50 protein-coding genes and 1 pseudogene (2 of these 51 only partly in view) are annotated in these 57,671 nt (G+C 45.3%); 44 read left to right on the top strand and 7 right to left on the bottom strand.

All coding sequences use genetic code 11. The features are described 5' to 3' along the window. The 6 genes and pseudogenes from MHH89_RS03520 to MHH89_RS03545 all read left to right on the top strand — a co-directional run. A protein-coding gene (locus tag MHH89_RS03520) for a YlbF family regulator (protein WP_076129134.1) crosses the window boundary here: on the top strand, positions 1-139 show its 3' end. It extends 299 nt beyond the left edge of the window; 139 of the gene's 438 nt are visible here — the last part of the coding sequence; its start codon lies off the left edge, out of view; it ends in the stop codon at positions 137-139. 40 nt (positions 140-179) lie between these two features. Continuing rightward, positions 180-443 (top strand): YlbG family protein, encoded by a 264-nt coding sequence (locus tag MHH89_RS03525; protein ID WP_036686170.1) that lies wholly within the window; start codon positions 180-182, stop codon positions 441-443. A 164-nt stretch (positions 444-607) separates the two neighbouring features. Then, positions 608-1,045, top strand: coding sequence for a hypothetical protein (locus MHH89_RS03530; RefSeq protein WP_341088784.1), 438 nt, complete (start codon positions 608-610; stop codon positions 1,043-1,045). A 159-nt stretch (positions 1,046-1,204) separates the two neighbouring features. Continuing rightward, a complete protein-coding gene (locus MHH89_RS03535) occupies positions 1,205-2,104 on the top strand; it encodes a selenium metabolism-associated LysR family transcriptional regulator (protein ID WP_341086349.1) in 900 nt (299 codons plus the stop codon). A gap of 23 nt (positions 2,105-2,127) precedes the next feature. Next, positions 2,128-2,580: pseudogene (locus tag MHH89_RS03540) on the top strand (GNAT family N-acetyltransferase); the annotation flags it as partial. A 72-nt stretch (positions 2,581-2,652) separates the two neighbouring features. Then, positions 2,653-3,540, top strand: a complete 888-nt coding sequence (locus tag MHH89_RS03545) for a PHP domain-containing protein (protein WP_341088786.1) — start codon at positions 2,653-2,655, stop codon at positions 3,538-3,540. 87 nt (positions 3,541-3,627) lie between these two features. Here MHH89_RS03545 and MHH89_RS03550 read toward each other — a convergent pair whose 3' ends face one another. Next, positions 3,628-5,517 carry an Rqc2 family fibronectin-binding protein gene (locus MHH89_RS03550; RefSeq protein WP_341086351.1) on the bottom strand — a complete coding sequence of 630 codons (1,890 nt, stop codon included), beginning with the start codon at positions 5,515-5,517 and terminating at the stop codon, positions 3,628-3,630. Between the two features lie 291 nt (positions 5,518-5,808). On the opposite strand from MHH89_RS03550, the gene MHH89_RS03555 reads away from it, so the two are divergent. The 5 genes from MHH89_RS03555 to MHH89_RS03575 all read left to right on the top strand — a co-directional run bounded on the left by MHH89_RS03555 (position 5,809) and on the right by MHH89_RS03575 (position 13,735). Beyond that, positions 5,809-8,625 carry a calcium-translocating P-type ATPase, SERCA-type gene (locus tag MHH89_RS03555; RefSeq protein WP_341086352.1) on the top strand — a complete coding sequence of 939 codons (2,817 nt, stop codon included), beginning with the start codon at positions 5,809-5,811 and terminating at the stop codon, positions 8,623-8,625. Positions 8,626-8,762: 137 nt separating this feature from the next. Beyond that, a complete protein-coding gene (gene dapF / locus MHH89_RS03560; RefSeq protein WP_341086354.1) occupies positions 8,763-9,599 on the top strand; it encodes a diaminopimelate epimerase in 837 nt (278 codons plus the stop codon). Positions 9,600-9,746: 147 nt separating this feature from the next. Beyond that, entirely contained in the window at positions 9,747-11,408 is a 1,662-nt protein-coding gene (locus MHH89_RS03565) for a spore germination protein (protein ID WP_076280822.1), read from the top strand. After that, positions 11,326-12,612: a Ger(x)C family spore germination protein gene (locus MHH89_RS03570; RefSeq protein ID WP_081383232.1), complete on the top strand. Its 1,287-nt coding sequence runs from the start codon at positions 11,326-11,328 to the stop codon at positions 12,610-12,612. The genes MHH89_RS03565 and MHH89_RS03570 overlap by 83 nt, the downstream gene beginning before the upstream one ends. A 22-nt stretch (positions 12,613-12,634) precedes the next feature. Further along, positions 12,635-13,735: a GerAB/ArcD/ProY family transporter gene (locus tag MHH89_RS03575; RefSeq protein WP_076129140.1), complete on the top strand. Its 1,101-nt coding sequence runs from the start codon at positions 12,635-12,637 to the stop codon at positions 13,733-13,735. On the opposite strand, the gene MHH89_RS03580 is transcribed toward MHH89_RS03575, so the two are convergent. Next, positions 13,708-13,965, bottom strand: a complete 258-nt coding sequence (locus MHH89_RS03580) for a hypothetical protein (protein WP_036686181.1) — start codon at positions 13,963-13,965, stop codon at positions 13,708-13,710. The two genes, MHH89_RS03575 and MHH89_RS03580, sit on opposite strands and share 28 nt — an antisense overlap. A gap of 185 nt (positions 13,966-14,150) precedes the next feature. Here MHH89_RS03580 and MHH89_RS03585 point away from each other — a divergent pair, with 185 nt between their 5' ends. The 16 genes from MHH89_RS03585 (at position 14,151) to spoVM (ending at position 31,207) form a co-directional block, all read left to right on the top strand. After that, on the top strand, positions 14,151-16,019 hold the full coding sequence (locus MHH89_RS03585) for a bifunctional homocysteine S-methyltransferase/methylenetetrahydrofolate reductase (RefSeq protein ID WP_076189877.1): 1,869 nt from the start codon (positions 14,151-14,153) through the stop codon (positions 16,017-16,019). A gap of 38 nt (positions 16,020-16,057) precedes the next feature. Beyond that, entirely contained in the window at positions 16,058-16,951 is an 894-nt protein-coding gene (locus MHH89_RS03590) for a YicC/YloC family endoribonuclease (protein ID WP_076129143.1), read from the top strand. A gap of 48 nt (positions 16,952-16,999) precedes the next feature. Next, positions 17,000-17,260: an extracellular matrix/biofilm regulator RemA gene (remA, locus tag MHH89_RS03595; RefSeq protein ID WP_006209218.1), complete on the top strand. Its 261-nt coding sequence runs from the start codon at positions 17,000-17,002 to the stop codon at positions 17,258-17,260. A 19-nt stretch (positions 17,261-17,279) separates the two neighbouring features. Further along, entirely contained in the window at positions 17,280-17,849 is a 570-nt protein-coding gene (gmk, locus tag MHH89_RS03600) for a guanylate kinase (RefSeq protein ID WP_076129144.1), read from the top strand. Between the two features lie 51 nt (positions 17,850-17,900). Next, positions 17,901-18,101: a DNA-directed RNA polymerase subunit omega gene (rpoZ, locus tag MHH89_RS03605; protein ID WP_036686188.1), complete on the top strand. Its 201-nt coding sequence runs from the start codon at positions 17,901-17,903 to the stop codon at positions 18,099-18,101. A gap of 216 nt (positions 18,102-18,317) precedes the next feature. Further along, positions 18,318-19,553 carry a bifunctional phosphopantothenoylcysteine decarboxylase/phosphopantothenate--cysteine ligase CoaBC gene (gene coaBC, locus MHH89_RS03610; protein WP_076310396.1) on the top strand — a complete coding sequence of 412 codons (1,236 nt, stop codon included), beginning with the start codon at positions 18,318-18,320 and terminating at the stop codon, positions 19,551-19,553. Beyond that, a complete protein-coding gene (gene priA / locus MHH89_RS03615) occupies positions 19,553-22,084 on the top strand; it encodes a primosomal protein N' (protein ID WP_341086356.1) in 2,532 nt (843 codons plus the stop codon). Before coaBC ends, priA begins: the two co-directional genes overlap by 1 nt. Before the next feature lie 85 nt (positions 22,085-22,169). After that, a complete protein-coding gene (gene def / locus MHH89_RS03620) occupies positions 22,170-22,649 on the top strand; it encodes a peptide deformylase (RefSeq protein WP_036686193.1) in 480 nt (159 codons plus the stop codon). Positions 22,650-22,654: 5 nt separating this feature from the next. Then, the gene (fmt, locus tag MHH89_RS03625; protein ID WP_076280359.1) at positions 22,655-23,590 is read left to right on the top strand and encodes a methionyl-tRNA formyltransferase; all 936 of its coding nucleotides are present in this window, start codon (positions 22,655-22,657) and stop codon (positions 23,588-23,590) included. Positions 23,591-23,742: 152 nt separating this feature from the next. Continuing rightward, the gene (gene rsmB / locus MHH89_RS03630; protein ID WP_254847643.1) at positions 23,743-25,059 is read left to right on the top strand and encodes a 16S rRNA (cytosine(967)-C(5))-methyltransferase RsmB; all 1,317 of its coding nucleotides are present in this window, start codon (positions 23,743-23,745) and stop codon (positions 25,057-25,059) included. A 151-nt stretch (positions 25,060-25,210) separates the two neighbouring features. Further along, positions 25,211-26,251: a 23S rRNA (adenine(2503)-C(2))-methyltransferase RlmN gene (rlmN, locus tag MHH89_RS03635; protein ID WP_036686196.1), complete on the top strand. Its 1,041-nt coding sequence runs from the start codon at positions 25,211-25,213 to the stop codon at positions 26,249-26,251. A gap of 6 nt (positions 26,252-26,257) precedes the next feature. Continuing rightward, positions 26,258-27,031 (top strand): Stp1/IreP family PP2C-type Ser/Thr phosphatase, encoded by a 774-nt coding sequence (locus tag MHH89_RS03640; RefSeq protein WP_076129149.1) that lies wholly within the window; start codon positions 26,258-26,260, stop codon positions 27,029-27,031. Next, positions 27,031-29,277: a Stk1 family PASTA domain-containing Ser/Thr kinase gene (pknB, locus tag MHH89_RS03645; protein ID WP_341086360.1), complete on the top strand. Its 2,247-nt coding sequence runs from the start codon at positions 27,031-27,033 to the stop codon at positions 29,275-29,277. Before MHH89_RS03640 ends, pknB begins: the two co-directional genes overlap by 1 nt. 96 nt (positions 29,278-29,373) lie before the next feature. Continuing rightward, positions 29,374-30,279: a ribosome small subunit-dependent GTPase A gene (rsgA, locus tag MHH89_RS03650; RefSeq protein WP_036686201.1), complete on the top strand. Its 906-nt coding sequence runs from the start codon at positions 29,374-29,376 to the stop codon at positions 30,277-30,279. Positions 30,280-30,283: 4 nt separating this feature from the next. Further along, entirely contained in the window at positions 30,284-30,949 is a 666-nt protein-coding gene (gene rpe / locus MHH89_RS03655; protein ID WP_076189881.1) for a ribulose-phosphate 3-epimerase, read from the top strand. A gap of 177 nt (positions 30,950-31,126) precedes the next feature. Continuing rightward, the gene (gene spoVM, locus MHH89_RS03660) at positions 31,127-31,207 is read left to right on the top strand and encodes a stage V sporulation protein SpoVM (RefSeq protein ID WP_020431362.1); all 81 of its coding nucleotides are present in this window, start codon (positions 31,127-31,129) and stop codon (positions 31,205-31,207) included. Between the two features lie 102 nt (positions 31,208-31,309). On the opposite strand, the gene rpmB is transcribed toward spoVM, so the two are convergent. Next, entirely contained in the window at positions 31,310-31,498 is a 189-nt protein-coding gene (gene rpmB / locus MHH89_RS03665; RefSeq protein WP_036686205.1) for a 50S ribosomal protein L28, read from the bottom strand. Between the two features lie 190 nt (positions 31,499-31,688). Between rpmB and MHH89_RS03670 the strand changes: the two genes are divergently transcribed. The 4 genes from MHH89_RS03670 (at position 31,689) to MHH89_RS03685 (ending at position 36,835) form a co-directional block, all read left to right on the top strand. Further along, positions 31,689-33,473 carry a DAK2 domain-containing protein gene (locus tag MHH89_RS03670; protein ID WP_076280820.1) on the top strand — a complete coding sequence of 595 codons (1,785 nt, stop codon included), beginning with the start codon at positions 31,689-31,691 and terminating at the stop codon, positions 33,471-33,473. An 83-nt stretch (positions 33,474-33,556) separates the two neighbouring features. Continuing rightward, on the top strand, positions 33,557-34,420 hold the full coding sequence (locus tag MHH89_RS03675) for a DegV family protein (RefSeq protein WP_341086363.1): 864 nt from the start codon (positions 33,557-33,559) through the stop codon (positions 34,418-34,420). Between the two features lie 9 nt (positions 34,421-34,429). Further along, positions 34,430-36,481 (top strand): ATP-dependent DNA helicase RecG, encoded by a 2,052-nt coding sequence (gene recG, locus MHH89_RS03680; RefSeq protein ID WP_076280818.1) that lies wholly within the window; start codon positions 34,430-34,432, stop codon positions 36,479-36,481. Between the two features lie 66 nt (positions 36,482-36,547). Beyond that, positions 36,548-36,835 (top strand): stage VI sporulation protein F, encoded by a 288-nt coding sequence (locus tag MHH89_RS03685; RefSeq protein ID WP_036686212.1) that lies wholly within the window; start codon positions 36,548-36,550, stop codon positions 36,833-36,835. 1,310 nt (positions 36,836-38,145) lie between these two features. On the opposite strand, the gene MHH89_RS03690 is transcribed toward MHH89_RS03685, so the two are convergent. From MHH89_RS03690 to MHH89_RS03700, 3 genes are all read right to left on the bottom strand, one after another. After that, the gene (locus tag MHH89_RS03690) at positions 38,146-39,006 is read right to left on the bottom strand and encodes a YitT family protein (protein ID WP_076125880.1); all 861 of its coding nucleotides are present in this window, start codon (positions 39,004-39,006) and stop codon (positions 38,146-38,148) included. Positions 39,007-39,134: 128 nt separating this feature from the next. Then, entirely contained in the window at positions 39,135-39,356 is a 222-nt protein-coding gene (locus MHH89_RS03695) for a hypothetical protein (RefSeq protein WP_341086367.1), read from the bottom strand. 589 nt (positions 39,357-39,945) lie between these two features. Then, a complete protein-coding gene (locus MHH89_RS03700; protein ID WP_076280816.1) occupies positions 39,946-40,308 on the bottom strand; it encodes a hypothetical protein in 363 nt (120 codons plus the stop codon). Between the two features lie 184 nt (positions 40,309-40,492). Here MHH89_RS03700 and MHH89_RS03705 point away from each other — a divergent pair, with 184 nt between their 5' ends. Beyond that, positions 40,493-40,906: a DUF2500 domain-containing protein gene (locus MHH89_RS03705; RefSeq protein WP_254847614.1), complete on the top strand. Its 414-nt coding sequence runs from the start codon at positions 40,493-40,495 to the stop codon at positions 40,904-40,906. 126 nt (positions 40,907-41,032) lie between these two features. Beyond that, a complete protein-coding gene (locus MHH89_RS03710) occupies positions 41,033-43,729 on the top strand; it encodes a calcium-translocating P-type ATPase, SERCA-type (protein WP_217696581.1) in 2,697 nt (898 codons plus the stop codon). A 90-nt stretch (positions 43,730-43,819) separates the two neighbouring features. Here MHH89_RS03710 and MHH89_RS03715 read toward each other — a convergent pair whose 3' ends face one another. Next, on the bottom strand, positions 43,820-44,755 hold the full coding sequence (locus tag MHH89_RS03715) for a C40 family peptidase (protein ID WP_076125886.1): 936 nt from the start codon (positions 44,753-44,755) through the stop codon (positions 43,820-43,822). 324 nt (positions 44,756-45,079) lie between these two features. On the opposite strand from MHH89_RS03715, the gene MHH89_RS03720 reads away from it, so the two are divergent. From MHH89_RS03720 to MHH89_RS03770, 11 genes are all read left to right on the top strand, one after another. Beyond that, on the top strand, positions 45,080-46,150 hold the full coding sequence (locus tag MHH89_RS03720) for an ABC transporter substrate-binding protein (protein WP_076125887.1): 1,071 nt from the start codon (positions 45,080-45,082) through the stop codon (positions 46,148-46,150). 61 nt (positions 46,151-46,211) lie between these two features. Then, positions 46,212-47,135, top strand: a complete 924-nt coding sequence (locus tag MHH89_RS03725; RefSeq protein WP_036686219.1) for an ABC transporter permease — start codon at positions 46,212-46,214, stop codon at positions 47,133-47,135. Then, positions 47,128-47,922, top strand: coding sequence for an ABC transporter ATP-binding protein (locus MHH89_RS03730; protein ID WP_076280813.1), 795 nt, complete (start codon positions 47,128-47,130; stop codon positions 47,920-47,922). The genes MHH89_RS03725 and MHH89_RS03730 overlap by 8 nt, the downstream gene beginning before the upstream one ends. A 223-nt stretch (positions 47,923-48,145) precedes the next feature. Continuing rightward, the gene (locus MHH89_RS03735) at positions 48,146-49,912 is read left to right on the top strand and encodes a sensor histidine kinase (protein ID WP_076281147.1); all 1,767 of its coding nucleotides are present in this window, start codon (positions 48,146-48,148) and stop codon (positions 49,910-49,912) included. Then, positions 49,905-51,473 carry a response regulator transcription factor gene (locus MHH89_RS03740; protein ID WP_076279781.1) on the top strand — a complete coding sequence of 523 codons (1,569 nt, stop codon included), beginning with the start codon at positions 49,905-49,907 and terminating at the stop codon, positions 51,471-51,473. The genes MHH89_RS03735 and MHH89_RS03740 overlap by 8 nt, the downstream gene beginning before the upstream one ends. Before the next feature lie 121 nt (positions 51,474-51,594). Then, positions 51,595-52,929: an extracellular solute-binding protein gene (locus MHH89_RS03745; RefSeq protein WP_076125892.1), complete on the top strand. Its 1,335-nt coding sequence runs from the start codon at positions 51,595-51,597 to the stop codon at positions 52,927-52,929. A 143-nt stretch (positions 52,930-53,072) separates the two neighbouring features. Then, positions 53,073-53,993: a carbohydrate ABC transporter permease gene (locus MHH89_RS03750; protein ID WP_076105030.1), complete on the top strand. Its 921-nt coding sequence runs from the start codon at positions 53,073-53,075 to the stop codon at positions 53,991-53,993. Positions 53,994-53,996: 3 nt separating this feature from the next. Continuing rightward, positions 53,997-54,836, top strand: a complete 840-nt coding sequence (locus MHH89_RS03755; RefSeq protein ID WP_038570347.1) for a carbohydrate ABC transporter permease — start codon at positions 53,997-53,999, stop codon at positions 54,834-54,836. Positions 54,837-54,893: 57 nt separating this feature from the next. Next, positions 54,894-56,006 carry a rhamnogalacturonan acetylesterase gene (locus tag MHH89_RS03760; RefSeq protein WP_076280812.1) on the top strand — a complete coding sequence of 371 codons (1,113 nt, stop codon included), beginning with the start codon at positions 54,894-54,896 and terminating at the stop codon, positions 56,004-56,006. A gap of 112 nt (positions 56,007-56,118) precedes the next feature. After that, complete coding sequence (locus tag MHH89_RS03765) at positions 56,119-56,910, top strand: SDR family oxidoreductase (protein WP_076105002.1); 792 nt, start codon at positions 56,119-56,121, stop codon at positions 56,908-56,910. Positions 56,911-57,091: 181 nt separating this feature from the next. Then, positions 57,092-57,671, top strand: the 5' portion of a protein-coding gene (locus MHH89_RS03770; RefSeq protein ID WP_036686231.1) for an MgtC/SapB family protein. The gene runs 137 nt beyond the window's last position; only the first 580 of its 717 coding nucleotides appear in the window; the start codon lies at positions 57,092-57,094; the stop codon falls past the right edge of the window.

Here is a 57,671-nt window from a genome sequence, read left to right on the forward strand (position 1 = left end):
AGAGAAGACCCTTGACGACATTCTGCATTCCATGTCGGAAGCGATTGCTTTTTCAGTATCCGATAGCATTAAAGTACCAAGTAATGATCCTTCCCCTAAAGGTGGATGCGGCAGCGGGGGAAAATGCTCCTGCGGATAAGCTTCCCTTAGGATTTAGAGAGAGAAAGGCGGTTTAGCTTATGTTTGCGGAACGGACAGGATACATCATTTGGGTAAGTGACGTTAAAGCGGCACGTAACCTTGAGAAATACGGAACATTACATTATGTTTCTCGGAAAATGCATTATGCAGTTATGTATGTAAATGCAGAACGGGCCGAGGAAGTTATGAAGAATGTCCGCAGACTCTCCTATGTGCGAAAGATTGAAAGATCTTATCGTAACGAAATTAAGACAGAGTATACTAGTAATGGACCGGACAAGTCCCGTAATTACAGTATGTGATTCCAGGAGATAAACAGGCGCTTAAACAGCGCCTGTTTTTTTTATGCTTATTTACAAAAAAACGCCATTACTCTCGACGGTAGAAACTTGTACAACTTTCGGCAATGAGGTAAGATGACAACATTAAGTGCATACTAAGACCCTTATGGTGGAGTGTGATGATGATGCGCAACAAGGGGACGGATTGGCCCAGCACTTATGAGCCCTTCCACATCATGCTGAACGATTACAGGGTCGCCGATATCGTTATAACCAATCATGCGAAGAGCCGTTATATGGACCGCATCAGCAATGGTGCAAGCAATGCCGAAGAGGTCGCTGCATGGATGTGGCAGTGCCTAATGCAGAATCGGATCAAGCCCTTTTCAAGCAGTGATTATAACGCATATTTAATTGACGATGACTCTGTAGTAATCGCTGAGTTTACGGAATTGACAGGTGAGAGAGATCTCTCAGGCCAGCCATTATATTCTATGATCATCGTTTCGTTTCTTGGGAGAATCTCGGAGATGCCACAGCTGAGAGATTTAAAGACCTATTTTTCACTGCTGCGTATTTCTCACCGCACAAAGCTGTCGAAGAAGAAACGAAGACGCAAATAGTCTATAAAGAAACGGGCAAGAGGCATGCGGCGAGTCTGCATGTCCTTTTTAAAAATATAAGAATTTATATACAGCACGATTATAATATTCTTAAGTTTCTACGAGAAACGATTGTCGTCTTTAAAGGACGTTCTTTTGTAATATAAGGAGTTGCGAAGCATGAACTTTCATCAGCTGCATATTTTTTATACGGTCTCCGAGCGGGGAAGCTTCTCGGCGGCGGCGCAGACTTTACATATGACTCAACCAGCTGTGACCATGCAGGTACAGGCACTGGAGGATTATTTTGGCACCAAATTGTTTAACCGTTCCACCAAAAAAATCTTACTCTCCGAAGCAGGGCACACCCTGATGCCATACGCGCTGCGCAGTATTCAGCTGATGCGTGAGACGGATCAAGCGATGTCAGCATTCACACATATGCTGGAGGGGCGGCTGCAGCTTGGGGCGAGTCTTACGATAGGAGAATACGTGCTGCCACGGCTGTTAGGCCCTTTCGGAAAGCAATATCCTAACATTTCAATTATGATGAAAGTGATGAACACCTCGCAAATTATGGAGGAAATCCTCAAGCATCAACTGAATTTTGGTTTAATTGAAGCCCCGGTCACACATCCGGACATGGAGATCGAGCCCGTGATGGGGGATGAACTGAAGTTGATCGTGCCACATGATCATCCACTTGCGGAGCAGCAAGAGGTTACTTTGGAGCAAGTGCTTCAGCATCCTTTTGTATTGCGTGAGCAGGGCTCAGGAACGCGGCGTGTGATGGAAGAGCAGCTGTTCTCCAAGGGACTTGATCCGGGAACTATGAAGATCGTGATGGAGCTTGGAAGTACGGGAGCTGTGAAATCAGCGGTGGAAGCAGGTCTTGGCATAACGATCATATCGACCTCTTCGGTTAAGCATGAAGTTGCGCTGGGACTGTTGAAAATTGTGAATATCTCCGATGCCTCTTTTAAAAGACAATTCTACGCTATTCATCTAAAATCAACACTGCTGCCAATTTCTGCAGTAACCTTCCTGACTTATTTGCGTGAGCATTCGAATCAAATCTGATAGTTAAAGCGGGGGATATTACAATGTCAATTGTTCTACGTGGAGAAAAGCTAGTATTGCGCGATATTACAGAGGCTGATTTTCAGAAGCTTTATTATCACTATCATGAAGCTGAAGACCGTGAACACTTGAAATGGGATGGTCCCTATAAATCTTTGGCACATCAAAGATTCGAAAAGTTTACCGAGGACTACATAGGTCATTTGGCGTTAGTTGAGACGGAAACCCCGCGTAACCTGTTGATCATAGAAATAGACGGCAAGGTAAAGGGGAAAGTAGGGCGCTACTGGATATCGCAAGAAACCAACTGGATGGAGATTGGTATAGTAATCTTTGATTCTAGTTATTGGTCAGGTGGTTACGGTACGGAAGCGTTTAAGATGTGGATAGATTATTTATTTAATTCTCTTGATACAGTCCGTCTTGGAATAGGCACCTGGTCAGGGAATAAAAGAATGATCGGGTTGGCAGCGAAATGTGGCATGGTGGAGGAAGCTCGCGTCCGTAAAGCACGAATCGTGCGAGGAGAATACTATGATGCCATAAAAATGGGGATTCTGCGGGAAGAGTGGGAGAATGCAGGTAACCTATCTGCTAAGGATGTATGCGACCTCCATACCCATACTCAAGCCTCTGACGGCATGCAGCCGCCAGCGGAGAATGTACGTCTTGCTAAGGAGAAGGGGCTAAGCGCTGTTGCCATTACGGATCATGATACAGTAGCTGGCGTGAAGGAAGCCTGTGAAGCAGGAGAGAAGTACGGAATAACCGTTGTGCCTGGTGTAGAGATCAGTACGCGTGCTGGTGGCAAAGACATTCATGTGCTGGGCTATTATGTTGATCCTGAGAATGAACAATTTCTCTCACGTTTGGAAGGGCTAAGAGATACCCGGGCACTTAGGAATGAAGCGATAATTACCAAGCTGCAAGACCTTGGGATTGCGATTACCTTGGAACAGGTTATAGCGGGGATCGGGCGGGAATTGAAGCCTGACGAAAGCATCGGCCGGCCACATATTGCCGACGAGCTGGTTCGGCTTGGGGCAGCTACCGATATGAGAGATGCCTTCAACAAGTATTTGGCCGAGGATGCAGCAGCCTATGTGTCACCTCCCAGAATCACACCGGAGGAAGCTTGCGAGTGGATCATTGAGGCAGGAGGGTCTCCAGTATTAGCCCACCCGGGCTTGTACGGGGATGACCTTCTGGTGCGAGATATTCTGGAGCAAGGCGCTTTTAAAGGGATTGAGGTCTATCACTCTGATCACGGACCTGCGGAAGAAGAACGTTATCAAGTTATGGCTGAGGATTATAATCTGTTAATAACCGGAGGTTCTGACTTTCATGGTGCCCGTCAAGGCGTAATTTTTCACGGGGATATCGGCAGTGTTACGGTTTCTACAGAAGTACTGAAGTTTTTAAACAAGAAGGCATGAAATTAGTCGATTTGCGGAGCGAATTATAAAAACCTCCAGCCTTAGATGTTCAACATCTGCAGCTGGAGGTTTCTTTATATCTAGTAGTTAGCTTCTCAAAGTATTTGGAAGACTCTTAATTCTTTCCTCATTAGGTGTGACGAACAGTGTCTTTTGATGATCATAGATTACAAATCCCGGCTTGGAACCGCTTGGCTTACGTACATAGCGGATCAATGTACAGTCCACAGGCACACTGCTGGACTGTTTGGCTTGGCTGAAATAAGCGGCAAGCTGAGCGGCTTCTTCTAGCGTTGCATCTCCAAATTGCTCACTTCGGATGACCACGTGTGATCCGGGGATGTCCTTGGTATGCAGCCAAGTATCATTCGGAGAAGCCAGCCGATTGGTGACGTATTCGTTCTGCAAATTATTTTTGCCGACATAAATATCGATTCCTTCCGAAGAGGTGAAGACCTGTAATGTGGGTCTGGTGGCCTTTTTCTTCTTTTTACCCTTTTTGCTCCGGTCACGCAGATAACCTTGGCTTACAAGCTCGTCGCGGATCTCCTCAATGTCGTTGAGGGAAGCGTGGGCAAGTTGCTGCAGCAGACTCTCCATATACAAAATTTCCTCATGCGTCTTCAAAAGCTGTTCATTAATAACAAGCAGGCTGTTTTTATATTTGTTGTATTTTTTGAAATAACGTTGTGCATTGTCCGAAGGATTTAATAACGGATCGAGCGGAACCACCATTTCCGCCTGATTTTCATCATAATAATTGACCAAGGAGGCTTCTTTATCCCCTTTGGATACCGCGTGTAATGAAGCGAAAAGCAACTCACCCCAAATGCGGTAACGATCAGCATCCTGAGCTTCGTCGAGATCCTTCTGCAAATTAGCGAGTTTTTTAACGTTTTTGCTCCGTTCATTGCTGAGGAAACGGATCAAATCACTCACCCGTTGCTTTACAGTATCGCGCTCGGCTTTATCCCCGTAATAATCCTCCATACATTCACTGATGGAGTTGTAATGTTTCGCACTCTCACCTAGAAGTGTTAAGGGAATCGCAGAAAAAATCATTTTACCTTTTGCGTTTGCACCTGCAACAGGAGAAAACTCGTTATCACGTACGGGGCCCATTACGGAATGGAAGGCAACCCATAATTTTGTTGGAAACGCTGCTTCGGTTTCTGTAACTTCGCCTTTATCCAAGGTGTTTCTCAGACGAAGAGCAATTTCACCAGCAATCAGCGGGCTCATTCCGCTGAAAGCATGTACCATCCAGCCTACCGGGTCAGCTGAGGGAGATGGACCGCCAGAGCCGTCAGGTTTTTGCTCTACTGCTTCTTTTGTGATCAGATTAGCAAGCTCTCCCTCAATGATTTCTTCTGGCTCAGCTTCCTCCACAACATCCTCTATCAGCGCAGCTTCTTCAGCAGCCGAGATTAAATTGAGAAATTGCTCCTGGCCGATTTCCAAAGGGTTCAGCTTATGCTGCTGAGGCGGCTCTGTGTAGGCGATGCCGGGCATCACAATCCGATAGCTGCTAATCGATGGAGTTACATGATGAATGCCGTCTATGATCGTTCCAGAGCTGAGATCAGTAAGAATGATGTTACTGTGCCGACCCATGAGCTCTATGATGATCTTTTTGGCAAATACGTCACCAAGCTCATCTCTAGTCTTGACGTTTATGTGAATAATTCGTTCCATGCCTACCTGCGTAATGCTTTCAATGGTCCCTCCCTCACAATGCTTCCGCATAAGCATGCAGAACATGGGTGCTTCCGAAGGATTAATGCTGTTTCTTTCGGTAAAATGCACCCGAGGATACGTAGGATTAGCAGAGAGCAGCAGCTTGCCGCCGCCACCTGCGCCGCGCAGGTTAAAAATTAAATCGTGATTGTTCGGTTGATATATTTTTCCTATACGTGCACCTATGAATGATTGCAATTCGTGCACGATAGCTTTGGTAACAATGCCGTCTAATGCCATGATAAAGCTCTCCTGTCGCCGTGAAATGAATTTCTTAAATATAAGAAAGTAAAAGTTTCACACAATACTTTATGTCTTATATTTCTCGCTCAAACGCCTACCTGTCCTTATAAGGACGCCAAAGACGTTTATGCTTACCTCTCTATGATGCCATACTTTAGGACATTCGCGCAAAAGGGGAATTGGATAGGGGTGATATTATTGGACGACCTTGAATACATTTGTCATGAACAGGTGGAAAAGCTGTGCGCCGCCGGAAGTAAAGAAACGACCGGGAGGGAAAGAAAAGTCATGGAACAAAACAGTTGGCACCGTCTCGGTGCAGAAGAGCTGCAGAAAATGTTCAATGTCCAGCCAAGGACGGGCCTCAGTGATGAGGAAGCCGCGGAGAGACGAAAGGAGAACGGGTACAACGAGCTGTCGGAAGGAAAGACAGTATCTCCGTTTACCCTGCTGTTGAACCAGTTCAAGGATTTCATGGTGCTTGTGCTCATGGGTGCAACGCTTGTATCCGGGTTGCTAGGCGAATACTTGGATGCCATCACGATCATCGCGATTATCCTACTGAATGGAGCGCTTGGATTTGTTCAGGAGTTTCGCGCCGAACGTTCGCTCAGAGCTTTAAAGCAGCTCTCCGCACCTTCTGCGAAAGTGCTACGTGGAGGGAATTGCGAGATTATCCCAGCCAAGCTGTTGGTGCCAGGCGATATTGTCTTGCTGGAGAGTGGTGATCGGATTCCTGCTGATGTACGTTGGTTGGAATGCAGTGCTCTATATGTGGAAGAATCCGCACTTACTGGGGAATCATTGCCTGTTTCGAAGCATTCGGAAGCGATCCGTGCAGAAGAGATTCCGCTTGGTGATCAGAAGAATTTAGGCTTCATGGGCACTATGGTAACCAGAGGAACAGGGAGAGCTGTTGTAATCCGTACCGGTATGAATACGGAAATGGGTAAGATAGCAGATCTAATCCAAAATACGGATTCTCAGGAAACACCTTTGCAGCACCGGCTTGAGCAACTAGGAAAGATTCTGATCTACGTATCTCTGGGATTGACAATTGTAGTTGTGGCAGCAGGTATTCTGCATGGACAGCCTGCCACCTCCATGTTCTTGGCTGGTGTGAGCTTGGCAGTTGCCGCGATTCCGGAAGGGCTCCCCGCTATTGTAACTATTGCGCTTGCGCTAGGTGTGCAGCGGATGATCAAACGCAAAGCTATCGTTCGTAAATTGCCGTCAGTGGAAACGCTGGGCTGTGCCTCGGTAATCTGTTCAGACAAGACAGGAACTTTAACGCAGAATAAAATGACGGTGACCCGATTATGGACGGGTGGACGTGGTCTTGAGGTAACAGGCGAAGGGTATGCTCCAAATGGACAGGTTCTGGAGAAAGGTAAAGCAGTGGATCTAAAACATGATCAAAGCTTACGGCGGATGTTGCAGGTCGGCGCATTATGCAGCAACGCGGAAATCATCGAGACCTTCCAGTCTGAAGTGCGAGGCAAACGCAAAGGGAAGGATAAGGATGCTATTCTTGAAAAGTCTGCAGACAACACTTCCGTTTGGGAACTGAAGGGCGACCCGACTGAAGGAGCACTCGTGGCACTGTCAGGAAAGATGGGTCTGACCGCTCAGACGCTTGCTGTAACCTACACTCGTGAACAGGAATTTCCGTTTGATTCTGAACGGAAGCTGATGTCTGTGATCGTAGGCCATCCTGGAGGACGGATGGTATGTACAAAAGGTGCGCCCGATGTACTGCTCAATCGCTGCTCATACATGCTTTGGGAGGGCGGTGTTGTGCCTTGTACGCCGACTTTGCGGCAAAAGGTGCTTGATGCCAATGAGCAGATGGCTTCTGGAGCCCTTCGTGTGCTAGGTATGGCTTACCGGGATATGCGTCCAAATGAACATGTGAATAGTGAAAAGGATGCGGAGAATCAATTAGTCTTTATTGGTTTGGCTGGAATGATTGATCCGCCACGTCGTGAAGTCCGCGATGCCATCAGCGTCACACGCCGGGCCGGGATTAAGACGGTTATGATTACCGGTGACCATGGAACAACTGCCGAGGCTATTGCTCACCAGCTGGGAATTCTGCAGCGTGGTGGAACGGTGCTGACAGGTGCTCAGTTAACCCGGATGGATGATGATGAGCTGGATAAGGTATCGGACAATGTGTATGTATTCGCCCGCGTATCTCCAGAGCATAAGCTTCGGATCGTTAAATCGCTACAACGTCATGGTCACGTAGTGGCTATGACCGGAGATGGAGTGAATGACGCTCCAGCCATTAAGGCTGCGGATATCGGAATAGCCATGGGTATCACAGGCACAGATGTGACCAAGGAAGCATCATCACTTGTTCTCGGAGATGATAACTTCTCTACGATCGTTGCTGCCATCGAAGAAGGCAGAAACATCTATGAGAATATTCGTAAATTCATTCGTTATTTGTTGGCATCCAATGTAGGAGAAATTCTGACAATGTTCTTTGCCATGATGCTCGCTCTGCCATTGCCACTCGTTCCCATTCAAATCCTTTGGGTCAATCTGGTGACAGACGGACTGCCAGCGATGGCCCTTGGCGTGGATCAGCCCGAGAAGGATTTGATGGAGCATAAACCGCGTGGTGCGAAAGAGAATATTTTTGCCCGCCGCTTAGGCTGGAAAATTATAAGCCGTGGACTGTTAATTGGCTTATGTACGCTAGGAGCATTTTGGCTAACTTTACGTATAGCACCAGACAATCCTGCACAATTGATTCGGGCACAGTCGGTGGCTTTTGCGACACTCGTTATGGCACAGTTGATCCACGTCTTCGATTGCCGCAGCTCGCGCTCAGTGTTCCACCGCAATCCGTTCCAGAATAAGTATCTAGTACTTGCCGTATTGTCATCAGTCTTACTGATGCTGGCCGTAATGTACGTGCCTGTGCTCCAGCCTGTCTTCAAAACAGTGCCGCTCAATTTCCGCGAATGGTGTCTGGTGTTTGTAACAGCGGGGATCCCAACCTTCTTGATGGGTGCCGGCAGTGTTTGGGGCGGCAAACGTAATCGTGGACGCAGCGGCAGTACGATGATAAAAAGTACAAAAATTTCAGCATAAAGTCAATACTAATGCTCCATTCCTAAAGGTATACTTGTTGCAGTTAACCGCTCATATGCTTGCGAAATGCTAAATTACACAGAACCTTAAGCTTAAGCGAATGCTAACATAATATAACCTTTAGGAGTGGACTTTTAATGGAATTTACAAAAATGCACGGCCTCGGTAATGACTTCATCGTTGTTTTCGGAGAGCAAGAGCTGCCAAGTAATGCAGCGGAGCTTGCTGTAACCCTATGCAACCGGTTCTTTGGAATCGGTGCTGACGGACTGGTATATATCCTTCCTTCTGAGCGTGGCGATTTCATGATGCGTATTATGAATTCTGATGGTTCGGAGGCGGAGCAGTGCGGAAATGCCATTCGCTGTGTCTCTAAATATGTATATGACCACGGACTGGTAAGCTCAGAGCAGATTGTAATAGAAACGATTGGTGCCGGAGAACAAAAGGTTACATTAAACGTGAAAGACGGTGTTGTGGAGACTGTAACCGTAGATATGGGCGAACCTGTATTGTCCGGTCTGCAAATTCCAGTATCTATTGATGCAGAGCCAGTGCTCTATCAGCCGATTGAAGCGGACGGAACCGAATTTACGTTCACAGCGGTATCCATGGGAAATCCTCATTGCGTGATTTACGTAGAAGATGCAGTGAATTTTGATCTTGCCACATGGGGACCTAAGCTTGAGGTACATCCTTTGTTCCCGAGAAAGGTGAACGTTGAATTCGCAACGGTGCTTGATCGGGGTAGAGTGGATATGCGCGTATGGGAACGTGGAGCAGGACCTACGCTTGCCTGTGGCACTGGAGCCTGTGCAACCCTTGTCTCCTCTGTGCTGAACGATCTTACAGACCGGGCAGCTTGGATTAGTCTAAAGGGCGGCGATCTCTATGTTGAATGGAATGAAGAGGATAATCATGTGTATATGACTGGACCTGCTGAGGTCGTATTCACGGGCAGTGTAGCAATATAAAAAAATAACAAAAAAGGCAGTCCAAGAGCGCATTCTTGGACTGCCTTTTTTGTGTTTCTAACCTGATGTGACTTTAAGCAGCCGAATAATGGAAGGAGTAACCGAGAATAATACTACAATGTTTATGAAAAAAAGGAGGGGAGCTTGTTGAACATCAACGGGTTAACTAAAAGAAATAAATCCGGTAAGGGACAGCAAGCAGACCCGGCGGGTTCAGGTTCTGGAGCCAGATTAACCATTCATCTGGAGCAGACACTAAACAATATCATTACCGAGCTGGGAGATAGTCCGGATCTTAGAATCCGCCAGGTAAAGCTTGGTGAGCAATCCTTTGTTGAGGCTGCTGCGGTACATCTTAATGGTCTAGCTAAGACAGAAACCGTTAATCAATTTGTAATGGGTTCATTGCTCTCTATTACGGATGAGATGCTCAAGGAAAGTAATACTGCAGCAAATAATCTGAATGACCTCATCTTAAACCGTGCCCTGGAAATAGGTGAAGCGCAGCTGCAGGAGGATTGGAACGAGGTGCTGCTCGGAATTCTTTCTGGGAAGACACTGATTCTCATTGAAGGTTATGACAGTGGCATCATGTGTGAGACTGAAGGAGGGGAAGCTCGTTCTGTCACCGAACCCTCGACTCAGCTAGTTGTGCGTGGTCCAAAGGATAGTTTTGTTGAATCTTTGGCTACGAATGTCTCATTAATACGCAGAAGAATAAGATCACCCAAACTAAGGCTCGAGCATGTGAAGATCGGGTCGGTAACTCAGACCGATGTGGCTTTAATGTACATCAAGGATACTGCGGACGAGAAGCTGGTTGAAGAAGCTAGAAAACGGCTGCAACAGATTAATGTAGATGCCATCATGGAATCCGGTTATATCGAAGAGCTGATTCAGGATAAGACCTTTACCCCTTTTCCAACGATCAATAACAGCGAGCGGCCAGACGTGGCTGCAACGAATCTGTTAGAAGGGAGGGTAGTGATTGTCGTTGATGGCACCCCCTTTGTATTGATTTTGCCTGCGGTTTTCACTCTTTTTTTTCAGTCAGCTTCGGATTATGCGCAAAGGTTCGATATTGCTATTCTGATGCGAATTATTCGGTATATCAGTTTTATCGTGCTTATTCTAGGGCCTTCCGTGTATATAGCTTTGACGACGTTTCATTATGAGATGATCCCTACGACTTTGCTGATCAACCTGTTATCGCAACGAGAAAATGTGCCTTTCCCCGCTTTTGTCGAAGCTATTCTAATGGAAGGTGCGTTTGAGATCATCCGGGAAGCGGGAGTAAGAATGCCACGTGCAGTTGGGCAGACCGTATCTGTAGTAGGTGCTCTGATTCTTGGTCAGGCCGTGGTAGAGGCTGGAATTATTACGCCCGTTATGGTGATTGTGGTCGCGTTGACCGGGATTGCGAGCTTTGCCATTCCAGCGTATAACATGGCGATTGCGGGCAGAATTATCCGCTTTGGTTTTTTGATATTGGCCGGTATGTTTGGTTTTTACGGGATTACATTGGGTTTAATCGTACTGGTTGCACATATGAACAGTCTGCGGACTTTTGGCGTTCCTTATTTGTCTCCAATCGTGCCTTTGTCATCTAGAGGTCAGAAGGATGCCGTCTTAAGGTTGCCTTTGTGGGCGCTTGGCACAGCAGAACCAGCTCCTGCTACTGCGCAGCAAGGGAACATTTCAGAAGGGAAGGAGATCACAACCGGACATGAACAGAACCTATCTCCAAAAATTCTTGATAAGACTAAAGGGACACAGTCGCATAAGAAAGGAAAGCAAGATTCTGAGTAAATGCAATTTTTTCTTAGCAGGACTTTTACCTTGCGTATTGATCTGTCTTAGTCTCACAGGCTGCTGGGATAGTGTGGAATTAAACAGAAGAGCCATCGTTTCGGGTGTGTCCATAGATAGAGGACCTACAGAAGAAGAGAAATATGTAGTATCCTTTCAGGTTATCGTTGCTGACGAAATCTCTGGGAAGAACGCTAGAGGGACTTCACCTGTTTCGGTATATAAAGGTAGCGGCCGCTCTATGTTTGAAGCATTAGCCAATGCCTCACGTCAGACTGCACGTTTTTTGTCTTTAGGACATATTCGGGTGGTCATCATTTCCGAGAAGTTCGCGCAAGAAGGTATCAAGGATATCATGGATGTGCTGGAAAGGGAAAGTGAAACCCGGCTGACAAGCCTGATTTTTATTTCCAAGGGACAGCCTGCTAGTGAATGTATGACGACTATGACCGTGTTCGGAAGAATTCCATCCAATGATTTGGTGGAAAAGCTGCAGACGACCTCCAAGCAATTCGGATATAACTATCGGATGGAAGTGGATGATATTATCCGGGGGATACAGGTTCCTGGTGGGGGGCCAGTGATCAATGGCGTGCTAGTGACTGGAGATTTGGAGCAGAGGGAAAGTAATGATAATTTAAAAAAAATAAGACCGGAGGCCATAATAAAAGTTACAGGTCTTGCAGCTTTTAAAGAAGACAAGCTTAAAGGGTGGCTGCAAGGGGAGGAGGCGATCGGTACCGTTTTGCTTAAGAATAAAATCTCTCAGATGCCGGTACTGGTCTCGATAGGTGAGAATGATTATATATCGTTTAATGTGTATTTATCACAGGTACATATCCACGCTGATGCGAAAGACATAGAGCATCCTATCTTCACGATTAACGTCACTCAGCAGGCTGGATTAAAGGAATCGCCCAATGGCTTGGATCTAACAGATCCGACGGTGTTAAATAATCTTTCGAAGCTTTTGGAAAAGAATATTAAAGAACAGATTCGCGCTGCCATAACAACTGCCCGTTCGTTAAAAAGTGATTATCTAGGTTTTGGTGAAGCAGCAGAAAGAGCTAATCCACGTGGCTGGAAACAAGTAAAAGATCATTGGGACCGTATATTTGAAACCTGCCAGATTAATATCAATACGGATGCTGTGATCAGGCATACGGATATGCGGAGTGATTCCTTTCAGTCCAAGTATAAGTAATGACGATAAAGGAGGAGCAGTTATGGGAAAAATAAAAATAGGACTACTCCAATTTTTCACGTTGACTTTGTTGTTTGAACTTGGAACAGCACTGGTAGTGAATCTTGGGATGGAGTCTGGTAAAGATGCGTGGATATCCATACTGCTCGGAAATTTGATCGGTTTGATTATTTTTTCGGGGTACACTTATTTATACAGAAAGTTTCCGGATCTCCCCTTAACGGCATATACCCGCAAGCTGCTGGGAAGATCCTTAGGTACGGTGATTTCCGTTCTCTACATTATTCTTTTTCTCAATTTAGCGGGTCGTGATTTACGGGATGGCAGTTCCATGCTGGTTATGGCTACTATGCACCGCACACCGTTGTTTATCATATCTACATTGATGATCTTATCTTCTGCGTATGTTTTGCATAAAGGAGTAGAGGTGTTATCCCGAACTTCATTGGTATTCGCAACTCTCGTAATGCTGATAGGTATATTTTGCTCGATTATGCTGATGTTATCGGGCTCCATTAATTTGAATCGATTGCTTCCTGTTTTTGAGAATGGGTTCCAGCCTGTGATCGAATCTGTCATTCGCCAGAACTATATGTTCCCTTTTGGTGAAATGATTTGTTTTACCATGCTAATGCCCTATCTGAACAATGTTAAAAAAGGTCCTTGGGTCATCGGAGCAGGGATATTTGTTTCAGGTTTGCTCTTAAGTCTGACTATGATGCTGAATATCTCCGTGCTGGGCACAGATATTGTGAAACGTTCACCCCTCCCTCTGATGCCCACGATTAGCAAGATTTCAATCTCTGATTTTATTCAACGTGTGGATATTCTAGTAGTTATGGTGCTGATTATCGGCGTTTTTTTCAAAATGTCAGTGTTTTTTGCGGCGGCACTTATAGGAATTTCCGAATTGTTCAAAATTCCTTACCGGAGAATGGTCTATCCCTGTGCTCTGATCATTCTGTTCAGCTCGATGTTGAACGCGCGGAGCTTTACTGAACATATTAATGAGGGAGGGAGATTGTTATATACGATTTTCCCCTTCTTTATGGTGTTGATCCCTGTAATTCTTGTCATTGTTGCGGCGATAAGAAGTCATCTTTCCCCGCCACGTTCTGGTTGATGTCCTGTTTTCCAGTAGTAGATATCGGGGATGAACAAGCAGAGCAGCAAAATACAAGCCGTTGCTTTCTCAGAGGCGGTATAGAATAGATAATTAAGGATATAGCCGACGTTACCCAGCCCATAGCCATACAGCCAATCTAGCAAATAAATATACAATAAGCAGAGAGTGGCTAGCAGTAAAGTTACAGCGTATTTTCGGATCAGAAACTTTCTTGTTTTTTTCTTCAAAGTATTCTCTCCTTTATGGAAATATCAGCATTAACGTTAGTATGAAGCTTTTTATAGATGAACATGCATGGTGGATATTTTGGGCTAAATGCATTTCTTTTGGAAAGCTTATCATCCATACCGATTTATGTTACATTAGTATGAAACTAAAGTTAGAAACTAATGTGGCAGGGGAGGATCTTGTTGTGAAGCCGGATTTACGTTCCGCATGGGGAAATAAAGTATTAGTCGGAGACGGAGCGATGGGCACCTACTTATATCAGAAGGGTTTCCCGGTCGGCATTTCCTATGAAGAATTGAATTTGACCTCTCCGGGGGTAATCGAAGATGTTCACCGCAGCTATATTGAGGCAGGGGCAGTGCTGCTGGAGAGCAACACCTTCTCGGCGAACTATGACAGGCTCTCTAAATATGGTCTAGAATCTAAGGTTGAGGAAATCAATCGAGCCGGGGTTAGAATCGCTCGCCGGGCTGCTGGAGATCATGGGTATGTATTAGGAGCTGTAGGATCTATTCGCGCGGGCAAACGTGCGAATCTCTCTTCCACAGAGCTGAAAAAATATTTTACACAGCAGATTGCTGCATTGTTAGAAGAGGACGTAGATGGCATTATGCTGGAAACCTTCTACGATGTTGAGGAACTGCATTTAGCTCTAAGAACGCTCCGCAAGATCAGCTCGCTTCCTGTAGTTTGCCAATTAGCTGTCGATGAAACAGCACGCACATTAGATGGATTAACTTTGCCGGAAGCTTTTCGTATCCTGGAAAGCGATGGTGCTGATGTTATCGGATTTAACTGTAACACAGGCCCGAACGGAATGAAGCGGGCGCTCAAAGCTGTACAAGGGAGTCTGGTTTTGCCAGCTTCTGTGTATCCAAATGCGGGTGTAGCGGATTATGTAGACGGAGAATACCGGTACGGGGCTTCTCCAGAATATTTTGGGCAAATGGCGCAGACTTTTGCGGAGATGGGCTGCCGGATAATCGGTGGTTGCTGTGGTACAACTCCGCAGCATATCGCAGAAATCTCGTCTGCACTGAAGAATTATGTACCGCAACCGCTTCCTAAACCGTTGCCACCTACTGTGGAGCGTGTATCGCTGCAAGATAATTTTGGCGATGATGGTAGAGAGGGTAGAGAGCCGAACCTGGTTGATCTGGTAAAGGAACGACATACGGTTATTGTTGAGCTTGATCCACCTCGTGAATTGGATATCGCAAAGTTTATGCAGGGTGCAGAAGCGCTAAGAAGAGCAGGCGCGGATGCGTTGACACTCGCCGACAACTCTCTGGCTGTTACACGGATGAGCAATATGGCGTTGGGGCATTTGGTGCACGCTAAAACCGGACTTCGTCCGCTAGTGCATATTGCTTGCCGGGATCGTAATTTGATTGGTACTCAATCCCATTTGATGGGTTTTGATGCGCTTGGAATTGATCATGTGCTGGCCGTAACAGGTGATCCTGCGAAATTTGGAGATCTTCCCGGCTCAAGCTCGGTTTATGATTTAACTTCTTTTGAGATAATTAGAATGATCAAGCAGCTGAATGACGGGATTTCCTTCTCAGGTAAACCTTTGAAACAGAAAGCGAATTTTGTAATCGGAGCTGCGTTTAACCCGAATGTTAAACATTTGGATAAGGCAGTGCAACGTCTGGAGAAGAAAATCGCCTCTGGTGCCGACTATATTATGACCCAGCCTGTCTATGATCAGGAACTTATCGTGAAGATAGCTGAGGCAACAGCACATCTGGAAATCCCTGTATTCATTGGGGTTATGCCACTGGCAAGCGGACGAAATGCAGAGTTTCTGCATAATGAGGTTCCCGGTATTCAGCTTACGGACGATGTCCGCAACCGCATGAAGGGACTTGAAGGGGAAGCTGGAAGAGCAGAAGGTGTCGCTATCGCTAAGGAACTGTTAGATGTTGCTACTGCACATTTTAATGGGATCTATCTGATGACTCCGTTCATGTTCTACGATATGAGTGCACAGCTAATGGAGTATGTGTGGGAGAAATCAGGACGCAAATTGTCCCCCTTGTTTCGCTAGTAATAATCAATTACAATAGTGTAATGGATGTGATTCCGTTGTCATTTAGCATGACCGGATACGGTCAATCGTCCCTGCAATTCGGCGGCTACAAGATTATGTTCGAAGTGAAATCGGTGAATCACCGGTACTGCGAAGTTGTACTGCGGATGCCCCGGGATTGGACGGGTTATGAGGATGTGTTGAGAAGAAAGGTTCAGCAGCACATCAAACGGGGAAGAATAGATGTTACCATCAATAGAGAGCACGATGAGTCGACTGTTAGACCGGTTCTGAATCACTCTGCTGTAATGACCTATCTAAAGGCAGCAGAGCAGCTTAAGAATGAATATGGTTTGAGTGGTGAGTTGACTTTACGTGATATACTTTCTATACCCGGTATTATGGACAGCAAAGACGAGGCTGCGGGTGCCGTGTCTGCGACATTAGAAGACTACTCCGAAGTATTGGAGGCGGGACTTGAGCAGTGTTTGCAGTCTCTGCTGGAGATGCGCGCCCGTGAAGGAAGTTTTCTAGCCGCTGATATTGAACAGCGCCTGAACCATCTTGAGAACATGCATGCTGAAATGGTTGAACTTGCACCTGTCGTAATCATTGAATATCGAGAGAAACTTCGACATCGATTAAATGAACTAAATGATGGGACGTTCGCTTTTGATGAGCATAAATTTGGGATGGAGATCGCTATTTTTGCAGATCGCTGTAATATTGATGAAGAGTTGACCCGGTTGTATAGTCATTTCGAGCAATGCAGAGCCCTCCTGAAGGGGAAAGGACCGGTAGGACGCAAACTGGATTTTCTCATTCAGGAGATGAACCGTGAGACGAATACAATCGGATCGAAATGCAATCATCTAACTCTCGTGGGTCTTGTGCTAGATATGAAAGCAGAACTGGAGAAGATTCGAGAACAAGCTGCGAACATAGAGTAATCGGGAATAGGTAATAGCATAGAACTTTATGGGGGGAACTACCGGAACATGGCAATCAAACTTATTAACATTGGCTTTGGAAATATTGTGTCTGCCAACCGCATTATTTCTATCGTCAGTCCGGAATCTGCACCAATCAAACGTATTATCCAGGAGGCACGTGATCGGCATATGTTGATCGACGCCACCTATGGCCGACGGACTCGTGCCGTAATCATTACAGATAGTGATCATGTCATCCTATCGGCTGTACAGCCGGAGACTGTGGCGCATCGCTTATCCAGTAAAGATGACGACAACGACGAATAACAACTAAATGGAGTGTATTATGTCAAAAGGATTGCTCATCATATTATCCGGACCTTCCGGCGTAGGTAAAGGTACTGTTTGTACAGCACTACGTCCGAAGATGCCCGAACTTGTCTACTCAGTTTCTGCTACTACTCGCAGTCCGCGTGCGGGTGAGGAAGATGGCGTCAACTATTTTTTCAAAAGCAAAGATGAATTTATGGCAATGATCGAAGCCGATCAATTGCTTGAATACGCGGAGTACGTAGGTAATTATTACGGTACTCCACGTGATTTTGTGGAGAGAACTCTCAATAGCGGCAAAGACATTATTCTCGAAATTGAGGTTCAAGGCGCTCTCAAAGTTAAAGAGAAATTTCCTGAAGGGATTTTTGTGTTCCTTCTTCCTCCATCCATGGACGAGTTGAAGGACCGTATTCGCGGACGGGGTACTGAGCATCCAGATGTGATCGATCACCGCATGACTGTAGCGGAGGATGAGATCAACTTAATGCAGCATTATGATTATGCTGTTGTGAATGATGAGATTGATCTGGCTTGTAAGAGAATAGAAAGCATTATTATCGCCGAACATTGTAAAGTCAGATAATTTATGCTGAAGGTCAAATGTATTAACAGTAAACTATGAAGAGGTGTCCCAGTGCTATATCCATCCATTGATGAAATGATGACTAAGGTTGACAGTAAGTATTCGCTCGTTGTCGCTGCTGCACGTCGTGCTAGACAATTGCGTGAGGGTGGCAAGACAGATGTGAAGAATCCTAGATCGCATAAATTTGTTGGTGTTGCTCTTGAGGAAATTTACGAAGATCGCATTACTCTAACCCGCGGTGAAGAGTAGTCTCAAGCATAAGTAATAATGACCTATTGTAGAAACGGATGCCGCCTATTTGTTTTGAGGCGCTGCCGTTTCTTCTTGGGTTATGGAGCATTTACGGGTCTTAAATTTATGATGAAAGCCCAGAACCGGGCTCTTTATGACAACCGGAAGGTTGTTATTTTTTTCTCGTCGTAAAGATAGCCATTCGTTGTAAGAGTAGGGAACAGGGGGGAGATCATGTTGAAGAGCTTGAAGGGGAAGACTATTTTACTTGGGATCACAGGAGGAATTGCTGCTTATAAAGCGGCGTCCTTGACCAGTAAGCTTGTCCAAAAAGGTGCCGAGGTCCATGTCATTATGACAGCTTCGGCGAAGCAGTTCATTACAGAATTAACTCTACAGTCACTATCGAAGCAACGAGTATACAGCGATACATTCCAGGAGAGAGATCCATCCTCCATTTCACATATTGATCTGGCAGATGCTGCGGATCTTGTGCTGGTAGCACCCGCGACCGCAAATATGATTGCCAAAATGGCGCACGGGATCGCCGATGATATGTTATCTACAACGCTGCTAGCTACTACGGCTCCTATTATGGTTGCACCAGCTATGAATGTTCATATGTATCAGCATCCAGCTGTACTTAATAATTTGAATATTCTCGCTAGTCGGGGCATTCAATTTATTGAGCCTGGTGAAGGACTGCTGGCATGTGGATACGTTGGCAAAGGTCGGCTAGAAGAGCCAGAGGCTATTGTGAGTGTGGTTGAGAATTTTTTTGCACATCAAACAAGCGTCGCATCCAAACCTCTTGTGGGTAAAAAAATCGTCATCACAGCGGGTGGAACGGTAGAACGCATTGATCCAGTACGTTATATCTCCAATGATTCATCAGGTAAAATGGGCTTCGCATTAGCACGTGCTGCGCGCGCAATGGGAGCTGAGGTAACGTTGATTGCTGCGCGTACAGATGAGGCTCCTCCACAGGATCCAGAGATTTCAGTCATTCGTGTTCAATCTGCACAGGATATGTATGAAGCAGTTACCGCACAGTGGGACAGCTGCGACATTATGATCAAGGCGGCGGCTGTTTCGGATTACCGTCCGAAGCATAGTGAGCCTTCTAAGATTAAAAAAAGCGGAGAGACGATGACACTTGAGCTTGTGAAGACAACGGATATTCTGGAAACACTCGGTAAGAACAAAAACAAGCAGTTTTTGGTTGGCTTTGCTGCGGAAACGGGCAATACGGAATTTTATGCTAAGGACAAGCTGGTCCGCAAAAACTGCGATCTCATCGTTGCTAACAATGTAGCGGCTGCAGGAGCCGGATTTGGAGCGGATACGAATATCGTTTCGATATATGATGTGAATGGATTGGTGCTTGAATTGCCACAATTGTCGAAGGATGAGGTTGCTCGTCGTTTGCTGACGCTCGTGGCAGAGCGAATTACTGGAGCTTCATTATAATGGATATCGCCAAGGTCATTGTGGATGTGCCTGTACGCAGCACTGACCGGCCATTTGATTATAGTATTCCAGAATCCCTGAAATTATGGATTGAAGTGGGCAGTCGGGTAGCCGTTCCGTTTGGGCACCGGACAGTCCAAGGTTTTGTAGTTTCTTTAGAATCCGGCGAGACCCTAGTGAGTCCTAGCCTAAAGCCAATCCAAGAAGTATTGGATCTGCTTCCGCCTTTATCTCCTGAATTAGTTGAGCTTGCGGACTGGATGAGTAAAAGATATGCATGTAGACGAATTTCAGCACTGCAGGCGATGTTGCCCACCGCTCTAAAAGGGAAGGCAGAACGGCTGATTTCACTTGGAGATGTGCAGGAAGAGACAGCATTTCCAGAGGAAGAATTGTTCCCAATGTTTGCGGACACAGGGGATGAGGAACGGCTAATCACAGAATTTATTGGACGTAGTGGCGAAGTTTCCATGAAGCAGCTTACTCGTGCATTTCCTGAGGCTGCTGAGACGGTGAAGTTCATGCTGCGGCGTGGAGTACTTATAGAGAGTCAATCCATTAAGGATAAAATGGGCAAGAAAAAGCTCAAGGCAGTCGATCTGGCGATAGGTGTCACTGCTGCCCGTGAGGCTTTAAACAAATTTCCGAAAAAATCAGCACGCCAGAAGGAAGTTCTGAGCTTTTTAGTTGATATGGAAGCTACACTCCCCATGGCCTTTAAAGAAGTTTTGTCTGCACTCCAAGTAACGGCAAGTACTGTAAAGGCCTTGGAGGAAAAAGGATTTATCGAGATCAGTGAAATTGAAGTCTATCGCGATCCTTATCAAGGGCGAGATTTTAAACCTACCGCACCTCTACCGCTCACAGCGGAACAAGAGGTCGTATATACAAGGATTTCTCGAACCGTAGAAGAGCAGCTTCACGAAGTATTTCTGCTTCATGGCGTTACGGGTAGTGGTAAGACAGAGATCTATTTGCAGTGTATTAAACGTTGTTTAGATCAGGGTAGACAGGCTGTTGTTCTTGTTCCAGAGATTGCTTTAACGCCACAAATGGTGGAGCGGTTTAAGGGACGGTTCGGCAGCGGGGTCGCGGTTATGCATAGCCGGCTGTCTGTTGGTGAGCGATACGATGAGTGGCGTAAAATCCGTGAAGGAAAGGCCACAGTCGCTGTAGGCGCAAGATCGGCCGTGTTTGCTCCTTTCTCCAACTTAGGGCTGATTATTATGGATGAAGAACATGAGACCTCTTATAAACAGGAGGAGAATCCGAAATATCATGCCCGTGATGCTGCTATTCGTAGAGCGGAGCAGTGTGGGGCAGCTGTGATTCTTGGATCTGCCACGCCTTCGCTGGAAAGCTATCATGCTGCAAGATCGCAGAGTGATATTCATTTTTCACCGGTACTGCTGGAGATGCCTACCCGTGCGCTTGGAAATGAACTTCCAAAGGTGAACGTAGTAGACATGCGGGAAGAGCTTAAAGAAGGCAACCGTTCGATGTTCAGCCGAAAGCTTCATTCAGCACTGGAAGAGAGGCTGGAACGCGGAGAACAGACGGTGCTGCTGCTTAACCGTAGAGGTTTCTCAACCTTTGTCATGTGTCGTAGCTGTGGTTACGTAGCCGGTTGTCCAGAATGTGATATCTCACTAACATATCATAGCCGTAGTGACAATTTGCGTTGTCATTATTGTGGCCATGCTGAACCAGCACCTAAGCTTTGTCCGGAGTGTGGGAGTGAGCATATCCGGTTTTTCGGAACGGGTACACAGCGTGTGGAAGAAGAGCTTGGTAAGCTGTTCCCAGGCATAAGAGTGATTCGAATGGATGTGGACACAACAACAGAAAAAGGCTCACATGAGAAGCTGCTGAACCAATTCCGGGACAAAAAAGCGGATGTTCTCCTGGGGACTCAGATGGTAGCAAAGGGACTGGATTTTCCAGATGTCACTCTTGTTGGTGTAATCACAGCAGATTCAGCGTTGAACCTGCCCGATTTTCGCGCAGCAGAGAAGACATTCCAATTGCTTACACAAGTTGCAGGCAGAGCAGGCCGGCATCAGCTTCCAGGCGAAGTGGTCGTTCAGTCCTATACGCCAGAGCATTATTCCATTATTCATGCCAGCGGACATGACTATCTCTCTTTTGTACGTGAAGAGCTGAAGCATCGTAGAGGCCTCCATTATCCGCCGTATTGCAGACTCATCCTGGTCACATTGTCTCATGAACAGCTGCCGCTTCTACTGCGGATGGCAGAGAATTATGCTCTGAATCTTCAAGGAAAAGCCAGACAGCTAAGATGGTATGGAAGTCTCGATAAGCTAACCAGTGATGTGTTAGATCTGTTGGGTCCTGTGGCTTCACCTATCCCTCGATTAAAGGGTAGATATAGATTCCAGTGTATGATAAAATGGCGCGGCGCCATCGATGTAATTGGACTTGTCCGCCAAGTGGCTGAAGAGTTAGAGGATTCTGTACGGGATACTGGTCTTCAGATCAGCATTGATGTGGATCCGCAGATGTTGATGTAAATCCGTATCATGTTACAATGTAAAAAAAGAGCTTTATCAATTGACTTTAAATATAGAAATGTTCAGAACGGGAAGGTGTTTTGTAATGGCTATACGTTTGATCGTTAAGGAACCGGATGAAGTATTGCACAAAAAAGCTAAAGAAGTAGCTGTAGTTACTCCTAATGTTAAAAAATTGCTGGATGATATGGCACATACGATGTATGACGCTGAAGGAGTAGGGCTGGCGGCACCCCAAGTCGGAATTTTGAAACGTCTAATTGTGGTGGATGCGGATGAAGAGCATGGATTGATCAAAATGATTAACCCTGAAATCATCAGCATGGAAGGTGAACAGCTAGGGCCAGAAGGATGTCTTAGTATTCCTGGCTTGAATGGTGATGTACGCCGTGCGGAGACTGTAACTGTACGTGGCCTTAACCGTGAGGGAAAAGAGATTACGATAACCGGCAGTGGTTTACTTGCCCGGGCTTTTCAGCATGAGATTGACCATTTGAATGGAGTTCTGTTTACAGATATCGCTGAAAAAGTGTACGAGATGACTGCTAACGAGACTGAGGAGTGAGGAATATGAAGATTGTTTTCATGGGAACTCCAGCCTTTGCGGTGCCAAGCTTGCAAATGCTGGTAGATGAAGGCTATGAAGTTGTAGCTGTCATCACCCAACCGGATCGTCCGCAGGGGAGAAAAAAGATCTTGGCTCCTTCACCAGTTAAGGAAGCCGCATTAGCTCTCGGATTACCTGTGCTTCAGCCTGAACGCATGCGTCGTCCTGAGGCAGTCGCTGAGCTGGCTGCATATGAGCCGGATTTGATCGTCACGGCTGCTTATGGTCAAATTTTGCCTAAAGCTGTGTTGGACTTACCGCGGAATGGTTGTGTGAATGTACACGGTTCGTTGCTTCCTAAATATCGGGGAGGTGCTCCGATTCAGCGTAGTATCATCAATGGTGAGAAAGTGACCGGCGTTACTTTGATGTATATGGCGGAAGGGCTGGATACCGGTGACATGATCTCTCGTGTCGAAGTGGCTATTGAGGCTGAAGATACCTCTGGAACTCTTTTTGAGAAGCTAAGCCTAGCGGGACGAGATCTGTTAAAGTCTGAAATGCCACGTTTAGTGAGTGGAAAAGTTCAAGCTGTTCAGCAAGACGATAGTGAGGCAACTTATGCTCCTAACCTTAATCGCGAGGATGAACGTTTGGATTGGAACGCGAGCTCGCGTGATAACTATAATCGAATTCGTGGATTAGTTCCTTTTTCCGGTGCATTTACGCTCTGGAATGGTGAGACCTTTAAAGCTTGGGCTTCTAAACTGCCTGTAGAGCTGAAAGCAAGCGATAGTGCTCCAGGAACGGTGCTTTCTGTAACCGAGCAAGGTGTCGAAGTGAAAACAGGTGACGGAAGTCTGCTGCTGACAACGGTTCAACCTGCTGGCAAAAAAGCAATGAGTGCGGCCGATTTTAGCCGTGGTGCTGTTATGAAGCCAGGGACGGTGTTAGGTTGAGCGGCGGTGGAAATGGTGTTGGCCGATCAGCAGTAAATCCTAACGCTGGGAAGAGACAGGGGAACAATTCCAAAGCAGTTGGCAACAACGGCAGAGCTGGCAATAAGGGTAAGGTTGCCCCTGCTTCTGCCCGGGAAATCGCGCTTGATATAATGGTTAAAGTTGAACAGCAAGGTGCATATAGCAATTTGCTGCTCAACAGCAGTCTACAGAAGGCGACACTTAGCAAAGAAGATGCCGGACTGGTCACAGAACTTGTTTATGGCTCTATTTCGCGGATGAACACCTTGGATTATGTGCTTGAAGGATTTGTTAGTAAAGGGATAGCTAAACTACAGCCATGGGTCCGTAATTTACTGCGGTTAAGTTTATATCAAATTATGTATCTGGATCGTATACCGTCCCATGCAGCTGTAAATGAGGCTGTTAATATAGCGAAGAAAAAAGGCCACCAGGGAATCTCAGGGATGGTTAACGGTGTGCTGCGCAGTGTGTTGCGCGCTGGTGATCTACCGGTTCTGCCTGAGGGGCTGAGTCAAGCGCAGCGGATATCGATATTATACTCACATCCGTTGTGGTTAGTGGAACGTTGGATTACCGAGTACGGTGTCGACACGGCGGAAGCGATTTGTGCATCTAATAATGAGCCGCCTGCGGTCAGCGTACGTGTGAATACAACGATGATCAGTCGTGAAGCTCTGCTGAACCAGATGATTGAACAAGGTCTGCAAGCTTCAGCATCTGAGGTTAGTCCCTATGGCATTGTTGTGAAAGGCGGCGGAAACCTGGCGCTCACCTCTTGGTATCGTGATGGATATCTCTCCGTTCAGGATGAGAGTTCTATGCTAGTAGCTGAAGCGGTAGCTCCGGAGCCTGGGATGAGGGTGCTTGACTGCTGCGCTGCTCCGGGGGGCAAAACAGCACATATGGGCGAGCTCATGAAAGATGAAGGATCAATTTACGCTAATGATCTGCATTTGCATAAAGCGAAATTGATCTCAGATCAAGCAGAACGTTTAGGTCTTGATTGCGTATCTACAGGCAGTGCAGATGCGCTGGAGCTGGAGCACACTTTAGAGCATCAATCCTTTGATAGAATTCTTCTCGACGCACCTTGTTCTGGACTCGGCGTAATTCGCCGTAAGCCAGACCTCAAATGGCGTAAGCAGCCGGAAGATGTGGCTAGCGTAGCGTCATTGCAACGGGAATTGCTGCAGTCGGTCTCTAAACTGTTGAAACCGGGTGGCATTCTGGTATATAGTACCTGTACTACTGAACAAGCGGAAAATAGTGAAGTAGTAGCTGACTTTTTGAAGCAGAATCCTGACTTCACCGCTGTAACTTTTGCCTCCCCATTATGGGACAGGCTGGAGGGTACTGCGCTGGCTGAGGGTGAGGGAATTCAGCTGCTGCCTCATCATTATGGGAGCGACGGGTTCTATATTTCCAAGCTGCAGAGAGTCTTGTAATATAGCAAATTTTCTGACAATTGTAGTATCCTCCGCCCGCCGGGCTACCGTACGGCGGGCGTTTTCTTTTACCGTCTCTGAAATTTGTGTTAAAATAGGAAGAATGAGAAATAATACGCATATCCTTATGAAAGAACAGGTGTAGATAATAATGAAACCTTTAATATATGATTTTTCTTTAGAAGAGTTACAACAGTGGGCGAAAGACAATGGTGAGCCTGCTTTTCGTGGTGGACAAATTTTTGATTGGCTGTATGTAAAACGTGTGAATGACTTCGAAGCAATGAGCAATTTGTCCAAAGGGCTTCGCCAGAAGCTGAATGAACAATTCTCTATTGCAGCGTTAACTGAAATTACTAAAATGGAATCTAAAGATGGAACTGTAAAATTCCTGTTTGGATTGCATGACGATCATGCTATCGAAACAGTTATCATGAAACATAATTATGGCAATAGCGTTTGTGTAACAACCCAAGTAGGGTGCCGAATCGGCTGTACTTTCTGTGCCTCCACACTCGGTGGATTAAAACGGGATTTGACAGCGGGAGAAATTGTAGCTCAGGTTGTTCGTTCCCAACAAATCCTTGATGCGCGCGGCGAACGTGTCAGCAGCATTGTTATCATGGGTACTGGTGAGCCGTTTGAGAACTATGATGCAACAATGAGATTCCTGCGTCTTATGATTCATGAGAAGGGCCTAAATATCGGACAACGGCATATTACTGTTTCCACCAGCGGTATTGTACCGAGCATTTATAAATTTGCAGAAGAAGATACCCAGATTAATTTGGCAATTTCGATTCATGCGCCTAACGACGCCTTGCGTTCAAAGCTAATGCCTGTTAACCGCCGTTTTCCGTTTGATGATGTAATTGAATCATTGCGTTATTATCAAGCTAAGACTGGACGACGTGTCAGCTTTGAATATGCCTTGATCGGCGGGGTAAATGACCAACCGGAGCATGCTGAGGAATTGGCCGGGGTGCTTAAGAGCATGCTGTGCCACGTCAATTTGATTCCGGTAAACCATGTGCCTGAGCGAAAATATGTACGTACTTCACGCAATGATATCTTTGAGTTTCAACGTATTTTGGCTGATAACGGGGTGAATGTTACTATTCGCCGTGAGCAAGGCCATGATATCGCGGCCGCATGCGGACAGCTGCGTGCCAAACATATGGAGTTGGGGTGAGGATATTTGATCAGAACAGTTCATGCCAGCGATATTGGCCGAGTGCGCTCTGTCAATGAGGATTCGGTCTGGATCGGCGCGACGCGCCACGGTTATACACTCGGTATTATTGCCGATGGGATGGGTGGACATCAGGCTGGTGAAACCGCAAGCAGGCTCGCTTTGGAGACAATGAGGAATAACCTGGACGGGTTAGAGCCTGAACTTCAAGACGAAGCTCTGCGTGATGCGTTGTCAGCTGCTATTTTGGAAGCTAACAGCACTGTGTTCAGGGAGGCTTCCGGTGACGATAAGTATCATAATATGGGTACTACTGTCGTTGCTGTTCTTTTGAATGGATCAAACGGATATATTGGCCATATCGGAGACAGCAGAGCCTATTTAATAAAAGACAGTGCGGCAGTTCAACTAACCGAGGATCATACGCTAGTCAATGAGCTGTTCAAGAACGGTCAGATCAGTGTGGAGGAATTGGATAATCATCCGCGTCGTAATGTGCTGACGAGGGCGCTTGGAACAGATGCTGAGGTTGAGGTTGATATGGCGCCTATAGCTCTGTTACCAGGGGAAATTTTGCTTCTATGCAGCGATGGTTTAAGCAACTTTGTCACAAATGAGCATTTAGGCAAAGTAGCAGGTATACATGAGATATCGTTAGAGGAAAGAGCGGACCGTTTACTTCAGCTGGCACTGCTCGCCGGCGGTGGCGATAATATTAGCGTCGCTTTGTTAGAACATCATGGAGAGGCCGCTGTGCCCGAAACAAAGGAGTGGGATTGATGATCGGTCACGAATTGGGCGGCCGTTACCAAGTCATCGAACGGATCGGCGGAGGTGGAATGGCGCTCGTCTATAGAGCACATGACATTCTTTTAAACCGAAATGTCGCCATCAAAGTATTGCGCAATCAGTTTGTGCATGACGAGGAATTTATTCGCCGTTTTAGGCGTGAGGCGCAGTCTGCCGCATCTTTGTCTCATCCGAATGTCGTCAGCATATACGATGTAGGACAAGAAGACGAAATTCATTACATTGTCATGGAGTATATTGAGGGTCAGAATCTTAATGAAATTATAAAAGAACGAGCGCCATTGCAGGTTGATGAATCCGTACGGATCGCTTCACAAATCTGTGATGCCCTAGATCATGCGCATCAGAATCAAATTATTCATCGTGATATAAAACCACATAATATCCTGATCGGACGCAATGGACGGGTGAAAGTAACCGATTTTGGGATTGCCCGCGCAGTTACGTCAACAACCATTACACAGACCGGTTCTGTGGTCGGTTCAGTACATTATTTCTCGCCAGAGCATGCCAAAGGTGTCTCTACAGGAGAAAAGTCTGACTTGTATTCATTAGGTATTGTACTTTATCAAATGCTTACTGGAAGCCTGCCCTTTTTGGGAGAGAGTCCGATTAGTGTAGCTTTAAAACATCTGCAAGAAGAGTTTGAAGAGCCAAAACTTCTGAATCCACTCATTCCGCAAAGCGTTGAGAATGTAATTCTGAGATCAATGCGTAAAAACCCGGAGGAGCGGTACGACTCTGCCAAAGAAATGTTACAGGATTTGGAAACATGCTTATTGCCGGAGCGCCGCAGTGAGGCGAAGATTCTGTTCAACGATGAAGAAGATGAGGATCGTACGCGGGTTATCCCGGCGATAAAACCGATTCAAAGAAGCAATGGTAATCGTAATCATCGTGAGGAACGGATGGTTCGTGATGAAGATGATGAACCGGTGCCTTCAAGCAAAGGTAAAAAACAATGGGCAAAACCCACATTATGGATTGGGCTTACCTTACTGTTGCTGTTGGCTATGGCCAGTCTCGTATGGTACGTTAAATCACAGCTAGTTGTTCCTGAGGTTTCCGTTCCTTATGTAGTAGGTAAACAGATAGAACAAGCACAAACTGAGCTTGAGGATTTGGGGCTTGAGGTTGCTGATCCTATTCTGTATGACTACAGTCCGAATTTTGAAGAGAATGTGGTCATTAAGCAGAGTAGGGAAAAGGATGCCAAAGTGAAAAAAGGAGCGTCCCTTATACTCACTGTGAATACGGCTAAGCCATTACCCAAGATGCCAGATGTAGTTAACAAGAGCTTTGATGATGCGGTTAAGGCATTGATGGCGCTGGGTGTAGCCCAAGACAGGATTGATAATAAACCTCTCTATGACGAAAATACAGATGAAGGTCTCATTGTAAAATCTGACCCTGCATTAAATACTGAATTCGATCCTGAGACGGTTCAAATCACCCTTTACGTTAGTAAAGGAGAAGAAAGTGTACTGTTGCCAGATCTCATCGGTAAGACGGAGAGTGAGGCAAAGGCGCTGCTTGAAGGTGCCAAGCTTGTTCTTGGAGAAGTGAAGAAAGAATCCAGCTTCAGCATTGAAGAAGGTAAAGTAACAAAGACTTGGGCATTTGATAAAGGGACAGGTACTTCTGTTCCACCTGGAACAGCGATTACGATTTACTTAAGTACAGGTTATCCACCTGAAGCCCTGAATTATACCTTTAATGTGCCAGTCGCTCCTACTCAGGATGGGAAAAAGAGCAAGATTCGTATCGAATTCGTGGATGCACGCAATAATGGAGAGAAACAGGATTGGGGAACACGTACCATTGGAAAGAGCCAAGTGTTATCCGTTAATCTAGTATTGGCTCCTAATAAAGATGGTTCGGTTATTGTTACCCGTGACGGTGTGCTTTTGGACACTTATGTCATTCCTTATATCGATGCGAAGAACGGAACCGTTCAGGAGCCTGAACCACCAGTTATAGCAACACCACAGCCAACTCCAACACCTTCTGCTGAACCTACGCCTACAATTGAACCTACGATTGAACCGGAGATCTTGCCGGGTTCAGGTTCAGAGAATGACGGAGGGAATAACGGGGCGGTGAATCAGACAGGGTTCGTAAACAATAGTTCTATAAATAGTGAATCGACTAATAATGGCAATAATAAGCACAACAATAAAGGCAAGGATAAATCTAAAGATAAAAACAACAACTAAACAGGGTTTAACCTGAACGGTTGGCGTAGCGAAATGACCCGGGGATATCAGACTTGGGTCATTTTCGCAAAATCAGGAGAGGAAGGCTCACTATGTATGCCTGAAGGAATAATTGTTAAGGCGTTAAGCGGTTATTATTATGTGAAACCGCTCCGCGAAGGATTAATTGCGACTGAAGAGCATTCTGTTCAATGCAGAGGCCGAGGAATTCTCAAGAAAAAAGGGATCGCTCCGCTAGTTGGAGATCGGGTTATTTATATCCTTACTGAGCATGGAGAAGGAATGGTGGATGAACTTCTACCTAGAGAATCTGAACTGATTCGTCCACCTGTAGCGAATGTTAAGCTCGCAGTGCTTTTATTCTCCGTTCGGGAGCCCGATATGAACCTGAATCTGTTGGACAAGTTTCTAGTTCATATTGAGCATTCGGGTCTGGAACCCCTAATTGTTCTGACTAAACAGGATTTGGCGGATGATGATGGTGAAGCTACCCGTTATGTTAAAGAACTTTATGAGGATATCGGATATGAAGTGATGGTCACAAGTTCACTTACTGGTGCCGGAAGCGATGAGCTAAGACAAAGGCTTACTGGAGGCATCAGCGTATTTGCGGGTCAATCCGGGGTTGGTAAGTCCACCTTATTGAATCGTATTGTTCCAGGGCTTAAACTGGAGACTGGAGAGATCAGTTTACGATTGGGACGTGGTCGTCATACGACCCGTCATGTGGAGCTGATGGATATTGGTGGTGGTGGTTTTGTTGCAGATACCCCAGGTTTTAGTCAGCTTGATTTCTTGGAGCTTGGTGTAGAAGAGCTGTCCACTTGTTTTCGTGAATTTGCTCAATACGCATCCGATTGTAAGTTCCGGGGCTGCAGTCATCAGCATGAACCAGGCTGCCGTGTAATAGAGGCTTGGAAAGCAGGGAAAATTGCGGATAGTCGCTATGATCATTACAAACTGTTTTTTAATGAAATGAAAGATAAAAAGCGGAGGTACTAACATCATGATACGAATAGCACCATCTTTATTGTCGGCAGATTTCGCGCGTTTAGGTCCAGAAGTTGCAGAGGCGGAAGCCAGTGGTGGAGATTGGATACATGTGGATGTAATGGACGGTCATTTTGTGCCGAATATCACGTTGGGTCCACCTATTGTAAAAGCTGTATCGTTACATACCAAGCTGCCACTTGATGTTCACTTGATGATTGAGTCACCAGAACGTTATATCCCTGATTTTGCTGCAGCTGGTGCAAGTGTGATCACCGTTCACGCTGAGGCATGCGTTCATTTGCATCGTGTGGTTCATCAGATCAAGGAACTGGGGCTGAAGGCAAGTGTAGCAATTAATCCGGGTACTCCGGCATCAGCGGTGCGTGAGGTGCTGGAGGATGTGGATATGATTCTGGTGATGACCGTTAATCCAGGCTTTGGTGGTCAAGCATTCATTCCTAACACTTTGCGCAAAATCACTCAAATTCGAGAATGGGCGAATGAAGTGAATCCAGATTTATTGATCGAAGTAGATGGTGGAGTATCGGAAGATACAGCACCATTGGTTGTGGCAGCTGGAGCCGATGTTTTGGTAGCGGGGAATGCAGTTTTTGGCCGGAGTGATCGTGCTGCGGCGATCCAAGGAATTCGAGAAGCAGCCGAATCAGCACTGTGTTAAAAAATAGGCGATTGAGACTAGAGGTATAGGCCAAGTCCTCGGTGCATAAATATGGTTACATGAGCAGAAATCTCATGTAGCCTTTTTTTGTTTTGGCAGGGAGGACTGCAGTTCGTTTCCGTTATTGACAAGAGGAAAGTCTCCTGCGTACGGCATGAATTGATGGGAGGGTAAATCATGAAATTTTACACGTTTAAGCTGCCAAGGTTTTTGGGAGGTTTTGTTAAAGCAATATTGAACACATTTCAGAAGAGTTAAGCCTCTAACAGAAAAGAAAACATGAAAAAAAGCACCTTACAAATGTAAAGGGTGCTTTTTGCTTCATATAAGTTATCGTTCGGTCTTAAAAATTGCTAAAGACTAAACGCGTTCAACTTTACCGGCTTTCAAAGCACGGGTGCTGACGTACACGCGTTTTGGTTTACCGTTCACGAGGATACGGACCTTCTGAACGTTAACTCCCCAAGAACGACGGTTGCGGTTATTAGCGTGAGACACGTGGTTGCCGCTGCTCGGTTTCTTGCCTGTTACTGCACATTTGCGGGACATAGATTACACCTCCTTATTCCTAACACCTGCATAAACAATACTTATCTATAATATCACAGCAAATTTTGCTACGTCAACCGATTCAAAAACATTTATTTCTTTTAATACTTATAGTACAATGTAAATTAGTGCATTATGTCCTGTTAATCATAGAATGATTAGGCATGAAGTTAGGAAGGGGAATTCTCAATTGAGTAAGCGTTCTATAAACGGAACAGATTTTACCGCTATGGTATTGGCTGGAGCGGATAAGCTGCAACAGCATGCAGAACACGTCAATTCCCTAAATGTTTTTCCGGTCCCAGACGGAGATACCGGTACAAACATGAATTTGACGATGACCGCAGGTGCGAATGAATTAAAGAAAAATAACACCACTTCTGTGGGCCAATGTGCAGGTGTACTCTCCAAGGGCTTATTAATGGGAGCTCGCGGGAATTCCGGCGTTATTTTGTCCCAGTTATTCAGAGGGTTTAGCAGGTATGCGGCTCAACATGATGAGCTTAATACACAGCAGTTCGCTGCTGCGCTGCAAACCGGAGTGGACGCTGCGTATAAAGCAGTTGTAAAGCCTGTAGAGGGAACTATTCTTACTGTAGCTAAAGAGGCTGCAAGACATGCTGTTTATTATGCCCGCCGTACTACTGACGTTGTGGAGCTGATGACAGAGGTATTAGCCAAAGCAAAAGAAGCCTTAGCTTATACGCCTGAGCAATTACCTGTATTGAAGCAAGTCGGTGTTGTAGATTCTGGCGGTCAAGGTTTGGTCTACATTTATGAAGGGTTTCACCAGCATCTGACGAACGGAAGTACCGGTCTGTCTGAATCTGTGCAAGGACAAACCCACACACCCGTTGCACCAGCGCCTAAACCCGTGTTAACGAAACCTGAAAATGAACTGTTTTCTGTACAGTCTTCTGCGCAGTCACAGCTATCTACTGAAGATATAGAATTTCTATATGATATGGAGTTTTTCATTAATCGCCAGTTAGGCGCTAACGTGAGAACTAATTTTGATGAGGAAGCTTTTAGGAAAGCGTTGTCAGTTAATGGCGATTCCATTATTGTAATTTCGGATGATGAGACGATTAAAGTGCATGTGCATTCTAAGGCTCCAGGTGAAGTGATGAACTTGGCTCTTCTTTATGGGGAGATCACGCAGATTCATATTCTTAATATGCGAGAGCAGCATCGTGACCTGCTGACTGCGGGTATGGATATTGCACCAATGCCTGATGTATTCGCTGATATGCCGAATGAGAAGAGTGCAGTGCAAATGTCTCCTGCTGAGCCACCAGCTGATGATTTGGCACCTTACGGCTTCATTGCGGTATCTTCTGGCGCAGGTATTGCTGATATTTTCAAAAGCCTTGGAGTGGACGTAGTCCTAGCTGGTGGTCAAACAATGAATCCTAGCACGGAGGATTTCGTGAACGCGATTTCTTCTATATCTGCGAAGCATGTTTATATTTTGCCGAATAACTCGAACATTGTTCTTGCCGCTCAACAAGCTAAAGATCTTCTAGAAGGCGAACGTGAGATTACGGTGATTCCAAGTAAAAGTATTCCACAGGGAATAGCAGCAGCTTTTGCGTTCCAAGAGGAAGATGCTGTGGAGACTAATTCTGAGAATATGCTGGAAGCAATCTCTCATGTGAAATCCGGACAAGTAACGAACGCTGTGCGTGATACAAGCTTTGATGGGCTGGAGATTAAATCGGGCCAATTTATTGGGATTTCTAATTCTAAAATTGTTGCTGCGGCGGATGATCTTTTGGCTGCAAGTCAGGCGCTGTTATCCAACATGCTGGAGAATGGCGACGAAATCGTCACGATCCTTATTGGTGCAGAAACAGAATCCGAGGCTACTGATTCTTTGAGTGAGTGGCTGGAAGAGACTTATCCGAATGTGGAAGTTGAGATTCATGAGGGTGGCCAACCCCTGTATTATTATCTGTTCTCTGTAGAGCCATAGGTAGGAATTAATGGTTCTTTAACAATGGAGTAGAAATTTGCTATTGCGTAGTTGGCAAAATTATAGCTTGGGGGAGAAAATCCATGAATCGTACCATTATCGTCACCGACAGCACTTCAGATATCCCGCCAACAATGGCGGAAACGTACGGAATTGAGGTAGTACCGTTGACCTTAATGTTCGGCGAAGAGGCTTTTAGGGACAATCTGGATATGACTCCGGAGCAGTTCTATGAGCGTCTTCCCCGTACCTCACAGCTGCCGACTACTTCTCAACCCTCACCGGTTGAATATATGAATGTGTACCGCAGTATTCTGGAGCGTAACCCGGGCTGTTCTATCCTTTCCTTTCATATTTCTTCTGGACTGAGCGGGACTTATCAATCTGCATTGCTGGCTAAATCGATGCTGGAGGAAGAGGGAGAAGGAATCACTGTTGTGGATTCTCTCTCCGCTTCTTATGGTTTTGGATTTATGGTAGTGGAAGCTGCCAGAATGTCTGCTGAGGGCAAAGGACCTGAAGAGATACTTGAGGCTGTAGAAAGCCTACGTCAAACGCGTAAGCTTTACTTCTTAGTAGATACACTTGAATATTTACAAAAAGGCGGGAGAATTGGGAAAGCCTCCGCTATTCTGGGGACACTTCTGAATATTAAGCCGATCCTGTCCATTGATGCAGAAGGAATTATTTATGCGGTGGAGAAAGTTAGAGGCCGTAAGAAGGCTGTCGCCCGTATGATTGAACTGTTCAAGCGGGATCTGCAGGGTGTAAACAAAATCAATGTGGCCGTGGGTCATACGGCTGAACCGGCTTCCGGCGAGGAGTTCCTGAATGAGCTTGCAGGACACTTCACCTTGGAAGAAAAAGTGCTGACGAACGTCGGCCCTGTCGTGGGCAGCCATGTCGGTAACGGTACATTAGCTGTGTTCATTTGGCCTGCAAAATGAGGGATAAATATGACACTGGCATTAAATCAAATTGAAGTGAAAAACATAACTGGCGTGAGTGCTCAAAAGCAAAGCGAGCTTCACGCCTTTGGCGTCTTTACAGTAAAGGATTTATTAGAGTATTATCCGTTCCGCTACGAGGATTATCGGCCCCGCTCGCTTAGCGAGACTAAACACGGGGATAAAGTGACCGTTGAGGCAAAAGTGATCGGTATCCCTGTGCTGCAGCGCTTTGGCGGCAAGTCACGTCTCAGCTGTAAGATGGTTGCAGAGCCCTGGATGTTCACAGCAACCTGGTTTAACCGCCATTACGTAAGAGAGCAACTCACTGTGGGACGGGAAATTGTGCTGACCGGCAAATGGGATCAGAAGCGCAATCAGATTACAGTGACTGATTATGAATTTCCGGATCGTGGTGAAGGGAAGACGGGAACACTGCAGCCGGTCTATTCAGTAGGTGGTAAGATCACGCAGTCCTGGATCAGGAAGGTTATTAATCAGGGACTTCAGCAGTACGGGGATCTGATTCCAGAAATTTTACCGCATTCTATTATGAGGGAATATGACTTCATGCCGCGTAAACGGGCCATTGCCACTATTCATAGGCCTGAGGACACTCGTGAAGGGCAGCAGGGGCGCCGTAGGATGGTGTATGAGGAACTATTCCTGTTCCAGTTGAAGATGCAAGCGTTCAGGGTTCTGAACCGCGGGCGGATGGATGGGGTAGTCCACACAGTGGATAACGCGACGGTACGCCAGTTCGTTCGCAGTCTGCCTTTTGAGCTTACAGATGCACAGAAACGTGTAGAGCTGGAGATTTTACATGATCTGCGTTCACCATATTGCATGAATCGTCTGCTGCAAGGAGATGTTGGCTCGGGTAAAACAGTGCTTGCGGCAGTGGCGCTTTTTGCTACGGTAAGATCTGGTTTTCAGGGCGCACTTATGGTGCCTACAGAGATTTTAGCAGAGCAGCATATGCGTTCACTTACCAGAATGTTTGAGCCGTTTGGGATTACTGTAGGACTCCTGACGGGCAGTGTGACTGGCCGAAAACGTAAAGAATTATTGGCCTCGTTGCAAATGGGGATGCTTGATATCGTGGTAGGAACACATGCTTTGATTCAGGAGGATGTATTTTTCCGTGATCTGGGACTTGTAGTAACTGACGAGCAGCATCGTTTTGGTGTGAATCAGCGTGGTGTATTGCGGCGTAAAGGATATAATCCGGATGTACTGACGATGACGGCGACGCCTATTCCTCGTACGCTAGCCATCTCTGTTTTTGGCGATATGGATGTATCCACTTTATCTGAGAGGCCGAAAGGCCGGGTGCCAATAACTAGCTACTGGGTAAAGCATGATCTCATGGATCGTGTGCTGAATCTGATTAAGCGTGAAATTGATCTCGGTCGTCAAGCTTATCTGATCTGTCCGCTTATTGAAGAGTCCGAGAAGCTGGATGTGCAGAATGCTATTGATTTGCATATTCAGATGAGCCAAGCTTTCCCTAGCTATAAAGTTGGGCTTTTACATGGTAAAATGACTCCCGCTGAAAAAGATGAAGTGATGCGGGCATTTTATAACAATGAGCTACAGCTGCTTGTGTCCACTACGGTGGTGGAGGTGGGTGTGGACGTTCCTAATGCTACATTGATGATCATTATGGATGCGGATCGTTTTGGCCTGTCACAGCTGCACCAGCTGCGTGGACGGGTAGGAAGAGGGCAGCATGCCTCTTTTTGTGTGTTGGTAGCTGATCCAAAATCTGAAATCGGACGTGAGCGAATGACTGCCATGACCGATACGGATGACGGATTTGAGATTTCCCGAAGGGATTTGGAGCTGCGTGGTCCGGGGGACTTTTTTGGGACAAAGCAGAGTGGATTACCGGAGTTTCGGCTGGCAGATATGACGGCTGACTTTGAAATTCTCGAGCAGGCGCGGGATGATGTTGCTGAGCTGCTTAAGGATGAAGCCTTTTGGACATCACCTGAATATGCAGCTCTTCGGCATTATTTACAGAGTGAACAGATCTTCCAAGGAGAATTAATTGACTAACTAGGCACATGTAGCACCGAAGGCTCATATACTGTGAAAGATTGGATATGACGGGAGGTGCTACACTTGGGTTATCAACAATTCGGAATTAGCCCTCAGTTGGTGGATCGCATCAAGCTGAAGATGAAAAACTCGACTGTGAAGGATCGTATCAAAAGTATGATTGAGGGCATCTCGAAACAGGAGCTGCAGGATCCTGCGGTTGTTCGCAGATTGGTACGAAAAGCGTCAGGTGTATTGAACGAGAAATTGACCTCGACACAGGAAGAACAAATTGTGAAGTTTATCATCGCGCAGAAAATCGATCCGAACAACACCTTTCATTTGATCCGCTTGTGGGGAATGTTCCGTTAAGTAGCGTATTAAATGAAAAGTAGGGGTTGTCCATAGATGTTTTTTTCATCGTATGTGACAGTCTGCAAGCAGCGATCCTCCTATTATTGGAGGATCGCTGCTTTGCGTTTTTGGCCGTAGTTACGGCTTGCTGAATAGTGACTCTATTTCGGACAACCGTTGCCTCCGAATCATAGCCATTCGTCGTCCGCTACCGCTGAATGATGTTCATCCATCGTTTGATGCCACCGAATCATGGTCAACCTTCGTCAGATGCCACTGAATCATAGTCAACCGTTGTCCAATACCGTAGAAATATGATCATTCGCTATCCGATCCCGCCGAATTATATCCATCCTACGTCTAATACCACCGAATCATAGTCATCCGCCGTCCGATACCCCGAATCACATTCACCCGCCGTAAGATGTCGCCGAATCATGTTCATCTGCCGTGGGGTACCGCTGAATTATGTTTATCCATCGTCTGATGCTACCGATTCATGTTTATCCATCGTCTGATGCTACCAAATCATGTTCATCCATCGTCTGCTGACCCCGAATCATAGTCATCCACCGTCTGTTCCCGCCGAATCATGATCATCCGCTGTGGCATTCGGACTCCAATGACGTTATTCGCAAATATATCGCCTTTGGAGCAAGGATTCGGACCCCAGTGCAGTTATTCATAAGAAATAGGCTCGTAGTTGGCGTTTTTGGTGCCAATAGGGGCTATGCGGTCCGATAGCATCCAAAATTCAGGATAATTCCGCGTATAAGGTCCGCTGTGTCCGATGCCACCGAATTCCATTCATCTGCCGTGGGGGTACCGCTGAATTATGTTTATCCATCGTCTGATGCTACCGAATCAAGTTCATCTGCTGTCGGGTACCACCGAATCTTGTTCATCTGCAAGTTGCTACCGCCGAATCATGATCATCCGCTGTGGCATTCGGACTCCAATGACGTTATTCGCAAATATATCGCCTTTGGAGCAAGGTTTCGGACCCCAGTGCAGTTATTCATAAGAAATAGACTCGTAGTTGGCGTTTTTTGTGCCAATAGGAGCTATGGGGTCCGATAGCATCCAAAATTCAGGATTATTTCGCGTATAAGGTCTCCTAAGTCCGATAGCTGCCTCAATCGCGCAAACATGTTAGATTAAGCGAAGTTTGAGGCCTCGATCAAGAAGTTTTGGGTCTCAAACAAAAAAAAGGAGTCTTCGCTCAAGAAATTAGGTCTCGCGCAGAAAAATTGGTTGCGATCAAAGGCTAAGTTCAAAAAGAAAGGAGCGCTCCAGCCATTTTCATGGCTTAAGGGCGCTCCCTTTTTTTATTCGTGTAAGCGTGTTTGTCTATGATCTTTAGTGGCTGATCTGAACACAATTTGGCTCTCTGAATCACACTGTAGAACGAGTGCCCGAAGATGCTCTTCTTCCATTCTGTTCGTCAGACAAAACAACGTGCTAACCTCTCCATCTTGCCCTGAACCTTCAGCAATCGCAGCTTCTCGGTTTAGGGAGCTTGCGATTGCTTGCTGAATGTCCAAACATCGGCTGCTGGTAATCCAAGCAGTGCGGGAGTGGGATAATCCCCGTAGTGAGATACGAACACCTTCGAAAGCCAGCAGGTAGGCAATAATAGAATACATTGCTTGCTCCCAACCGAACAATGTTCCTGCAAAAAGCAGAATTGCACAGTTCAGGATCATAATAACGACTTCCGTTGATTTTGGAGGTCCGCCGCTCAGCAGAGAATACCCCTGGTCACTGGCTTGTTTATTTACACCGCCGAATCTCACAGATATTCCAATACCTACTCCAAGACAGATGCCTCCTGCCATTGCCGCAGGTAAAGGATCGCTAATCACAGCAGGAAAACGATGCAGCGCAAGAGACGCGATGGTTAGGCAGGTTAATCCCAAAACAGTGTAAAGAGCAAAGCGGAGATTTACTTGTTTTCGCGACATAAATATAAAGGGCAGGTTGAATAGAAATAGAAACAATCCAAGCTGCATTTCAGTAGTATGAGCGAATAATGCGGATAAACCTGTAATCCCGCCGACAACAAGGCCATGTGGCATTAAAAATAATTCCAATCCTACAGCAGCAAGCAATGCGCCGGCAATGACTGTGAGAACTCGGAAGGTAGAGCTTCTTTGTAGCTGTTGACGTTGATTTATTTTGTTCTGCATAGTTTTTCCTCCTTCAACAGGGGAAACGACCTTACTCATTTTCAGTGGCTATGGCAGATTTTTTGGATATTCGTGCATCATGTCGTTTCTCAAAGTTGGATACTTTATCCGTTATTTTACAAATCTATTTAGATTCCTTCGTCAGACAATGTCCAAGGACAACAAGGATCAGCACGTAAATGTCTGCGAATGGCTGCAAATGGTTGCAAATCTCTGCGAAAGGCTGAAAATGGCCGCAAATAGCTGCAAATAGCTGCAAATAGCTGTAAAGGGCCGCGAATGGTTGCGAATGTCTGCAAATGGTTGCGAACGGCTGCAAATGGCTGCAAATAGTGAAGACTAGCCAGCACTCCGCCTGCTTTACCCAAATTGGCTAAAACAATTTAAAGTTTATCCCGTGAGACTATAGGCATCCAATGATAGATGAAGCATGAAGGCTGTGACCAACGCTACGTCCGGCCAGTAAGCCTGCAACGAAGTTGCGCCAATCAGTATAACGATAACTGCTGCAAGGGAGTACCAGAGCGCCTCACCGCCTAAGGTGGGTGGATGTAACTTAGTCTCAAGCTGAAGAAGAAGATGGCACCTAAGAAATAACGAAATAGGATCACGAGCTTTTCAATTCGTCTCACATGTTCGGTTTCAGCGAGGACAAGTCCACTAGTAGTGCGCCAATAACTTCTGTCTGCTAGACGAGTGCTCTCGGAGAATCCAGCAATCAAGAATAGTGCTGCGAATATTACTAATGTACACCGGAACGGATATCCAGAACATGGTTCAGCCAAGATACTTGCTTTCTTCCAGTGGATGATGAGCAATGCGAGCATGTATAGCCACCGGGAAATCCGCATCTCTATAATTCATGAACCTAAGATTTTTATCAATTGAAGTTCTAAATTCCCTTCAGCCGACATTCATTTAGGGCAGAGGTGAACTTCGTTAGTAGAGTGAAATTAGAAAATGAGACGTGAATTTTAACAGGTACAGCCGCAGTCGAAGCAGGAATTTATAAATCACTGGACGGAACAGTAAAGAAAGTACAGGGAGTATTGCAATTACCGCAAGTGACTTCGTTCCCCACTGTTCAGTTATTTTGATGGCTCCTACCTGAGGGGTTATTTGAGGTGCAATCCTTACGGGAGGTGTAAACTTTCGCTCGTAGCGTTCAATTTCGGATGTCGTTGATTCTTGCTCCGTAGTGAATAATCCTCCAGACCAGGCAGGTGGAAAAGAGAACATCATTCCCAGAATTAGGACTATACGAAGAAACCAATGTAGTGATAAACGCGCTATATATTGCACCGAAATAACACCTCCCAACTGTATGTAGTATAAAAAGCATACCATACCTTTTCCTTTGAATCCAAATTGTTTTGTGAAAAAAATTCATATATAGATGATGAAAACATGAAACCGAACGGGAAAAATGACGTATTTCGCAGCATAGATAACTTTTATTATCTAGTTTCAGTCAGGAGGGATAAATTTGAGCGAATGGCAGGATTTTAACGGTTTTGATGAGCGCAGCTTTTTCGGAAGTTTCATTCATGAGATGCCACTGTTTTTTAAATTATTTGCTTTGCTTTTTCTTGGCCTTTTCGTTTTTATAATTGTTAAATCAGTGAGAATCTGGATGTCCAATAACGCAAGTCCTTTGATAAAAGCAAACTGCACAGCGGTCACCAAACGAACCGAGGTATGGGGTGGATCCGGTGAATCGAGAGCAAATACTAGTTATTACGTTACGTTTGAGTTTGCCGATGGCACTCGTTTAGAGTTGCAGGTAAGAGATCAGGATTTTGGCCTGATTGTAGAAGGGGACCGAGGTGAACTCCTGTATCAAGGGACTAGGTTTAAAAGCTTCAATCGCGATTTGAAGAAAGAACATCTAAATTTCTAAAAAAGTACATACCATTCAAGAATCACCATGCCTGTTTTGGGTAAAACTCATATGAGAGGTTTTACCAGATCTCAATTCTGGAAGGAGGCTATGGTCTTGAATTCAAATAATTCACAATCGCAAGGGCTGGTACCCTTCCATACACTGAGCGAGGAAGAAGTGCTGAATAGGCTGGAAACTCGGAAAGAGGGTTTATCTTCCGATGAAGCAGCTAAACTTCTGGAGCGATATGGGAAGAATGTACTGCAAGAAGCGAAGACTAAATCGCTATTAGAAAAGTTTATCGAACAATTTAAAAATGTAATGATCTTTATTTTGCTAGTAGCAGCTGTATTGTCAGGAGTTTTGGGGGAATGGACGGATACGATTATTATTTTGCTTGTAGTCATTCTGAACGCGGTGCTTGGAGTTATTCAGGAAAATAAGGCGGAGCAGGCACTCGATGCGCTTAAAAGCATGTCCTCTCCGCATGCCAGAGTAAGACGTTCCGGTCAGGTTACTGAGATAAAAAGTGAAGACCTCGTTCCCGGGGATATCGTATTACTGGAAGCCGGAAATGTAGTTCCGGCGGATATAAGACTTTTGGAAGCCGCATCGTTAAAGACGGAGGAAGCCGCGCTTACAGGAGAATCATTGCCATCAGAAAAGCGGGCCGGTGTGCTTGAAGGCAGCGACATTGTAATCGGAGACCGCACCAATATGGCTTACATGAGCAGCAGTGTTACTTATGGCCGGGCGGTTGGTGTCGTTACAACAACAGGAATGCAGACGGAGGTCGGTAGAATTGCCGGTTTTATCTCGGAGGAAGATAATGATGTAACACCGCTGCAAAAAAAGCTGGATGAACTAGGGAAATATTTCACCTTTATTATTCTTGGCGTTTGCGTGATTATCTTTGCCGTTGGGATCTTCGAGGGAAGAGAGCTAATGGATATGCTACTCACCTCGATCTCACTTGCGGTAGCGGCTATCCCGGAAGGGCTGCCAGCAATTGTTACGATCATTCTCGCGCTTGGTGTGCAGCGAATGGCGGGACGAAAAGCGATCATTCGCAAGCTTCCTGCGGTGGAGACACTCGGAAGTACAGAGATTATATGCTCCGATAAGACAGGTACTTTAACATTAAATAAAATGACTGTCGAAAAAGTACATGTCAACGGAAAGACCATTGATTCCAGTGCAGGACTTGAAGGGATTCCTGGTGGTGAGTTATTGTTTCAAGCTATGACGCTTTGTAATGACTCCAGCATTGACGAAGGAAAGACTCCTAGTGAAACTGAAGCAAAAGCTGGAACCAAGGATCCCCAAACCAAGAGCGGAAAAGCAATCATCGGCGATCCGACGGAGACCGCGTTAGTCGATTATGCGCTTAGTATAGGTACTGACAAAAGGGAGCTTGAAAAGAAATATCCACGTAAAAATGAGCTGCCTTTTGACTCTGATCGCAAGCTGATGACAACGATTCATGAGGTAGAAGATGGTCGATATCGTGTGCTGACAAAGGGTGCACCAGATGTACTTTTGTCTAAATGCAGCCATATTTATGTGGATGGAGAAATTGTACCTCTACAAGACGAACATAAGCGGAATATCATGGAGAGTAATAAAATGCTCGCAAATGACGCACTTCGAGTGTTGGCGTTTGCTTTCCGAGATGAGGAGCAGCTGCCGACCGATCTTTCACCAGATACCACGGAGATAGAGTTAGTATTTATTGGTTTGGTTGGTATGATAGACCCTCCGCGTGAGGAAGTACGGGATGCGGTAGCCATCTGCCGTAAAGCGGGAATAAGACCTGTAATGATTACAGGGGATCATCGTGATACAGCAGCGGCTATTGCCAAAAGATTAGGGATTATTGAAGATGAATCAGGTGTATTAACGGGCAGTGAGCTGGATAAATTCAGCGAAGAGGAATTTGCGGAGAAGGTTACCGATTATTCGGTTTATGCACGCGTCTCTCCTGAACACAAGGTGCGTATCGTTAAGGCTTGGCGGCAAAAAGGAAAAATTGTGGCGATGACCGGAGATGGTGTAAATGATGCTCCTGCACTTAAATCATCCGACATCGGTGTGGGCATGGGGATAACCGGAACGGATGTTGCCAAGGGTGTATCAGATATGGTGCTTGCCGACGATAACTTTACGACTATAGTTGTTGCCGTTGAAGAAGGACGGAAAGTTTACAGCAATATCCGCAAAGCAATCCAGTTCCTTCTCTCCGCTAACCTTGGGGAAGTGCTGACATTATTTATTGCCACTATGATTGGTTGGCGTATTCTAGAGCCGATCCATATCCTGTGGATTAATCTCGTTACGGATACTTTACCTGCACTTGCCCTAGGGCTTGAGAAAGCCGGTGAGGATGTAATGGCGAAGAAGCCGCGTAAAGCAAGCAGTAGCATTTTTGCTGGCGGCGTTGGGATCGGGATAATATATCAAGGGATTGTAGAAGCGGCACTTACGTTATTTGTGTACCAATGGGCGCATACGCATTACAATGAAGGCATTGCGGTTACAATGGCCTTTGCCACATTAGGATTACTGCAAATTGCCCATGCTTTTAACGTCAGATCCAATAAAAAATCGCTATTCCAGATCGGTTGGTTCAGCAATCGGTATATGTTATGGGCGTCACTGATCTCTATACTAATGCTTGTGCTTGTGATCATCATCCCGGGCTTAAACGACTGGTTTGGTGTCTCACATTTAAGTGGATTACAGTGGGGAATAGTATGTGCAGCAGCCGTAGCGATTATTGTCATAGTAGAACTTGTAAAGCTGTTTGTCCGGATAAGCGGAAGGGGCAAGAGCTGGGATTAAGAATTTGGTTAAGAGTTGTAGTCAAAAAGCCTGAATCCCTTCAATAGGGATTCAGGCTTTTTGAATGATTTCTTTTAAAGTATGGGAAGCTTATAAAACACGTTGCATGTGGAGGATTACATTACTCCAATAACCCGAGTCGAGGTCACTGATCTGAACTCCGGGTTCACCCCAAGTGTGGATAAACTTTCCGTCTCCAATGTAAATACCGACATGACCAGGTATAGCATCACTTTCAAATCGGCCGGGAACGGTAAAAAAGATAAGATCCCCTACATCCAGTTCGCTTCGACTTACACGAGTACCTAAATTATCTTGATCTTTAGCTAAACGAGGTAAGCTGACACCGAATTTTTTGAAAACATGCCTTGTAAAAGAAGAGCAATCAAATTTTTTGGTTTCTTCATAAGATCCAGCGCCAAAGTCGTAGGGTACACCTAAGAAATTTTTGGCAAAAGCGACTAACTCCTTTTTATCCGCTTCAGAAATACTTTGAATGCGTAAAGATTTAGATTCACTCGTGGATTCGACCGTCGATAATTTTTCGATAGTCTTACGTTCGGACGGTGTAGCAATGTTTATCTCACCCGACTGGGGATTCCAGCCTACTTCTGTTTGCAGAAATTTGGACAAGGCTAAAGGGGTGATATAGATTTGCCCTTCTTGCCGTCTAGGGGCTTGTGGCAGTGTGATTTTTTCCCCAAGTGAGAATACCTGTGGTGAGCCAGGGCGCAGCATATACATAACATCGCTATAACCGATTTTAGTGTATCCATCACTAGAACCATCATCTTTCATCCGATATCCGAGCGAAGTAACCGCAGGCTTAAGTGGAATCCAATACTTTCCCTGAGCGTCGGTAATTGCAGATTGTTCATAATAACTGGAGGCATTTGTTCCATCAGGAGTTAGCGCGTTAACCTTAGGTTTTTGCGATTGAGATGAATAACCGCAGGATGAACTCGTTAAAGCGACAGCAAGCAATACAGTAGCGGTGGTTAGTAGTCTTTTGTGATTATTAGCCATTTAACACGCTCCATCTTCAAACTGTAAATTCAGTTTGTGCAGGGCGATTTTTTTTATGTAAAAGAAACGAAGGCAATCGCTGTAAGAGACAACCAAGCATTACCTGTTTTGATGTCATATATTCTTCAGAATTTGAAATCTATGGAAATATGATAAGTGATTGACGGATAAACAACCTCCATATAATATAGGTTTAATAGATTTCTATCATTAATGTGAGGTACGTGTAAGCTTATGCTTTAATGCTTTTATCGATAAAAGTGATAATGCTGAGTCGCTCACCTTGATGTATGCGTTAATAAACTAATGAAATGGGGTACTTTGATGAAAAAGAGAAACATTTTGGCGGGATTAAGCTTATGCTTCATGCTCGTAGCAGCTGGTTGTGGTAACAATAACACTGCGGGAAACGCAGGAAATGCAGCGAATTCCGGTAATTCCCCTACGAATGCAGGAGCAGCAGATTCAAAAACGTACAAAATTGCGATCTCGCAATATGTGGAGCACCCCTCACTTGATGCTACACGTGAAGGAATTCTCGCTGCTTTGAAGGATGCAGGAATCGTTGAAGGTGAGAACCTGAAGGTTGACCTTGAGAATGCTCAGGCTGATCAAGCGAATAACTTGTCCATTGCTCAAAAGATTGCCGCTGACTCTAATGATTTGGTATTGGCAATTGCAACGCCTTCCGCTCAATCAATTGTTCAAGCACTCAGCAAAGCAAGTAAGGATACACCGATTTTATTCGCAGCCGTAACTGACCCACTCGACGCGAAGATTGTCACGGATCTGGAGCATCCAGGTGGCAATGTATCAGGGGTATCGGACACCAATCCCGAAGCGATTAACAGATTAATGCAATTTATAGCTACCCAATTTCCTAACGTGAAAAAGCTGGGCATCGTTATTAATGAAGGTGAACCAAATGCAGTAATTATGGCTGAGATTGCTAAAAAAGAGTTGGATAAACATGGAATCGAGCTAGTGAAGGCTGCCATCACGAATACCTCTGAAGTCAAACAAGCTGCAGAATCACTTGTGGGTCGTGTAGATGCATTCTACATTACTTTGGATAACACAGTCGTAAGTGCAGTGGATACCATTATTCAAACAGCTAATGACAAGAAAATTCCCTTCTTCTCCAGTGACCGTGATACGGTTGAAAAGGGAGCTTTCGCCACCGTTGGTTTTAAATATTTCGATCATGGCTATCAAGTGGGTCAAATGGCCGTGGATATTTTGAAAAATGGTAAAAAGCCAGCTGATATGAAAGTAACCATGCAAGAAAAACTCGATCTCATTCTTAACCTGAAATCTGCAGCAGCGCAAGGCATAGAAGTGACTGATGCAATGAAGGCAGAAGTTGCCGATCAAGCTAACAATATTATTCAATAAGCCATTATATAGGGGCGATTTCGTGAGAACGCCCCTTTCCGCTCGAAGGAGGAAGTCATCTATGTTAAATTCGATGCTCGGGGCCGTTGAAATGGGACTGCTTTACGCATTTATGGCTTTAGGTGTATACATTACCTTTCGTATTCTTGATTTCCCTGATTTGACTGTAGATGGGAGCTTTACCACTGGTGGTGCCATTGCCGCTGTTATGATTACTAACGGTTATGCACCATGGCTTGCTACCCTGGCCGCTATTGCTGGTGGAATGCTGGCAGGAATGTGTACGGGCCTATTACATACGAAAGGCAAGATTAATGGACTGTTATCCGGGATTCTGATGATGATTGCACTCTATTCCATTAATCTGCGGATATTTGGTGGCAAACCGAACTGGTCTTTAATGGGCGACACTACCTTGTTCACTTCCATTGATCCTCTGCTCGTACTGCCGTTTGTAGTTATTTTTGTGAAAATAGTAATGGATTTATTCCTGCGTACAGATCTTGGACTTGCGCTGCGGGCTACCGGAGATAATGCAAGAATGATCCGTAGTCTGGGTGTGAACACGGATAATACCACTATTCTTGGTGTCAGTTTATCCAATGGAATGGTGGCGCTCTCGGGGGCGCTAATCACTCAGTATTCTACTTTTGCGGATTCCTCTATGGGTATTGGGATGATTGTAATCGGGTTAGCTTCGGTGATCATCGGTGAAGCCATATTCGGTGCTAAAAATGTATTTCGGGCCACATTGGCTGTTGTGCTCGGATCCATAGTTTACCGGATCGTAGTTGCACTTGCCTTGCGAGTACCGTGGCTGAAAGCTTCGGATCTTAAGCTGATCACAGCAATTATCGTTATTTTCGCTCTTGTATTCCCGTCGATTCAGCGTTTCCTGAAGCAGAAGAATATGGCGCGGAGGCGTTCCGTTGAATTAGCTGAGCAGGCGCTAAGCAGCAAGAGAGGGGGCACCATCGATGCTTAAACTAGAGAACGTATCTAAGCTGTTCAATCCCGGTACACCCGATGAGAAAATAGCGCTGCTCGGCATTGATTTGGAGCTTCTTCCCGGTGATTTTGTCACCATCATTGGAAGTAATGGAGCTGGCAAATCTACACTGATGAACATTATTTCCGGTGTCATGAAGCCGGATCTGGGTATAGCCAGCATTGAGGGAAATTCAATCAGCCATTTGGCGGAATTTCAACGGAGTCGTTGGATCGGCCGTGTCTTTCAGGACCCAATGGCGGGTACGGCTCCACATATGACGATTGAAGAAAATTTAGCTATGGCTTATAAAAGAGGCAAAAGCAGAGGGTTAACCTTTGGCGTAAATAAAGCAAAAAGAGCTTTGTTTCGCAATGAGCTAAGCCGTCTGGGGATTGGGCTGGAGGATCGCCTGCGGGCAAAAGTAGGGTTGTTGTCAGGGGGAGAGAGACAAGCGCTAAGTCTGCTAATGGCGACCTTTACTCAACCGCAAATTTTACTTTTAGATGAACATACAGCAGCCCTTGACCCTTCTCGTGCGGAGCTGATTACTAAACTTACAGAGTCCATTGTCCGTGAGATGAAGTTAACCACCCTAATGGTTACTCATAACATGGAACAGGCCATTCGTCTTGGCAATCGTCTGATCATGATGGATAAGGGCCGTATTATTTTGGATATCGATGAGGAACGTAAAAAAGATCTTACTGTAGAACGGCTGCTCGGAGAATTCGAGACAATCAGCGGACATAAATTGGCAGATGACCGAATGATGCTTGGCTAGTCAGTTGTAGGTGTGAAGGTAGCTCAATATAAGGGCTTGAAGTGAAGTCTGATTCTGGATTTCATTTCGAGCCCTTTTTTACATAGGAATTTTTTCGCCGAGCCATTATACTATCCTTATCTTTCAGTTCACGTAAATTTACCCAAATGGAACATTATGGTTTATAATGGAATTATAGTGATAATAAATGAAAATTATCATATTTAGGGAGCGGAGAATGCAGATGATTTGGAAAAATGTTAGCGCTTACAGAAGTTCGGGCATTTTCAACAAAATGATACTGATTATTTCCTTTTTGCTTCTACTTTCCTTTTTATTCTCTTTGACCGTTTTACAATATGTGTATCGTATCTATGACAAGCAAATTTATGAAAAGGCCTCTGAGGTACTGGGGATGTCCTCCATTAGCATCGAAAATGCCTTAAGAGAATTGGATCAGCTTTCTTTTACAGTGGTGTCTGATGAGCAAATTCAAGAATGCCTGCGCCAATTGCAGAATGATCCACAGCCTTATGAAAGACAAGTTCTACATAACAAGATCATAAACAGGCTGGTTGCTTTTGCAGGGGCAGAGAAATACGTTTATTCCATGATGCTGATGGATACGAGTGGCGGAGTAATGACTGCGGGCAATCGTGAAGGAGTATCACAGGATCTGCAGGATCAGTTAAAGCCGTTAGCTGCGGAAGCTAGCGGAAGTATAGTGTGGTATCCGCAAGGAAACAGAAATTCACTTTTGGCGGTTCGGCAGATTAAATCTTATACAGGGTCAACGTTTACGCTGGATGATCTGGGAACACTCGTGATCCGTATTCGGATCGATCTAATCATTGCGGATAGTACGAGCGATACTGACCAATTAATCGCAGTTGATGCCACGACGGGACAGGCAATCTATCCTGAAACACCGATTCTTTTGCCAGAAGAGCTTAAAGAAGAGACAGAACGTCCGGAGCTATATCGCACGGCCAAATATCAAGAAGGTACTTATTTTATAACCAAGACGAAATCATCTTATATAGATTGGATCTACATCAATGCCACTCCATTTAATGAGATGTTCAAACATATTACTTTTGTCAAAAAGCTGGTCGTCATCATATTCGCACTAATCTTATTAATTGGTCTCCTTTTAGGCTACAGGCTTGCTCGCAGTATTGTACGTCCGATCTCTAAGCTGACCAAAAAAATGAAGCAAATCGAGAAGGGCGATCTGGACAATCTGGAGGAACAGTCATTAGGTGTGGTTTCACAGACTGCGCAGGACGAGGTTAGCCAGCTAAACCGGACTTTTAAAATGATGATCCGCAGGATCAGAGAGCTTATTGATGAGAACTATGCGAAGCAGCTGATTATTAGAGAGACAGAGCTAAAAGCTTTGCAGGCACAGATTAATCCGCATTTTTTGTACAATACACTGGAATCGATCAACTGGTTAGCCAAAATGAACAAACAAGCCAAAATCTCAGAAATGGTAGAAGCGCTCGGTTACTTGTTCCGCAGCTCTATTGGTCTAAAGGATCCGCTGATTACACTTGAAAAAGAGATCACTATCGTGCGCAATTATGTCATTATCCAGAAAACACGGTTTGATGAGAGGCTTGATTTCCGGATGGATGTACCTGAACATCTGCATGACGCTTTGATTCCGAAGCTGACCTTGCAGCCTTTAATCGAAAATGCTATCCGCTATGCACTAGAGCCTAATATTGAACCGTGCACCATTTCTATAACAGTTAGTGAAGAAGAGCAGGGGCTCGATATCAGAGTCAGTGATAATGGACCGGGAATGAGCGCTGAATTTATCAAAGATTTGCAGATGGGAAGAGTTAAGACACGTGGAGAAGGCATCGGCTTAGCTAACATCGCGGAACGGATTCAAATCGTGTTTGGCCCTGAATGGGGTACAGTCATAGAAAGTGAACCGGGTCAAGGAACAACTATACATGTGCGTATACCTTACTTAAAAGGAGTGCTAGAGAATGTATAAACTGCTGTTGGTGGATGATGAACGCTTGATTCTGGAAGGGATATCGCAGGTTGTGGACTGGGGACGAGCGGGAACAGAGCTTGTAGGCACGGCGTGGAACGGGATTGAGGCTTTGGTGAAAATAGAGGAGCTTAGCCCTGAAATAGTGATTACGGATATTTCTATGCCTGGTTTAGATGGTTTGGGACTGGTGCAAAAATGCAGTGAACGATTTCCAGACGTGAAATTCGTTATGCTGACTGGTTATAAGGATTTTGATTATGCTTGTATTGCTATGCAGAACGGGGTTAAACATTATCTTTTAAAGCCGTGCAATGAGAATCAGATCCATGATGCATTGGTTGAGCTGGTAGCGGAGCTCGATGAACAGAAGAGCCGGGGCGAATTCGTAAATAGCATGAAACAACGTCTTCAGAAGGTATTGCCCCATGTGAAAGAACAATTTTTGAAGGAATGGATCTCTAACAAAACTTATGGAAGTCAGGATCTAGAGTACTATCAGGAATTATTCGGCATTGAACTCAATGACAAAACGGTACGCTTGCTCCTGTTCCGACTAGAAGGTTCTTACGAATATGAGCAATTGTTCGCTCTGCAAAATATTGCCCAGGACGTACTTCAGGAAACACTCCTGAGTGCGACGATAGGCGGTCATTTATTAATATTACTGGAAGACGAAGGAAATACGGTGCAGAATAGCCCCTTGCTTAAACGTATCGCTGAAGTAAGAGAGGTATTCTGCAAGTTTTATAAAATGGATGTGACAATCGCGATTAGTGATGCTGACCTTATGATTCATTCCCGGAGATTGTATCGTCAGACCTTGCAGTGCCTAAACCATCGTTTTTATTTGGAGGCGGGCGGTTTGATTACCGGGAGTGATATCCCAAGTGATGAGCTAAGTGGAAGAAATGATATCGAGCTAGATGAAGAGCATATTTGTCTACTTATAAAAGCAGGCGATCAAAATACGGTGGAGCTGGAATTGGAACGATTATTCAACTTGCTCGCGGATGAACGGTTAGATATTAACGTGACGCGTTCTTATGTTTTACAGTTATATTCCGCTATGATTCGTTTAGCAGTCCCTGATGAAAGAAATAGCTTCACATCGGGCTTGGCGGAGCTTGCCGAAATTAGAACCTTGGGAGGTTTAAAAGCATACGTCAAAGAGGCAGCGGTTCGCTTAACAGCGATGTATGACCGACATTTTAGTTCCCGGCAATCGCTTATTGTAGACAAAATGTTCAAAATTATCGCAGAGGATTACAAGAATGCAGAGCTGTCGCTTAGCTCGGTCGCTGCTGAAATGTTATATATGAATCCCGACTATCTAGGCAAAATATTCAAGAAAATTACCGGAGAGAAATTCTCGAATTACGTAACCAATTACCGGATTGCTAAAGCATCGGAGCATATTTTGAGAAGTGGGGATGTAAGAGTATTTGAGCTGGCTGAAATGTTCGGCTTCGGTGGAAATGCACAATATTTCAGTCAGGTTTTTAAAAAAGTAACCGGCCAGACCCCTACAGATTTCATGAAACCCCCTCAAGCGAACTGATTATTGAACAAACAAGACGGTTTTTTGTATTCAATAATCACGGAATATTTGAGAAAATTTAACCAATGAAAGCGCTACCTAAAGGGATCAGAGCCTTTACACTATCATAGGAAAAGGGGACATGAAATTGAAAAAGAGATTCGCTTTACTAGCCGTACCATTATTGTTGTCGTCGATGTTAGCTGGTTGTGGAGGTAACAACAATAACAATGCTGCTGCTACGGATTCCGCTACAAATACTCCTTCGGAGACGAAACCTGCGGCGACGACCTCAGCAGAACCAGTAACCCTGCGTATCGCATGGTGGGGTGGAGATACAAGACATTCTTATACACAACAAGTTATTGATATGTATGAAGCCAAATATCCGAATGTAACCATTGAGCCTGAATATGCATCCTTTGATGATTACTGGAAAAAGCTTGCTCCGCAAGCTGCTGCAAATAGACTTCCTGATATCGTTCAAATGGATATTTCCTATATTAATCAATATGGATCTAACGGACAGCTCGAAGATTTGAAACCTTATTTGAACTCTCAGATTCAAGTCGGCGATGTGAATGAGAACGTGCTGAGTACTGGAGTGATCGGTGAGAAGCAATACGGAATTCCGTTAGGGGTTAACGTACTTGGTTTTCAATATGATCCAGAATTGCTGAAAAAGGCAGGTGTTGATTCTATCCCAGAGAACTGGACTTGGGATCAATACAAGGAAATCGCCGCAAAAGCTAAGTCGGCTGGACTGTATATGGATGGTTCCATGGCAGCAGACGTGTTCTTCAACTATTATCTGCGTACAAAAGGGCTGGCACTCTATAACAATGATGGTTCCGCACTTGGCTATGAGGACGATGCGTTGTTCACTGACTTTTTCGGAATGTTGTCTGGTCTGATTAAAGATGGAGCGGTCCCATCACAAGACAAACTGAGTCAAAATAAAGGGGTTATTGAAGAGTCGGATATTGTTAAAGGGACAGGTATCGGTGTATGGCAATGGTCGAACCAATACGTTGCTTTGCAAATCGCTGTAAATCGTCCTATGGAGCTGGCACAAATGCCTGGTCCAGATATGGATAAAGGACTTTACATGCAGCCAAGTATGTACTGGTCAATTACTTCTAACTCTAAAGTGAAGGAAGAAGCAGCGAAGTTCGTTGATTTCTGGATTAATGATGTGGAAGCTAACAACCTGATCAAAGGCGAACGCGGAGTACCGATTTCAAGCAAAATCAAAGAATCTGTAGCTACACAATTAACTGATTCCGGTAAGCAAGTATTTAAGTTTGTTGCTGACATGGAGCCTACAACTTCACCTATGAGTCCACCGGTAGGTTCCCCAGAGGTTGTAGCCCTGCTTACAGACCTTGCTGAACAAATGAACTTCGGAAAAATCGACCCAGCAGCAGCAGCAGCACAGTTCCGAAAAGAAGCGAACTCTATTCTCTCCAGCCGTTAATCGTAGGGTAACAGAAAACTATACTGCGTCTCACATGGGAAACGGCATGCCATTTCGCTAGGCGGCATCCCGTTTCCCATATTATTCACATAAAAAGGAGTTGGAGACCCTTGGCATTAACGAATCCCCTACCTTCGAATCCATTGGCTGTTAAGAAAAAGAACCTCACCGGCCGGCGGTTACGAAGCAACCTTACAGGATATGCCTTCATCAGTCCGTTCGTCATTGGCTTCCTTTGCTTCACACTGATCCCGATGATCATTTCGCTGTATCTTTCTTTTACCAAATACAATTTATTCGCTCCACCTAAGTGGATTGGATTTGATAATTACATCAAAATGTTCTCAAATGACCCGAAATATTTGCATTCACTAAAGGTAACGCTGCTTTACGTATTTATCGGTGTGCCTTTACGTCTAACCTTCGCATTATTTGTGGCCATGATTCTAAATACGAAATCACGTATGGTAGGAGCCTATCGGACAACTTATTATTTACCTTCTATTATAGGGGGTAGTGTGGCGGTCTCCATCATGTGGCGTAATATTTTTAGTGATACTGGAATTATTAACGGCATGCTTGGCTTTTTCGGAATTGGACCGGTAAGTTGGTTTGGCAATCCGAACGCTGCGCTTATCATGTTGATAACTCTATCTGTGTGGCAGTTTGGCTCATCCATGTTGATCTTTCTTGCAGGTCTTAAAAATATTCCTGGTGAAATGTATGAGGCAGCTAGTGTGGATGGAGCCGGATTCTTCAGAAAGTTCTTCAAGATTACTATGCCACTCTTAAGTTCAGTGATTCTGTTTAATCTAGTTATGCAGACGATCAGCGCATTCATGACCTTTGTTCCAGCTTATATTATCTCTAAAGGTGAAGGCGGACCTATGGACGGCACTATGTTGTATTCTCTCTATTTATTCCGTCAGGCCTTTATGTTTAACAATATGGGTTATGCTTCGGCTATGGCTTGGGTAATGTTGTTGCTTGTCGGCATCATGACCGGAATCTTGTTCAAGACATCCAAATCGTGGGTCTTCTACGAGTCGGAAGGAGGAAAATAATCCATGGCGAAAATTAAACTGAAATGGCCGCTTTATCACATCCTTATAGGTGGCCTCGCTATCGTTATGCTGTATCCGATTCTGTGGATGATCATGAGTTCTTTTAAAGAGAGCCGGCTTGTGTTTGTTACAGCGCAGCACCTTATACCTGATCCATGGGAATGGGGGAACTATGCTAAAGGCTGGGAAGGTATTGCAGGTTACTCCTTTGGTGTCTTCATCAAGAACTCTTTTGTAATTGTTATTGTCGCAACACTGGGCGCAGTCATTTCATCTTCACTGGTTGCCTTCGGTTTTGCCCGCAATAAATTTGTAGGCCATGGCTTATGGTTCGGAATCATGATGATGACCCTGATGCTTCCTTCCGATGTGGTGCTCGTCCCTCAATACATTATCTATGCCAAATTGGAATGGCTCGACAGTATCAAACCGATCGTTGTTCCACAGTTCTTCGGTGTCCCGTTTTTCATTTTCCTAATGCTGCAGTTTATTCGGACCATTCCTGTTGAACTTGATGAAGCGGCTACCATCGATGGTTGTGGGAAATTTGGACTTTATTTCAGAATTATACTTCCACTCATTCGTCCTTCTATGGCTACTGCGGCGATCTTCTCCTTCTATTGGCGCTGGGAAGACCTGCTTGGACCGGTATTGTACTTGAACTCACCTTCTAAATATACAGTTTCGATGGGGCTTAAAATGTTCCTGGACAGTGAGTCCGTATCCAACTGGGGTCCAATGTTCGCCATGTCTGTTCTAAGTTTGGCACCAGTCATGATTATCTTCTTTATCTTCCAAAAGCAGATTGTAGAAGGAATCAGCACCAGTGGTTTGAAAGGTTGATTTCAGCAAACGAATATAAATGTTTTAAATCTCTAATTAAGAAAGGTGCGGCTGAATTTGGATAGCTATCGTTTTGATTTTGGGATTAAGGAAGCTGAGCCTGGCTACACCAAAATTCGGCCGGACACATCTTATTCTAAGGAAATAGGGTATGGTTTCACTTCTGATTCCTCAGTCTTTGGTCGTTTCAGAGGGGGAACAGATATACTGCGAAGCGATTGCTGCATCCCACAGAAAGCAGTTTTTCTTCTGGATCTCCCGAATGGGATCTACCGTGTTACGCTGCTGTTGGGTGATGCTCTGGCAGATACCAGCACATTTATCAAAGCTGGAGAAGGCAAGTTCGTATTGGACACGCTAAATGTGCCTGCGGGCCAATATTTGCGCGAATCCTTTGCAATTAGGGTTAAGGATGGGCAGCTAAAGCTATCGTTCTCGGGTGCGGCACCGCGTATTAACGCCTTGGACATTCAGATGGACAATGAAGCGTTAGTCTTATTTCTGGCGGGAGATTCCACGGTGACCGATCAAGGGGAAGAAGGTTACCCCTATGCGGGGTGGGGCCAACTGCTGCCACGCTGCTTCAAAGCCGGAATAGCTGTAGATAACCGAGCACTTTCTGGACGCAGTTCCAAGAGTTTTATTGAGGAAGGGCATTTGGAGGGCATTGCCGCAGATATCAGACCCAGAGATTATCTGTTCATCCAGTTTGGACATAATGATTCCAAAACTGATGATTTAAGACATACCGAGCCCTTTACTACATATAAAGAACATTTGCTCCGGTTGATTACAGTCGCCCGAGAAGCGGGGGCCTATCCGGTTCTTGTGAGCTCTGTACATCGGCGAAGATTTGATAGTGAAGAAGCAATTGTAGACACGCATGGAGATTATTTAATCGCCATGCGGGAACTCGCAGATACCGAGCAGGTTCCACTGATTGATTTAGCCGAGAAGAGCCGCAAGCTCTTTGAAGCTTATGGCTCAGAGGGCTCAAAAGATTTATTCATGTGGAGCTATCCAGGAGAATTTATTGCGCATCCAGGTGGGGTGCAGGATAATACACATTTTCAGATTTTAGGGGCTCGTCTTCTAGCTGAGCTTATAGTGGAAGGGATCCGGGAAGTTGGATTAAACGATCTCATCATTCATCTTCGTCAGGGAGAATAATAATCCTAAAGGAAAAGTAAATATCTGTCGGTTCAACTTCTGTATGCAAGGTTAAGGTTAAGGAAAGAACTTAACTGGAAGACTTGCATGATAAGAAGGAGGATATCACGATATGGCAGATAAAAAGCTTGTAGGTAAGGTTGCAGTTGTAACCGGAGGCGGCTCAGGAATTGGCCGGGCAACCGTGCTTGAGTTCGCACGTAACGGAGCCAAAGTTGTATTATTGGACAGAACTGTAGAAAATGCTGAAAAGGTTAGACAGCAAGTGGAGAAAGAAGGCGGAGAAGCCCTAGTTATCGAATGTGATGTTGCTGAACCACCACAAGTGGAAGCGGCGATAAATAAGGCGGCCGCGAAATGGGGTCGTCTTGATGTTGTTTTTGCCAACGCAGGGATTAATGGGGCGATGACGCCTATTGAAACGATGGATATTGAAGCTTGGGATCAGACCATTCATATTAACCTGCGTGGAACCTTCGCGACTGTTAAATATGCGATACCGCATCTAAAAGAAAGCGGAGGCAGCATCCTGATCAACAGCTCCATTAACGGAAATCGTGTATTTTCTAATGTTGGTTTTTCTGCTTACAGTACGACAAAGGCAGGACAGGTTGCTTTTATGAAAATGGCGGCACTGGAACTGGCTCAATTTCAAATCCGCGTAAATGCGATCTGTCCTGGGGCTATAAAGACCAATATAGATGACAACACTTTTCCATCAGAGGATCTGAAAGAAGTGAAAATCCCAGTAGAATTTCCTGAGGGAGATCAACCGTTGGAAGAAGGTCCGGGGCGACCTGATCAAGTAGCGAAGCTGGCGCTGTTTCTGGCGTCTGAAGATTCAGATCATATTACGGGGACGGAAATTTATTGTGACGGTGCAGAGTCGCTTCTGCATGGTTAGTTTTTCAACATAATCTTGGCCTCTCATAACGGATTCCATCCTCGTCGCTATGCCGGACCACACGGGTCGAAAGAGCATATGCGCTGAGGATGGTTATGCCGTTTTTTGTTGTAAAATAAAGCTAATCATTATCTCCAATTTCCGTTATAATGGAGTATCTCTGGAGAAAGGAGATTGCGATATGGATTTTCAATTGGAATCATTAATGAAGTTACTAGTGGCCATGCTGTTCGGGCTGTTCATCGGGATTGACCGACAGATCAAGCAGAAACCGCTGGGGATACGGACCAGTATGGTCATAAGCATTGCGAGCTGTCTTGTCACAGTGGTGTCTATCCATGCCTTTGATAAGTTCGCAGGACCAGAGCATCCCAACATGGACCCAATGCGGCTTGCGGCTCAGATTGTCAGCGGGATTGGTTTTTTGGGTGCGGGTGTTATTCTGCGTAGAGGCGGAGATGCCATTTCGGGCCTTACTTCGGCAGCACTCATCTGGACAGCTTCTGGAATTGGTATAGCTGTGGGTGCGGGATTCTATATTGAGGCAGCATATGCGGTTATTCTGCTGATGTTTGCTGTGAATTTAGTTCCTCATTTAATCCGTTCGCTAGGACCAGAAGTACTGAATAAACATGAAGTTTCAGTGAGGATCATTATGGAAGCTAATTTTGTGCTTACAGAAGTGATCCAAAAAATCGAGCGGCCTCAGGTCAGCTCGCAGCGCAGTACTAGAGGTCCATCCCGAGCGATTCGAAGAATGA

This window comes from Paenibacillus sp. FSL H7-0323 (assembly GCF_038002725.1).
Lineage (GTDB): Bacteria > Bacillota > Bacilli > Paenibacillales > Paenibacillaceae > Paenibacillus_AQ > Paenibacillus_AQ odorifer.

Bases quoted from the DNA above. Each gene is read 5' to 3' on its own strand.
- rsmB (WP_254847643.1), top strand. From the start codon at position 23,743: ATGGTTAAAGTTGAACAGCAAGGTGCATATAGCAATTTGCTGCTCAAC.
- priA (WP_341086356.1), top strand. From the start codon at position 19,553: ATGGATATCGCCAAGGTCATTGTGGATGTGCCTGTACGCAGCACTGAC.
- MHH89_RS03715 (WP_076125886.1), bottom strand. From the start codon at position 44,755: ATGGCTAATAATCACAAAAGACTACTAACCACCGCTACTGTATTGCTT.
- MHH89_RS03545 (WP_341088786.1), top strand. From the start codon at position 2,653: ATGGGGATTCTGCGGGAAGAGTGGGAGAATGCAGGTAACCTATCTGCT.
- pknB (WP_341086360.1), top strand. From the start codon at position 27,031: ATGATCGGTCACGAATTGGGCGGCCGTTACCAAGTCATCGAACGGATC.
- spoVM (WP_020431362.1), top strand. From the start codon at position 31,127: ATGAAATTTTACACGTTTAAGCTGCCAAGGTTTTTGGGAGGTTTTGTT.
- MHH89_RS03535 (WP_341086349.1), top strand. From the start codon at position 1,205: ATGAACTTTCATCAGCTGCATATTTTTTATACGGTCTCCGAGCGGGGA.
- gmk (WP_076129144.1), top strand. From the start codon at position 17,280: ATGTCAAAAGGATTGCTCATCATATTATCCGGACCTTCCGGCGTAGGT.
- coaBC (WP_076310396.1), top strand. From the start codon at position 18,318: ATGTTGAAGAGCTTGAAGGGGAAGACTATTTTACTTGGGATCACAGGA.
- MHH89_RS03525 (WP_036686170.1), top strand. From the start codon at position 180: ATGTTTGCGGAACGGACAGGATACATCATTTGGGTAAGTGACGTTAAA.
- dapF (WP_341086354.1), top strand. From the start codon at position 8,763: ATGGAATTTACAAAAATGCACGGCCTCGGTAATGACTTCATCGTTGTT.
- MHH89_RS03570 (WP_081383232.1), top strand. From the start codon at position 11,326: ATGAACAGAACCTATCTCCAAAAATTCTTGATAAGACTAAAGGGACAC.
- MHH89_RS03690 (WP_076125880.1), bottom strand. From the start codon at position 39,006: ATGCAGAACAAAATAAATCAACGTCAACAGCTACAAAGAAGCTCTACC.
- rsgA (WP_036686201.1), top strand. From the start codon at position 29,374: ATGCCTGAAGGAATAATTGTTAAGGCGTTAAGCGGTTATTATTATGTG.
- def (WP_036686193.1), top strand. From the start codon at position 22,170: ATGGCTATACGTTTGATCGTTAAGGAACCGGATGAAGTATTGCACAAA.
- MHH89_RS03555 (WP_341086352.1), top strand. From the start codon at position 5,809: ATGGAACAAAACAGTTGGCACCGTCTCGGTGCAGAAGAGCTGCAGAAA.
- MHH89_RS03530 (WP_341088784.1), top strand. From the start codon at position 608: ATGCGCAACAAGGGGACGGATTGGCCCAGCACTTATGAGCCCTTCCAC.
- MHH89_RS03740 (WP_076279781.1), top strand. From the start codon at position 49,905: ATGTATAAACTGCTGTTGGTGGATGATGAACGCTTGATTCTGGAAGGG.
- MHH89_RS03575 (WP_076129140.1), top strand. From the start codon at position 12,635: ATGGGAAAAATAAAAATAGGACTACTCCAATTTTTCACGTTGACTTTG.
- fmt (WP_076280359.1), top strand. From the start codon at position 22,655: ATGAAGATTGTTTTCATGGGAACTCCAGCCTTTGCGGTGCCAAGCTTG.
- rpe (WP_076189881.1), top strand. From the start codon at position 30,284: ATGATACGAATAGCACCATCTTTATTGTCGGCAGATTTCGCGCGTTTA.
- recG (WP_076280818.1), top strand. From the start codon at position 34,430: ATGACACTGGCATTAAATCAAATTGAAGTGAAAAACATAACTGGCGTG.
- rlmN (WP_036686196.1), top strand. From the start codon at position 25,211: ATGAAACCTTTAATATATGATTTTTCTTTAGAAGAGTTACAACAGTGG.
- MHH89_RS03735 (WP_076281147.1), top strand. From the start codon at position 48,146: ATGATTTGGAAAAATGTTAGCGCTTACAGAAGTTCGGGCATTTTCAAC.
- MHH89_RS03730 (WP_076280813.1), top strand. From the start codon at position 47,128: ATGCTTAAACTAGAGAACGTATCTAAGCTGTTCAATCCCGGTACACCC.
- MHH89_RS03755 (WP_038570347.1), top strand. From the start codon at position 53,997: ATGGCGAAAATTAAACTGAAATGGCCGCTTTATCACATCCTTATAGGT.
- rpmB (WP_036686205.1), bottom strand. From the start codon at position 31,498: ATGTCCCGCAAATGTGCAGTAACAGGCAAGAAACCGAGCAGCGGCAAC.
- remA (WP_006209218.1), top strand. From the start codon at position 17,000: ATGGCAATCAAACTTATTAACATTGGCTTTGGAAATATTGTGTCTGCC.
- MHH89_RS03675 (WP_341086363.1), top strand. From the start codon at position 33,557: ATGAATCGTACCATTATCGTCACCGACAGCACTTCAGATATCCCGCCA.
- MHH89_RS03765 (WP_076105002.1), top strand. From the start codon at position 56,119: ATGGCAGATAAAAAGCTTGTAGGTAAGGTTGCAGTTGTAACCGGAGGC.
- MHH89_RS03720 (WP_076125887.1), top strand. From the start codon at position 45,080: ATGAAAAAGAGAAACATTTTGGCGGGATTAAGCTTATGCTTCATGCTC.
- MHH89_RS03725 (WP_036686219.1), top strand. From the start codon at position 46,212: ATGTTAAATTCGATGCTCGGGGCCGTTGAAATGGGACTGCTTTACGCA.
- MHH89_RS03550 (WP_341086351.1), bottom strand. From the start codon at position 5,517: ATGGCATTAGACGGCATTGTTACCAAAGCTATCGTGCACGAATTGCAA.
- MHH89_RS03745 (WP_076125892.1), top strand. From the start codon at position 51,595: ATGAAATTGAAAAAGAGATTCGCTTTACTAGCCGTACCATTATTGTTG.